At 65.3% G+C, this 56,795-nt stretch carries 47 protein-coding genes and 2 pseudogenes (2 of these 49 running past the window's edge); 35 read left to right on the plus strand and 14 right to left on the minus strand.

All coding sequences use genetic code 11. The features are described from left to right. Positions 1–1,371, minus strand: partial view of an FAD-dependent oxidoreductase gene (locus IEC33019_RS06890; protein WP_099593224.1) — the 5' portion only. 582 nt of this gene lie to the left of the window's left edge; 1,371 of the gene's 1,953 nt are visible here — the first part of the coding sequence; it begins with the start codon at positions 1,369–1,371; the stop codon falls past the left edge of the window. 190 nt (positions 1,372–1,561) lie between these two features. Between IEC33019_RS06890 and IEC33019_RS06895 the strand changes: the two genes are divergently transcribed. Then, positions 1,562–2,605, plus strand: a complete 1,044-nt coding sequence (locus IEC33019_RS06895) for an ABC transporter substrate-binding protein (protein ID WP_070090992.1) — start codon at positions 1,562–1,564, stop codon at positions 2,603–2,605. A 36-nt stretch (positions 2,606–2,641) separates the two neighbouring features. Further along, positions 2,642–3,460 carry a class II aldolase/adducin family protein gene (locus IEC33019_RS06900; RefSeq protein ID WP_256814766.1) on the plus strand — a complete coding sequence of 273 codons (819 nt, stop codon included), beginning with the start codon at positions 2,642–2,644 and terminating at the stop codon, positions 3,458–3,460. A 147-nt stretch (positions 3,461–3,607) separates the two neighbouring features. On the opposite strand, the gene IEC33019_RS06905 is transcribed toward IEC33019_RS06900, so the two are convergent. After that, the gene (locus tag IEC33019_RS06905) at positions 3,608–5,005 is read right to left on the minus strand and encodes a purine-cytosine permease family protein (protein ID WP_070090990.1); all 1,398 of its coding nucleotides are present in this window, start codon (positions 5,003–5,005) and stop codon (positions 3,608–3,610) included. Positions 5,006–5,263: 258 nt separating this feature from the next. Here IEC33019_RS06905 and IEC33019_RS06910 point away from each other — a divergent pair, with 258 nt between their 5' ends. Further along, positions 5,264–6,151 carry an EamA family transporter gene (locus IEC33019_RS06910; RefSeq protein ID WP_070090989.1) on the plus strand — a complete coding sequence of 296 codons (888 nt, stop codon included), beginning with the start codon at positions 5,264–5,266 and terminating at the stop codon, positions 6,149–6,151. Between the two features lie 197 nt (positions 6,152–6,348). Next, a complete protein-coding gene (locus IEC33019_RS06915) occupies positions 6,349–7,233 on the plus strand; it encodes a pirin family protein (RefSeq protein WP_070090988.1) in 885 nt (294 codons plus the stop codon). A gap of 27 nt (positions 7,234–7,260) precedes the next feature. Here IEC33019_RS06915 and IEC33019_RS06920 read toward each other — a convergent pair whose 3' ends face one another. Further along, complete coding sequence (locus IEC33019_RS06920; RefSeq protein ID WP_070091024.1) at positions 7,261–7,488, minus strand: DUF6555 family protein; 228 nt, start codon at positions 7,486–7,488, stop codon at positions 7,261–7,263. Between the two features lie 322 nt (positions 7,489–7,810). Here IEC33019_RS06920 and IEC33019_RS06925 point away from each other — a divergent pair, with 322 nt between their 5' ends. Next, entirely contained in the window at positions 7,811–8,077 is a 267-nt protein-coding gene (locus tag IEC33019_RS06925) for a DUF1652 domain-containing protein (protein WP_070090987.1), read from the plus strand. 18 nt (positions 8,078–8,095) lie between these two features. Here IEC33019_RS06925 and IEC33019_RS06930 read toward each other — a convergent pair whose 3' ends face one another. The 3 genes from IEC33019_RS06930 to IEC33019_RS06940 form a co-directional block, all read right to left on the minus strand. Next, entirely contained in the window at positions 8,096–8,710 is a 615-nt protein-coding gene (locus tag IEC33019_RS06930; RefSeq protein ID WP_070090986.1) for a Yip1 family protein, read from the minus strand. A gap of 88 nt (positions 8,711–8,798) precedes the next feature. After that, on the minus strand, positions 8,799–9,086 hold the full coding sequence (locus IEC33019_RS06935; protein WP_070090985.1) for a hypothetical protein: 288 nt from the start codon (positions 9,084–9,086) through the stop codon (positions 8,799–8,801). A gap of 219 nt (positions 9,087–9,305) precedes the next feature. Further along, a complete protein-coding gene (locus IEC33019_RS06940; RefSeq protein WP_070090984.1) occupies positions 9,306–9,788 on the minus strand; it encodes a GNAT family N-acetyltransferase in 483 nt (160 codons plus the stop codon). Between the two features lie 146 nt (positions 9,789–9,934). Between IEC33019_RS06940 and IEC33019_RS06945 the strand changes: the two genes are divergently transcribed. From IEC33019_RS06945 to IEC33019_RS06955, 3 genes and pseudogenes are all read left to right on the plus strand, one after another. Further along, positions 9,935–10,555: a LysE family translocator gene (locus tag IEC33019_RS06945; protein WP_070090983.1), complete on the plus strand. Its 621-nt coding sequence runs from the start codon at positions 9,935–9,937 to the stop codon at positions 10,553–10,555. Between the two features lie 21 nt (positions 10,556–10,576). Then, a complete protein-coding gene (locus IEC33019_RS06950; protein ID WP_070090982.1) occupies positions 10,577–11,452 on the plus strand; it encodes an alpha/beta fold hydrolase in 876 nt (291 codons plus the stop codon). A gap of 106 nt (positions 11,453–11,558) precedes the next feature. Next, positions 11,559–11,819 (plus strand): annotated as a pseudogene (locus IEC33019_RS06955) (helix-turn-helix domain-containing protein); the annotation flags it as partial. Here IEC33019_RS06955 and IEC33019_RS06960 read toward each other — a convergent pair. Further along, the gene (locus IEC33019_RS06960) at positions 11,773–12,471 is read right to left on the minus strand and encodes a pirin family protein (protein WP_070090981.1); all 699 of its coding nucleotides are present in this window, start codon (positions 12,469–12,471) and stop codon (positions 11,773–11,775) included. The pseudogene IEC33019_RS06955 and the gene IEC33019_RS06960 sit on opposite strands and share 47 nt — an antisense overlap. Positions 12,472–12,692: 221 nt before the next feature. Between IEC33019_RS06960 and IEC33019_RS06965 the strand changes: the two genes are divergently transcribed. Then, a complete protein-coding gene (locus tag IEC33019_RS06965; RefSeq protein WP_070090980.1) occupies positions 12,693–15,164 on the plus strand; it encodes a UvrD-helicase domain-containing protein in 2,472 nt (823 codons plus the stop codon). Here IEC33019_RS06965 and IEC33019_RS06970 read toward each other — a convergent pair. Beyond that, positions 15,158–20,131 carry a dermonecrotic toxin domain-containing protein gene (locus IEC33019_RS06970; RefSeq protein ID WP_081337388.1) on the minus strand — a complete coding sequence of 1,658 codons (4,974 nt, stop codon included), beginning with the start codon at positions 20,129–20,131 and terminating at the stop codon, positions 15,158–15,160. The genes IEC33019_RS06965 and IEC33019_RS06970 overlap by 7 nt on opposite strands. Positions 20,132–20,323: 192 nt before the next feature. On the opposite strand from IEC33019_RS06970, the gene IEC33019_RS06975 reads away from it, so the two are divergent. The 3 genes from IEC33019_RS06975 (at position 20,324) to IEC33019_RS06985 (ending at position 23,669) form a co-directional block, all read left to right on the plus strand. After that, positions 20,324–21,250 carry an alpha/beta fold hydrolase gene (locus IEC33019_RS06975; RefSeq protein WP_099593228.1) on the plus strand — a complete coding sequence of 309 codons (927 nt, stop codon included), beginning with the start codon at positions 20,324–20,326 and terminating at the stop codon, positions 21,248–21,250. Between the two features lie 86 nt (positions 21,251–21,336). Further along, positions 21,337–21,747, plus strand: a complete 411-nt coding sequence (locus IEC33019_RS06980) for a VOC family protein (RefSeq protein ID WP_070090978.1) — start codon at positions 21,337–21,339, stop codon at positions 21,745–21,747. Positions 21,748–21,989: 242 nt separating this feature from the next. After that, entirely contained in the window at positions 21,990–23,669 is a 1,680-nt protein-coding gene (locus IEC33019_RS06985) for an MFS transporter (RefSeq protein WP_070090977.1), read from the plus strand. Positions 23,670–23,725: 56 nt separating this feature from the next. Here the strand turns inward: IEC33019_RS06985 and IEC33019_RS06990 are convergent, their stop codons facing one another. Next, entirely contained in the window at positions 23,726–24,295 is a 570-nt protein-coding gene (locus IEC33019_RS06990; protein ID WP_070090976.1) for a hypothetical protein, read from the minus strand. A 133-nt stretch (positions 24,296–24,428) separates the two neighbouring features. On the opposite strand from IEC33019_RS06990, the gene IEC33019_RS06995 reads away from it, so the two are divergent. The 7 genes from IEC33019_RS06995 to IEC33019_RS07025 are packed head-to-tail and all read left to right on the plus strand — an operon-like array spanning position 24,429 to position 30,720. After that, entirely contained in the window at positions 24,429–25,109 is a 681-nt protein-coding gene (locus IEC33019_RS06995; protein WP_070090975.1) for a thermostable hemolysin, read from the plus strand. Next, positions 25,099–26,565: an AMP-binding protein gene (locus tag IEC33019_RS07000; protein ID WP_070090974.1), complete on the plus strand. Its 1,467-nt coding sequence runs from the start codon at positions 25,099–25,101 to the stop codon at positions 26,563–26,565. Before IEC33019_RS06995 ends, IEC33019_RS07000 begins: the two co-directional genes overlap by 11 nt. Positions 26,566–26,573: 8 nt before the next feature. Then, the gene (locus IEC33019_RS07005; RefSeq protein WP_070090973.1) at positions 26,574–27,254 is read left to right on the plus strand and encodes a TenA family transcriptional regulator; all 681 of its coding nucleotides are present in this window, start codon (positions 26,574–26,576) and stop codon (positions 27,252–27,254) included. Then, positions 27,241–28,047: an SDR family oxidoreductase gene (locus tag IEC33019_RS07010; RefSeq protein WP_070090972.1), complete on the plus strand. Its 807-nt coding sequence runs from the start codon at positions 27,241–27,243 to the stop codon at positions 28,045–28,047. Before IEC33019_RS07005 ends, IEC33019_RS07010 begins: the two co-directional genes overlap by 14 nt. Further along, positions 28,044–28,685 (plus strand): tetratricopeptide repeat protein, encoded by a 642-nt coding sequence (locus tag IEC33019_RS07015; protein WP_070090971.1) that lies wholly within the window; start codon positions 28,044–28,046, stop codon positions 28,683–28,685. The genes IEC33019_RS07010 and IEC33019_RS07015 overlap by 4 nt, the downstream gene beginning before the upstream one ends. Positions 28,686–28,687: 2 nt before the next feature. After that, complete coding sequence (locus IEC33019_RS07020) at positions 28,688–29,350, plus strand: response regulator (protein WP_070090970.1); 663 nt, start codon at positions 28,688–28,690, stop codon at positions 29,348–29,350. Next, positions 29,347–30,720: a sensor histidine kinase gene (locus IEC33019_RS07025; RefSeq protein ID WP_070090969.1), complete on the plus strand. Its 1,374-nt coding sequence runs from the start codon at positions 29,347–29,349 to the stop codon at positions 30,718–30,720. The genes IEC33019_RS07020 and IEC33019_RS07025 overlap by 4 nt, the downstream gene beginning before the upstream one ends. Here the strand turns inward: IEC33019_RS07025 and IEC33019_RS07030 are convergent. The 5 genes from IEC33019_RS07030 to IEC33019_RS07050 all read right to left on the minus strand — a co-directional run bounded on the left by IEC33019_RS07030 (position 30,714) and on the right by IEC33019_RS07050 (position 35,578). After that, positions 30,714–31,100, minus strand: a complete 387-nt coding sequence (locus IEC33019_RS07030; RefSeq protein ID WP_043215929.1) for a VOC family protein — start codon at positions 31,098–31,100, stop codon at positions 30,714–30,716. The genes IEC33019_RS07025 and IEC33019_RS07030 overlap by 7 nt on opposite strands. A gap of 263 nt (positions 31,101–31,363) precedes the next feature. Beyond that, positions 31,364–32,470, minus strand: a complete 1,107-nt coding sequence (locus IEC33019_RS07035; protein ID WP_070090968.1) for an acetoin dehydrogenase dihydrolipoyllysine-residue acetyltransferase subunit — start codon at positions 32,468–32,470, stop codon at positions 31,364–31,366. Beyond that, on the minus strand, positions 32,467–33,489 hold the full coding sequence (locus tag IEC33019_RS07040; protein ID WP_070090967.1) for an alpha-ketoacid dehydrogenase subunit beta: 1,023 nt from the start codon (positions 33,487–33,489) through the stop codon (positions 32,467–32,469). The genes IEC33019_RS07035 and IEC33019_RS07040 overlap by 4 nt, the downstream gene beginning before the upstream one ends. A 33-nt stretch (positions 33,490–33,522) precedes the next feature. Then, positions 33,523–34,500, minus strand: a complete 978-nt coding sequence (locus tag IEC33019_RS07045; protein ID WP_070090966.1) for a thiamine pyrophosphate-dependent dehydrogenase E1 component subunit alpha — start codon at positions 34,498–34,500, stop codon at positions 33,523–33,525. Positions 34,501–34,522: 22 nt separating this feature from the next. Beyond that, positions 34,523–35,578, minus strand: coding sequence for an ATP-NAD kinase family protein (locus IEC33019_RS07050; RefSeq protein ID WP_070090965.1), 1,056 nt, complete (start codon positions 35,576–35,578; stop codon positions 34,523–34,525). Positions 35,579–35,854: 276 nt separating this feature from the next. Here IEC33019_RS07050 and IEC33019_RS07055 point away from each other — a divergent pair, with 276 nt between their 5' ends. The 16 genes and pseudogenes from IEC33019_RS07055 to IEC33019_RS07130 all read left to right on the plus strand — a co-directional run. Beyond that, positions 35,855–37,714 carry a sigma-54-dependent Fis family transcriptional regulator gene (locus IEC33019_RS07055; RefSeq protein WP_070090964.1) on the plus strand — a complete coding sequence of 620 codons (1,860 nt, stop codon included), beginning with the start codon at positions 35,855–35,857 and terminating at the stop codon, positions 37,712–37,714. A 332-nt stretch (positions 37,715–38,046) separates the two neighbouring features. Then, positions 38,047–43,893, plus strand: a complete 5,847-nt coding sequence (gene mnxG / locus IEC33019_RS07060) for a manganese-oxidizing multicopper oxidase MnxG (protein ID WP_070090963.1) — start codon at positions 38,047–38,049, stop codon at positions 43,891–43,893. A 17-nt stretch (positions 43,894–43,910) separates the two neighbouring features. Then, positions 43,911–45,887 (plus strand): cytochrome D1 domain-containing protein, encoded by a 1,977-nt coding sequence (locus IEC33019_RS07065; RefSeq protein WP_070090962.1) that lies wholly within the window; start codon positions 43,911–43,913, stop codon positions 45,885–45,887. Then, a pseudogene (locus IEC33019_RS07070) lies at positions 45,884–46,557 on the plus strand (SCO family protein). The gene IEC33019_RS07065 and the pseudogene IEC33019_RS07070 overlap by 4 nt, the downstream one beginning before the upstream one ends. A gap of 5 nt (positions 46,558–46,562) precedes the next feature. Beyond that, the gene (locus tag IEC33019_RS07075) at positions 46,563–48,113 is read left to right on the plus strand and encodes an ABC transporter substrate-binding protein (RefSeq protein WP_081337387.1); all 1,551 of its coding nucleotides are present in this window, start codon (positions 46,563–46,565) and stop codon (positions 48,111–48,113) included. 11 nt (positions 48,114–48,124) lie between these two features. Then, entirely contained in the window at positions 48,125–48,766 is a 642-nt protein-coding gene (locus IEC33019_RS07080) for a SurA N-terminal domain-containing protein (RefSeq protein WP_070090959.1), read from the plus strand. A 266-nt stretch (positions 48,767–49,032) separates the two neighbouring features. Further along, positions 49,033–49,560 carry a response regulator gene (locus tag IEC33019_RS07085; protein ID WP_070091021.1) on the plus strand — a complete coding sequence of 176 codons (528 nt, stop codon included), beginning with the start codon at positions 49,033–49,035 and terminating at the stop codon, positions 49,558–49,560. A 68-nt stretch (positions 49,561–49,628) separates the two neighbouring features. Beyond that, entirely contained in the window at positions 49,629–51,386 is a 1,758-nt protein-coding gene (locus IEC33019_RS07090; protein WP_081337386.1) for a GspE/PulE family protein, read from the plus strand. Further along, complete coding sequence (locus tag IEC33019_RS07095; RefSeq protein WP_070090957.1) at positions 51,367–52,149, plus strand: hypothetical protein; 783 nt, start codon at positions 51,367–51,369, stop codon at positions 52,147–52,149. The genes IEC33019_RS07090 and IEC33019_RS07095 overlap by 20 nt, the downstream gene beginning before the upstream one ends. A gap of 1 nt (position 52,150) precedes the next feature. Beyond that, a complete protein-coding gene (locus tag IEC33019_RS07100) occupies positions 52,151–52,693 on the plus strand; it encodes a pilus assembly protein (protein ID WP_099593230.1) in 543 nt (180 codons plus the stop codon). Further along, positions 52,680–53,231 (plus strand): type 4a pilus biogenesis protein PilO, encoded by a 552-nt coding sequence (gene pilO, locus IEC33019_RS07105; RefSeq protein ID WP_070090955.1) that lies wholly within the window; start codon positions 52,680–52,682, stop codon positions 53,229–53,231. Before IEC33019_RS07100 ends, pilO begins: the two co-directional genes overlap by 14 nt. After that, entirely contained in the window at positions 53,231–53,734 is a 504-nt protein-coding gene (locus IEC33019_RS07110; protein ID WP_070090954.1) for a hypothetical protein, read from the plus strand. The genes pilO and IEC33019_RS07110 overlap by 1 nt, the downstream gene beginning before the upstream one ends. Next, positions 53,731–55,587 carry a secretin N-terminal domain-containing protein gene (locus tag IEC33019_RS07115; RefSeq protein WP_070090953.1) on the plus strand — a complete coding sequence of 619 codons (1,857 nt, stop codon included), beginning with the start codon at positions 53,731–53,733 and terminating at the stop codon, positions 55,585–55,587. The genes IEC33019_RS07110 and IEC33019_RS07115 overlap by 4 nt, the downstream gene beginning before the upstream one ends. Further along, positions 55,584–56,057 carry a type II secretion system protein gene (locus tag IEC33019_RS07120; protein WP_070090952.1) on the plus strand — a complete coding sequence of 158 codons (474 nt, stop codon included), beginning with the start codon at positions 55,584–55,586 and terminating at the stop codon, positions 56,055–56,057. Before IEC33019_RS07115 ends, IEC33019_RS07120 begins: the two co-directional genes overlap by 4 nt. A gap of 5 nt (positions 56,058–56,062) precedes the next feature. Continuing rightward, the gene (locus tag IEC33019_RS07125) at positions 56,063–56,437 is read left to right on the plus strand and encodes a type II secretion system protein (protein ID WP_043214435.1); all 375 of its coding nucleotides are present in this window, start codon (positions 56,063–56,065) and stop codon (positions 56,435–56,437) included. After that, positions 56,412–56,795 carry the 5' portion of a type II secretion system protein gene (locus tag IEC33019_RS07130; protein WP_070090951.1) on the plus strand. Its footprint extends 144 nt past the window's final position, so the window shows 384 of its 528 coding nt (coding positions 1–384); its start codon is at positions 56,412–56,414; its stop codon lies beyond the right edge, outside the window. Before IEC33019_RS07125 ends, IEC33019_RS07130 begins: the two co-directional genes overlap by 26 nt.

Consider the following 56,795-nt stretch of genomic DNA (forward strand, 5'->3'; position numbering starts at 1 on the left):
GCGCACCACACGCACGCCGGCCAGCTCCATCTCCCGTTGCAGGTTGGTGCTGGCGCCGCCGAACTCGCTGCGACGGGGCAGCAACTGGGCCAATTGCACCTGGCCGCCGAGCTGTGGGCCGGCCTCGTACAGGGTCACGTCGTGGCCACGCGCCGCTGCGACCGCTGCGGCTTTCATGCCGGCCGGGCCGCCGCCTGCGATCATCACGCGCTTGGGCGCCGAGGTGGGGACGAGTGTGCCGTATTGCAATTCGCGGCCGGTTTCCGGGTGCTGGATGCAGGAAATTGGCAGGCCGCGATGGAAGTGGCCAATGCAGGCCTGGTTACAGGCGATACAGGCGCGCACGTCCTCGACCTGACCGCGCTCGGTCTTGGCCGGCATCTGCGGATCGCAGATCAGAGCCCGGGTCATGCCGCAGACGTCGGCTTGGCCGCGAGCCAGGATCAGTTCGGCTTCCTGGGGCTGGTTGATGCGTCCAGTGACGAACAGCGGGATGTCCAGGCGTGCCTTGAACGTGCCGGCTTCGCGGGCAAGGTATGCAGGCTCGATGGCCATGGGCGGAACGATGTGCACCGCACCGCCTTGGGAGGCGGAGGTGCCGGCGACGATATGCAGGTAGTCTATCTCGCCCTGCAGGGCCTGGGCGGCCACCAGGGATTCGTCTTCGGTCAGGCCTTCAGGGTCGCGCTCATCGGCGCTGATGCGCAGGCCCACGATGAAGTGTTCGTCAGTGGCTGCGCGTACGGCGGCCAGCACTTCGCGTACAAAGCGCAGGCGCTGCTCCAGGCCACCGTTGTAGCCGTCGCTACGGCGATTGACCCGCGGGTTGAGGAACTGCGCCGGCAGGTAACCGTGGCTGGCGACCACTTCCACGCCGTCGAGCCCGGCCTGATGCAGGCGGCGGGCGGCACTGGCGTAGCCCTGGACGATTTCGTCGATCATCGTCTGATCCAACGCCCGGGGCATCACCCGGAAGCGCTCGTTGGGCACCGCCGAGGCCGAGTAGGCCACCGCCAGCAGGCCATCGGCCGTCTCCATGATCTCCCGGCCTGGGTGGAACAGCTGCGACAGCACGACGGTCCCGTGGGCATGGCAGGCCTCGGCCAGGCGACGGTAGCCGTCGATGCAGGCATCGTCGGTGGCCATCAGTACATGGGAGGTGTAACGGGCGCTGTCGTGCACCCCCGCGACCTGCAGCACGATCAGCCCGGCACCGCCTTCGGCGCGGGCGCGCTGGTAGGCGATCAGCTTGTCATTGACCAAGTTGTCGGTGGGCAGGCAGGTGTCATGCCCGGTGGACATGATGCGGTTCTTCAGGCGTTTGCCACGGATCTGCAGCGGTTCGAACAGGTGGGTGAAGGCGGTCGACATGCGCGCAGCTCCGGTTGGTGATCGTTTTTGTTTTTCTCATGAAAGTGTAGCGCCAGTAAAAAATCAACTTGTTTTTTTACTTGCTGGCGTCTAGCGTTCCCCTCGACCCCTGGCTCAGGGGCACCTCTCACAACAACAAGAAAGCGGGGCCTGCGCTGCACCGGCCAGGCACCGGCAGGAGGAACCAGCGATGCAAGCATTTCCCCGCAGGACCGGACTGTGCGCAGTTCTTCTGGCCTTGGGCCTGGGCAGCGCGCAGGCGGCGCCGCAGATGGTCGTGGTCGGCTATGGCGGCGCGGGTCAGAAAGCCCAGGACGTGGCGATCTTCCAGCCTTTCAGTGCCCAGGATGGCAGCAAGCTGATCCAGAGCGAGTACAACGGCGAGATGGCCCGGATCCAGGTGATGGCCGATACCGGGAATGTCGATTGGGATGTGGTGCAGATCGAAGGTCCCGACCTGATGCGCGGCTGTGACGAAGGCATCTACGAGCGCCTGGACTGGCAGCAGATGGGCCATGCCAAGGAACTGATCCCGGACGCGGCCCAGGCGTGCGGTTCGGCGGCGCTGGTGTGGAGCGTGGCGATTGCCTATGACCGCGACAAGCTGGCCAAGGCGCCTACGTCCTGGGCGGACTTCTGGGATGTGAAGGCGTTTCCCGGCAAGCGTGGACTGCGCAAGCGCGCGGTGTACAACCTGGAGTTCGCGCTGTTGGCCGACGGTGTGAAGGTCGAGGATGTCTACAAGGTGCTGTCCACCCCAGCCGGCGTCGAGCGTGCCTTTGCCAAACTCACCGAACTCAAGCCCTACATCCAGTGGTGGGATGCCGGCGCCCAGCCGGCCCAGTGGCTCACCGCAGGTGATGTGGTGATGACCTCCACCTACAGTGGCCGCATCGCCGTCGCCGCCCAGCAGGGTAGCCCCCTGGCGGTGGTCTGGCCGGGCAGCCTGTATGGGATGGACTATTGGGCGATCATCAAGGGCTCCCAGCATGTCGACCAGGCGCGACGCCTGATCGCCTACGCCAACCAACCCGATACCCAGGTGCGTTACGTAGAGCAGATCCCCTATGGCCCGACCAACACCCTGGCTGCGGCCAAGCTCGACCCTGCCTTGGCCAGCTGGGTGCCGACCTCGCCGGAAAACCTCAAGGGTGCGCTGGCGATGAATGTCGAGTTCTGGGTGGACCATGGCGAGGAACTGGAACAGCGCTTTAACGCGTGGGCCAGCAAGTAAGGTAGATTCATTCCCCAAGGCCGCTTCGCGGCCTTCGTGGGTAAATCGGAGCGCCGAACAGACTTCGGCCTCCCACATTCTCGAACCAGGACAACAACAATGACCCCCACCGAACGGACCCTGCGCCAGGAACTGGCCGCCTGCTACCGGCTGATCGCGCACTTTCGCATGACCGATCTGATCTTCACCCACATCTCCGTGCGCTTGCCGGGCCCTGAGCATCATTTTCTGATCAACCCCTACGGCTTGCTGTTCGATGAGATCACCGCCTCGAAACTGGTGAAGATCGACCTGCAGGGCAATCCGGTGGAGCCGACGCCATACCCTGTGAACCCGGCCGGTTTCGTCATCCACAGTGCCATTCACGGCGCCCGCGAAGACGCCCAGTGCGTGCTGCACACCCACACCCGGGCAGGCTGCGCGGTGGCGGCGCTCGAATGTGGCTTGTTGCCGCTCAACCAGATCTCCATGGAGTTCTACGGTCGGGTCGGTTACCACGCCTACGAAGGCATCGCCCTGGACATGGACGAGCAACAGCGTCTGGTGGCGGACCTGGGCGAGCATTCGGTGATGATCCTGCGTAACCATGGTCTGCTGACGGTCGGCAGCAGCGTGGCCGAGGCCTTCATGCGCATGTACTACCTGGAGAAAGCTTGCGAGATCCAGCTGGCCGCCTTGCAGGCCGGACAGGTGATCGTGCCGCCGCACGAGGTGTGCGCCCATACCGAGCGCCAGTTCAATGCTCCGGCGCGGCCGTTGAAAGCAGGGGAGTTGTCGGACCCGGATGGCAATGCACTGGCCTGGCAGGCCCTGCTGCGGCTGCTGGAGCGGGTGGCGCCGGATTATCGCGACTGAGACGCCAGCGTCGGCTCCAACACCCTGGAGCCGCTTCGCGACGCTTTCGTGGCAAAAGGCCGCTCCTACACGTACAACTCAATCCGTGTAGGCGCTGGTGAGCCTGCGATGGGCTGCGAAAGCAGCCCCAAGGCACGAGCGGCTGTATCAGCGAGCGTCCGGCACGATGATGTGGGCCGGTGCCTGCGCGGCACGGCCACGGGCGACCCAGTAGTACAGCACGCTCGGCACGACCAGGCCGATCAGCCAGGACACATCGACACCCCCCAGGTGGGCAACCATGGGGCCGGTGTACAGCTTGGTGTCGATGAAGGGCATCTGCACCAGCACCCCCACGGTGTAGACGATGATCCCCGGCCAGTTCCAGCGGCCATAGCGACCTTCGGGGTCGGCCAGGGCAGGGATGTCGTAGCGTTCCTTGGTGATGAAGTAGTAGTCCACCAGGTTCACGGCGCTCCACGGTACGAAGAAGGTCAGCAGGAACAGGATGAACGACTTGAACGCGCTCAGGAACGAGTGCTGGCCGAGCAGCGCGACCAGGGTCGCGGCGCCGACGATGGCCAGGACGAACACCAGGCGTTGCAGGCGGCTGATCTGTAGATGGCCGCGGAACCCGCTGATGATGGTGGCGATGCACATGAAGCTGCCATAGGAGTTCAGCGTCGAGATGGTCACCTTGCCGAAGGCGATGCTGAAGTACAGCAGCGCCGCAGTGGTACCCACGCCACCCAAGCCGACGATGTAGGCCACTTCATGGCCGGTGAACTGACCACCGGCGATGGCGGCGGCGAACACACCGAGGATCATCGAAGCCTGGGCGCCGATCACCGAACCCAGGCCGGCGGCGAGGAAGGTCTTGATCGGCGAAGTGCTGCTGGGCAGGTAGCGCGAATAGTCGGCCACATAGGGGCCGAAGGCGATCTGCCAGGACGCGGCCAGCGAAACGGCGAGCAGGAACGACGCCCAGGTGAAGTGGCGGTTGTCCAGCAACTGGCCGATGTCGGCCAGCATCATGATGCGGCTGAACAGGTAGACGAAGGCGATGATCCCCAGCACGCTGGCCAACCGACCGATCCAGTGGATCACCCGATAGCCGGCGAGGGTGGCAAGCACGATCACGCCCGCGAAGATCAGGATGCCGGCGCTGTCGCTCACACTGAGCAACTGGCCGATCGCCTGGCCGGAGAGCACCGTGCCGGTGGCGGTGAAGCCCAGGTACATCAGGCACACCAGGGCCATGGGAATGGCTGCGCCATAGACGCCAAACTGCACACGGCTGGAAATCATCTGCGGCAGGCCCAGGCGTGGGCCCTGGGCAGCGTGCAGCGCCATGACCGTGCCACCGACCAGTTGGCCGATCAGCAGGCCGATCAGCGACCAGAACACATCGCCACCGAGCACCACGGCCAGGGCGCCGGTCACGATAGCGGTGATCTGCAGGTTGGCTCCCAGCCAGAGGGTGAACTGGCTGTACACGCGTCCATGGCGTTCAGCTTCGGGGATATAGTCGATCGAGCGCCGTTCGATCACGGGTTTGTTGGACATGGGCACTCCGCGTGTTTGTTTTTGTGAGGGGCGGGTGAGCCATCGGCAGGGGACGGCTGTGCTGAGATGTGAGCATGTATAGACAAGTTCGGTCAAGTGAAGCTTGACAACCTCTGACAGGACGGTCACTCGCGTGCCAGACGCTTCGCTTGAGCGACTGTTGCGCAAGGTCGGAGGCCAACTGTGCTGGTCGGCGAAAAAAGAATGGCCTTATGCTGTAACTAAATATGTCTAGAAAGCCTGAAGAAGGAAGCCGCAATGCCGCTCAAGGACCTGCTGATCGCACTGGTGGTGATCATCGCCTGGGGAGTCAACTTCGTCGTCATCAAGGTCGGCCTCGATGGCTTGCCGCCCATGTTGCTCGGCGCCTTGCGCTTCGCCTTGGTGGCCTTTCCGGCGATCCTGCTGGTCAAGCGACCTAAGCTGCCCTGGCGTTGGTTGATCGCCTATGGGGCAACCATTTCCTTGGGGCAGTTCGCGTTTCTGTTCCAGGCCATGTACAGCGGCATGCCGCCGGGGCTGGCCTCGTTGGTGCTGCAGTCCCAGGCGTTCTTCACCCTCGGTTTTGCGGCGCTGTTTTTGGGCGAACGCCTGCGCGTGGCCAGTGTCTTGGGGCTACTGGTGGCGGCGGGTGGTTTAGTGCTGATCGGCAGTGAGGACGGCAGCCACGTGCCGTTGCTGGCGCTGCTGCTGACCCTGTGCGCGGGGGCCATGTGGGGGATGGGCAACATCATCACCCGGCGCTTTGGCTCGGTGGACCTGGTGGCCCTGGTGATCTGGGGCGGGCTGATCCCGCCGCTGCCGTTTCTGGCCCTGTCCTGGTGGCTCGAAGGCCCTGAGCGGATTGGCCATGCACTGGCCAACCTCGGTTTGAGTTCGGTGCTGGCGTTGGCGTACCTGGCGTTCGTCGCCACCATGTTGGGCTACAGCCTCTGGAGCACGCTGTTGTCTCGCCATCCGGCGGGCAAGGTGGCGCCGTTCTCCCTGCTGGTGCCGGTGATTGGCCTGAGTTCGTCGGCCTGGCTGCTGGATGAGCGCTTGAGCGCGGTGCAAGGCTGGGGCGCGTTGCTGGTGATGGCGGGCCTGCTGATCAACGTCTTCGGGCCGCGACTGGGGCAGCGGTTGCGGGCGGCCACGGTGCAATGAACAGGGGCGGCTTGTTCGCGGGTAACAAGGATCACCGTCAACCCTGTGGGAACGGGTTAACGGTGCAGAAAATGTACGCCGGTTTGCCTGTTGTCACTGTTCTATTGTTGGAACTATTCGGGCCATTTTTGCTAGCTACCGGATTATTGTGCTCATTGGTAGTGTGATACCCAGCCATCTGAGAGAGGAGACTTCTCATGAAAAAGATTCTGGGTGTCCACCGTAGCCCCCAAGGCCACTGGGTCGGGGATGGCTTCCCGGTCCGCAGCCTGTTCACCTATGACAACCTGGCCCGTCACATCAGCCCGTTCCTGCTGCTCGACTATGCCGGCCCGCACGATTTCACCCCGACCACCGCGCGTCGCGGTGTCGGCCAGCATCCGCACCGGGGCTTCGAGACCGTGACCATTGTCTACCAGGGCGAGTTGGAGCACCGCGACTCCACCGGCGCCGGGGGCTTGATCGGCCCCGGTGACGTGCAGTGGATGACCGCTGCCAACGGCATCCTGCACGAGGAGTTCCATTCGCCAGCCTTCGCCCGCAGTGGCGGCACCCTGGAAATGGTGCAGCTGTGGGTCAACCTCCCGGCGCGTGACAAGCGTGCTGCGGCGGGCTATCAGACGCTGCTGGCCAGTGACATCCCGGTGGTGAAGCTCGAAGGCGATGCGGGCACCCTGCGCGTGATTGCCGGTGACTACCAGGGTCACAAGGGCCCGGCGCAGACCTTCACGCCCATGGATGTCTGGGACCTGCACCTTGCTGCTGGTACCAGCCTGCAACTGCCCATCGCCCAGGGGCGCAACGCTGCGTTGGTGGTCTTGCGCGGCAATGTGCGGGTCAATGGCGAGCGTGAGGCGGGGCCGGCCAGTCTGGTGCTGCTGGAGCGCGACGGTGAGCATGTGCAGGTGCAGGCAATGGAAGACGTGAGTCTGTTGCTGCTCAGTGGCGAGCCTATCGACGAGCCCATCGTCGGCTATGGCCCGTTCGTGATGAACAGCCAGGCGCAGATCGCCGAGTCGTTCGAGGACTTCCAGGCCGGGCGATTCGGGCAGATGCTTGGGGCGCAAGGCCCTCGGCATTGAGGTGATGGGCCGCTGAGCGGCAGCCGTTCAACCGGTCTGCCGCCAGTGCACGTCACTGATCCCGTAGCGCTCGGCCACCGGCTTGCTGACTTTCTTGACCTTCTCGCGCCCGTAGCGTCCGATACGGGCCACTCCCGCATCGCAACTTGCCCAATGCCAGGCTTCGGCATTGTCCATCCGCTCGGCCCGGATCACGAACGACTTGTGTTGCCCGTGCAGGTCGTAGTCGATCACGAAGAGTTTGGCATCGATCATCGGTCCCCATCCCTTGCGCAGCAGCGCAGGCTGGCCATACATGAGGCCTATCCGTGGGAATCTGCCTAAGGGGTAAAAGTTTTAAAACGATCGCGCTCGACTGACCAGCGGCAGGGCCATGACCGTCTGTCGCGAGCCTGCTCAATCGGATCGAACACCCCTGTCTGGCCGGGCTCTTCTTCTAAGGTGCTAGAGGGATTGTGCGGCATCATTGCGATAGCAAATGAGCTGCCGCTTGAACATGCGCAATATCAATTGGCACTGCGCCATTTCAGGGCGTACTCACACACAACAGGCCATCCAGTACAGAGAGGGTCGAACCATGTCGCTGATAGGGGTTTCGCTATTGGAAATGCGCCAGCTGATCGAGCAGGCCTGTCTGCCCGACTGCTGCGAGGTCAGTTGCCCGGACGGCGTCAGCCTGACCATTCGTCTGGGCAACGAGCAGGGGCTGGACGATTGCCTGACGGTCACCGGCATTGCGCTGGACAGCCTCAACAGTTGTCGAGACCTGCACGAACTGGTGAACCAATTGCGCAAGGAGCAGCGCCTGGGCCACTCGCACGGGGTGACCAAGGCCATGGCCTGACGGGTTTTCGCGACCCGGTCAGCCAACGCTGGCCGGGCGCACGTATTCAGGCATCAATCCATTGGACCAGAACAGGATCATCGCCACCAGGATGGTCACCAGCAACAGCAGTCCCACACCCCAGACACAGGTCGAGAACAGCATGGCCTGTTCCTTGCGAAGACGCAGGAACGTCTGCAAGCCGCCATAGAGCAACACCGTGGCGTAGGCCGAGGCCGCCAGCAGGGCGACCACGGCCAACCAGCGCATCGGCACCAGTCCGACCACCCCCGCGACGAACCACGGCGTGGCGCAATAGGCGGCAAAGCCGATGCATTGGTTGAGGGTGGGCTGGGCGTCGAAGCCCCGTGACATCCAGCGGATCATCACCCCCATGAGCATCACGCCGACCACGGTCGTCGCATACAGCAGGCCGGCCAGCTGCGCAGCGCTGAGCATGCTCAAGCGCACCCGGTCTTCGCTGGCCAGGCTCCAGCCGAAGGTGGTAGTGCCGACGAACAGGCACACGGCCGGGATCAGCGCCAGGGCCAGCAGGCGTGGCAGGTATTGTTGGGGATGGGCTTCCTCGGCGCGGCGGATGTCCAGCCAAGCGGCGCCGGGTTGGGTGAAGAGCTTGAGCAAAGGACTGTTCATGGCGTTCTCCTCAAGGGCAAGCGTGTCCTCTTTTTATGGAGAAGCCCGAGCGTCTAGGGTTCAGGTTATCTGGGGGCCGTTGATCGCTTCATTGCAGTTCTAGCACCAGGTTCATGCCCCCGTCGCCGCATTTGGCATGGTCTCGCACCACGCCGTGGTAGCTGCGCCCATCCCAGACGAAGGCCACGCTGTGGGCGCGGTCGAGTTTCTCCGGCAGGGGTGGGTCGATGTGCAGCCGCAAGGCCGGGCTGCCTTGCAGGTTGAGGGCGGCAAGCTGGACCTGGCATTCCACACGCTGGGCCACTGGGCCGAACAGCGTATCGCGGACGAAGTCCAGCTCCAGGCAGGCGCAGGGAGCGCGGTAGAAAGGCTTCATGGCTGGCACAGCTGAATGGGAGACATGGCGGGCTCCTGGGAAGGTTCGCAGAGGTATCTCTCATTCGAAACCTATCCGGGGGTGTCGTTCAAATTATTTCTATTTCATTCAGCGTTAATGTTGGCGCTGCCAGGGCGGGCCCAACCCGGCAGGCGTGTGGTGTCCTTTGCGCTGGTGGGGCCGGGGCCCGCGATGGGCCGCAACGCGGCCCCTGGGCCTTCAGACCTGTGCAGCAAATTGAGCCAAGCGCTCGCCATCGAGCCGATAGCGGACCCATTCGTCCTGCGGTTCGGCACCGAGGGATCGATAGAAGCCAACAGCCGGCTCGTTCCAGTCCAGTACGCTCCATTCCAGGCGCCCGCAGCCGTTGGCGACCGCTTCCTGGGCAATGTGCCGCAGCAACTGACGCCCAGCGCCGTCACCGCGTTGTTCGGGGGTGATGTACAGGTCTTCCAGGTAGATGCCATTGCGCCCAAGCCAGGTGGAGTAACTGTAGAAGTACACCGCAAAGCCAATGGCCACACCGTCGCGCTCACAGATCAGGCTGTGGACGGTGCTGCCCTCATCGAACAGGCTGTGTTCGATGTCGGCGACGCTGGCCACGACTTCATGTCGGGCGCGTTCGTAATCGGCAAGCTCGGTGATGAAGGCCAGGATCTGCGCAGCATCGGCGCGCACGGCAGGACGAATGATCAGGCTCATGGGCAAGACATCCTTGAGGGGGTAGGGTAGGCGGACGAGAGCGATACAGTCATGTGTATCGGTGCAATTTCACTTAACTGTACGGGTTGCGAAGAACAGCGCTCCGCTAGTGTGACAACACAACAACCCTTTGTGGAAGCCTTGCCATGCTCGGATCTGTCGATCTGCTCACCGCCTTCGTGCTCTTTGCCTTCGTTTCATCGATCACGCCGGGACCGAACAACACCATGCTACTGGCGTCGGGCGTGAACTTCGGTGTGCGCCGCTCGATCCCCCATGCGTTGGGTATCAGCATCGGCTTCATGGTGATGGTGCTGGCCGTGGGCTTTGGCCTGGGCCAGTTGTTCACGGCCTGGCCGCCGCTGTACAGCATCCTGCGTTACACAGGCGCCGCCTATTTGTTGTACCTGGCCTGGAAGATCGCCACCTCCGGGCCGATCTCCAGCGATGCCAGCCACACCCGCAAGCCCTTGGGCTTCTGGGGGGCAGCCGCGTTCCAATGGGTCAATCCCAAGGCCTGGGTGATGGCAGTGGGCGCGATCACCACCTATACGCCGGCCCAAGGCTATGTGCTCAATGTGATCGTCATCGCCGCCTTGTTCGCGTTGGTCAACCTGCCCAGTGTCGGGATCTGGGTGATGTTCGGCAGTGCCTTGCGCAACTTCCTGCAGAACCCGCGCTGGCTGATGCTGTTCAATGTCCTGATGGCCCTGTTGCTGGTGATTTCGCTGTACCCGCTGCTGTTTGTAGAATCGGCGTTTTCCTGAACCGTTGAGTACAAAAGGCCGATGCAGTTGATTCCCTGGTCCCACGAAAGCTCCGAAGGTTTCACCTTGCGTGGCTGGCACTCGCCCGCCAGCGGGCGGCCCTTGCTGCACTTTTTGCACGGCAACGGTTTCTGCAGCCTGGCCTACCAGCCCTTGCTGATGCACCTGGGGGAACACTTCGACCTGTGGCTGAGCGATGTCCAGGGGCATGGCGACAGTGACCATGGCGGGGTCTTCCGTGGATGGAATCGCAGCGCCGCGCTGGCGGTGGAGGCGTTCGAGGCCGGCCGTGGCGAGTTCGGCGACGTGCCCCGCTTTGCGGTGGGGCACAGCTTTGGCGGGGTGCTGACCGGGCTGGTCCTGGCCCGCGAGCCGCACCTGTTCCAGCGCGCTGTGCTGCTCGACCCGGTGCTGTTCAGTCGGCGCATGATCGGCATGATGGGCGCCGCCGCGCTGGTCGGATTGCACCGTCGTCATGCTTTGGCACGCAAGGCTGCGACCCGCCGCAGCCACTGGCCGGATCGGGAAGCGGCGCTGGTCTCGCTCAAAGGGCGGGGCATTTTCAAGGGCTGGGCCGATGCGTCGCTGCACGCCTACGTGGAACATGCCATCGGTGAGTGCGGCGAGGGGGTGGTGCTCAAATGCAGGCCCAGCCGTGAGGTGGAAATCTTCAGTTCGTTCCCTGCGCGGATGTGGACTCAAATGGCGCGCATCCAGACCCCCACCCGCATCCTCTATGGCGAACATACCTATCCCTTCGTGCCCCATTCGGTGCAGCGTCTGGCGGCATTGAACCACCAAGTGACTGCCCTGCAGGTGCCGGGTGGCCACTGCTTCATGCAGGAAGACCCCGCATCTGCGGCCGAGCAGGTTGTGGGTTTTCTGCAGGCGCACTGAGTGTTTCGCGGGTACGTCCGCTTCGAAGCGATGAGCAGGGCAAGGGTGTGCATTTCGCGACGATCCTCTACCGAATCGTATTGCCAGTAATGGCCTTGCATGTCCCTTGACGCGCAGTTTGCAGCGGGAAACGGGTTTGAGCGTGTTTCAGTGGCTGCGGCGCATGCACCCGTTGGCCAGTCTCGATGCGCTGGCGGCGGGGCAGTCGGTGCTGGAGGTCGCGCTGGACCTGGGTTATGAAAGCCCCAGCGCGTTCAGCGCGATGTTCCGCCGAACGCTTGGGGTTTCACCGTCGGCCTATTTCGGGCGAGGGCGGGTAGTCAGGCGACATCCACCAGGACGATTTCGCTGTCTTCGATCGCAGTGACCCGCAACACTTCCTCCTGCTCGATGGCCACGCCATCGCGTGCCTTGGCCTTGAGCCCATTGACCTCGACCAGCCCCTTGGCCGGCACCAGGTAACCCCTGCGTCCGGCGTCGAAGCGGTATTCGGCGGTCTCACCGGCACGCAAGGTGGCGGCCACCAGGCGGGCGTCGGTGCGGATGCGCAGGCTGTCCTCATCGCCGTCCCGGCCACTGGCCAGGGTCACGAAGCCTTCGTCGCGCTCGCCTTTGGGGAAGGGCCGGGTGCCCCAGGACGGCGCTTCGCCAACCCGCTCCGGCATGATCCAGATCTGGAAGATCCGGGTGTCGACCTTTTCCAGGTTGTATTCGCTGTGCACGATCCCGGTGCCTGCGCTCATCACCTGAACATCCCCAGCCTCGGTACGGCCTTTGTTGCCCAGGCTGTCCTGGTGGGTGATGGCGCCTTCGCGGACATAGGTGATGATTTCCATGTCGCGGTGCGGGTGAGGCGGGAAGCCGCTGCCCGCCGCGATCAGGTCGTCGTTCCACACGCGCAGGTTGCCCCAGCTCATGCGCGCCGGGTCGTAGTACTCGGCGAACGAGAAGTGATGATGGGCATCGAGCCAGCCGTGGTTGGCGTGGCCGAGGCTTTCGAACGGTCGCAGTTGCAGCATGGTCGTGCTCCTTGAAGGGGTGGAATGGGGCCATGATGCGCCAAACAAAGATCGAAAATAAGCGTAAATATCGGCTTGTTGTTATCTGATTTATCGATGCTTTATGAGTGCGTAACTACATGCGATTCATCGCCTAATACCCTGATCTGCAAGCATTCGCTGGCGATTTTTAACAGATGGGGTGAACATGGCCCGCTGATTCGATCTTCAACGGAGTGACTGTGTCCCACGAGCATTTCCCGGCTGCGGCCGAGCTGACGCCACCCGCCCAACTGCCTTGGTTCCGCCGCCTGTTCGCCCGCCTGTTGGGGCGAGGGCTGACCCGCTTGCAGGCACAGCATCGTGACTCCTGGTTCCTGGGTCATGCCACTGGCCAGCGCAGCGGCCACGCAGATGGCCTGCGTGAAGGCTATGAACGCGGCCGGGTGGAAGGCTACGAGGCAGGGCGCCAGGTATTGGTGATCCGTGACCTGCGCCCCGATACGGCGGCCGCCCCGGGCCAGGATGCCAACCTGTTCGATGACTGGCGCCTGCCCTTGACCGCCGAGCTGAAAAAGCGCTTCAAGGCTGATGTAGCCCAGCGCCTGCCGGCCTCGGCCCAGCCCAGCGCCGCCCAGTGGAAGCTGATCTTCAGCGAGACGCCGTCCACCTGCGTGGTGGCCGGTGCCGGCGCCGGCAAGTCCACCTCCCTGGTGCTGCGTATCCTGTTGCTGCGCCACTATTTGGGCTATGAGCTGGACGCCATGACCGTGGTGACTTTCACCCGCGAGTCGCGCAAGGACTTCATCAAGCGCCTGGTACAGGTCTTCGCCCTGTGGCAACTCGACCTGCAGCCAGCCCAAGCCCGCGAGCTGGTGCGCACCTTCCATTCCCGCATCCTGCCGTTGGTGCGCAGCCTGCCCGGTTTCGGCCAGCTCAGGGCGTTCGAAACCCTGGGCCAGGAGCTGCCCGCAGGCGGTGAGGCCAATGCCGAGGGCAACCCCTTCGACCTGCGCCTGAACGATGCTCAGCGTCAGCAGCTCAACCTTTGCTACCGCGACCTGCTGCAAGCCAGCCCCCGCTTCGTCGAGTTGATCGGTGCCCTGCGCCGCGAGGCGTTGCAGCTCAAACCCCTGGATCCTGACCATCCCGACGTGCAAAAGCGCGTGCAGGTGACCCAATTGGCCGCCCAGCGTGACGAAGAACTGTGCGACGTGATCGAGGACCTGTGGTTCGCTGCGGGCGCCTGGCCGATCAAGGGCATCGAGCCCTGCCGCGACACGGTGCAGATCCGCGGCAGCCGTTTCCATGTCCATGGCCGCCTGGAAGGGCTCGATGCCTGGGTGGTGCTTGGTTTCGACCTGTCCGAAAGTGCCCAGTACCAACGCCCTGGCGCCAAGCTTGGGGTGCGGGCGGAGTGGGCTGTAAAGCGAACGTTGTTTCAAGCTTTCTGCGATAAGCCATTGATATGGCTTGATAATTACTCTTCGGCGAAGCGCCTGGCAGCCTCCTTGGCCGGTGACGCGGTGGCCGGTCCGGGCTTTGAATACAAGGTCAAGGGCGAGCTGGCGCCGGCGCCGCTTCTGGATGCGTTCGTCGGCGCTGCCAGTTTCATCGAGAACCTGGGGCTGGAGGTGAACACGGCGGTGGCCGGCATGAGCTTCCCGCCCGATGACAGCGACGCGGCGTTCTTCGAGGCGCTGGCGTTGTTCTGGAAGGCCTTGGAGGCGCATCTGTTGGCCCAGTCGCCGCCAGTGATGACCTATAACCGCATGTTCGCCCTGTTCGGCGAGAACAACCCGGAGAACCTGCGTCTGTTGCCCGACCCGCTGCTGCGCCCGCTGGCGCACCTGATGATCGATGAGTTCCAGGATGTCTCGCCGCAGATCGTCAGCTGGCTGCGGGCGAGCCTGGCCGAGATCCGCCGGCGCGGCCCGGCCATGCATGTAGGGCGTAACGCCGCCCACAGCTCGCTGATGTGCGTGGGCGACGATTGGCAGTCGATCTACGGCTGGCGGGGCAGCTCGCCGAAGTACTTCATGGAGTTCACCAAGGCGTTCCCGTCGCCGGCCAACACCCGGGTAATGCTGGTGGAGAACTACCGCAGCCAGCAGCACATCATCGATGCCGCCGAGCACCTGGTCAAAGGCGCACCGGCCATCACCGGCAAGAAGGCCAGGGCCAGTGGCCTGGCGGCTGAGCTGCCGTTGTCGCCGGTCAAGGTCTTCGATCGCGACGAGGCGGCCCTGGCCGAGACCCTGATGGAGCACTATCAGCGCGGCGAAACGGTGATGATTCTGTTTCGAAAAAGCTCTGATAAGTCATTGATAGAGCAGCATTTATCGTCCGTATATAAAGCGGATTCGAGTTTGCCGCCCGACCAGCGCCGGCTGCGTCAACTGACCTACCACAGCGCCAAGGGGTTGCAGGCCGATGCGGTGTTCATGCTCGGCGATTGCCAGTACCTGACCAGCTCGCCGTACAAGAACCAGGCTTATCGCATGGCGGGCCTCGGGCGTGCCGGTGACGCCCAGCCGTTCGACACGGCGCAGAAGGAAGAGGTGCAGCGCCTGGCCTATGTCGCGGTGACCCGCGCGGTCAGGCACTGCTATTGGCACGTGGAGGCCGCCAACGGTGAGTCGGCGGGTGCGCCTCGCGCGTCCGGCCAGGTGGCTGGCCGGCACGCGTTCTTCGAAGACCTACGCGGTCAGTGAGCGTTTGGGTCCTGTTGCTTGGTCAAGTCGAGCAGCAGGGCTTCCACTTCGCTCTGGCGACCCTGGAGCAACACGCTGGTCGCTTTGAGGTGCACCCCTTCGTTGATCTGTACGCGGCGCAGCTGGCCCGCTGCATCCTGCGGCGGCTCGGGCAATACGGGCGTTAGCACCTCGATCACGACACCGTCCAAGGTTTCGACCGGCTCAGCCTCGGCGTCCATGCAGAACTCCAGATAGTCCAGGCCCGATTGCCAGCGCTCGTTCAGGGCGTCGAAGTCCACGGCGAAGCGCTTTTTGATAAACCGCTGCCAACTGGGTTGCCGGGCGATCCAGGTTTGTCGCAGCGGGTCGTTGTTCTTGTCTTCCTCGAACCGTTCAACAGCATCCACGACTTCGTCCACGGTACGCTCGGAAATCATCGCGGTCGGACGGTAGAGCATCTCGTGGCTGGGCTCCGGAAACTCGAGCCGAGCGGCTGTCGCCTGGCGCAAGGCCAAGCGTATCTCGATGTCATCGACAAGGCTTTGCTCCAACTGCTCCAGGCTGATGTCATCCAGCGGGTCGAGCGGGGGAAGTGCGGAAATAGCCCCCCTCTGGGCAGCAGACAGGTTGTTCCACGCCCGGTAACCCGCCTGACGTCGAAGCCGGCTTGCATAGATACGCATTGCCAGTTCGTTAACCTGCTCACGGCGGTACAGGCGACTGTAAAAACCAAACAAATGGGGCCCCGCAATATTGCCATCGGCACTTTCGTTGTAGGCCAGGACCTCGATTTCGAGGGTGCTGAGGCCATCGGTACCTGCATCGCCGCAGGTGGCCGGAAAGTCACTGGCGATCTGCTCCAGATGATCACGCAGATATTCATCGCGGCTCGCGGTCTCCAGTAGGGCCCAGATTTGCCGGGCCAACGCTCGTGGGCTGTTTCGCGCCTGTGCCGAGCGCCCGACGCGCTCCAAGACTTGGCGCAGGTCCGGGTAGGCGCCGTCCTCGAACAGATCGTTCCACAGCTGGCGTTGTGTGTCGCTGGCGGTGGCCAGCCACCGCACCGGCGCGACTTCAGGGGGCACGGCGGGCACGTCTGCCTGCGGTACCTGAGGTTGTTGCAGCTCGCGGGTTTCCAGGACCCTGACGCCTGCGCCACGCAAGCGTTCGGCCGTCTGCTCGGGGATGCCGTTGTCAAAGAAGGTCCAGATGATCAAGCGCCGGCCGGTGCGCAGCTCGTTGACGAAGGGGCTTTGCAGGATCCGATCGAGCGTCGGGAATTCGGTGATGTGGTTGGTGCTCAGTTGCAGATCACGCAAGCGGCAGTCTTGCCGTTCCATCAACTCAGTGAGGCCGGTGGGCCATTGCGTGAGGAGGCAACCGTCCAGGTAGAGGCCTTCAAGGTTGTGCAGCTCTCCCAGCTGTGGGGCGTTCCCCAGCGGGTTGTTCGAAAGGCTCAGCTCACGTAGCGATGTCATCTGGCTGAAATGTGCCGCCAGGTTCGGCGTCAGGTCGATGGCATTGGCATCGAGCTGCAGGATCTGCAGCGGTAGCTGTGCCAGTAACCGCATGTCGGCGGCGTTCAGGCTCAAACCCGCACGCGATATGTGCAATGTGTGCAGGTGACGCATGGCGCCCAGTGCCTCGCGCGCGGCGGCGTCCAGCTGGGCAATCGGTGTGCGGTTGATCGCCAGCGCTCGCAGCCCCGGGGCGCTGCGCAGTGCCTGGAACAGCGCGCGCGTGTCCAACTGCGGGTTGTTGGCCAGTTCCAGCCGCTGCAGGTTCGGAAAGCTCTGCAGGAAGTCTTCGGGGATCGTCTGCAAATGCAGGCTATCCATGGAAAGTTCGGTGATATGGGGAAACGACACGGGCAACGAGGGCAGCGTGTCGAGCACGAGGTAGTCCAGGTGCAGGTGCTGGCCACCGTCGCGGCCCCAGGTACGATTGAGCTGGCGGCTGAGCCTTCGGCGGTTGTCGTATTCATCCTGGGGGCCGGTATCGGTCCAGTTCTGTAGCGATTCAGCCAGGGTCGTGCGTTGCTCGCCAAGCACCCTGATCTGCCCCGCAACATCGCCATGACGGGCCATGTCTCGGGCCAGGGCGCGGATCTGCTCCCGGTCGAGCCCCGGATACAGGCTTTGCAGATGGGTGTGGGTAGCGTCCCGGCCGCTTCTTAGCAGGTTCGAAAAACGGAACCTGCCGCTGAGCGGATAGCCCCTGCGTCCGTCGCTCAGGCGCATCGGCGAGCGCCAACGGGGTTTGATCGGTTGCTGGCCGATCAATCGGGCCGCCAGGCCCCGGTCTGCTTGTGCGGCATCAAGACGCTCTGCCGGGCTGGCATCAGGCTGTTCCAGCGCCAGGGCATTGGCCAGCTTCTGGCTATCGGCATTGGCCAGGTTTGGCCGATTCAGACCGAGCAAGGCCTGATCCAGGCGGGCGCGGGCCTGTAGACGCCGCGCTTCCTCGGCGATGCGCAACGGCACACGGCCCGCTGCCAGGCGCTGTGCTTCGGCAGGGCTGGCGTTGTCGAGGAGGGCTTCCAGCGCATCGACGGGCAATCCGCCAAACTGCCGGGCCAATACCTCGGCCGCGGCGCCCAAAGCCGGTCGACGGCTCTTGTAGAGGCTTTCGAACACCGAAGTGCGCTGGCCCGCCAAATGATTGGCCAGGATATCGTTGAGGGCCGAGGCATCTTGGGCTTGTGCGCCGTTGACCGACAGCAGTGTGGTGACAGCTTGCGGGTTCATCTGCCTGAGGACGGTCTGGCTGAGTTGGCCCTGCTCCAGCTCGGTGCGCGTGATCTTGATTTGCACCTCTCCAGGCGCTTGCGCTGCACCGTAGCGGGTGACCTTGCCCACCGACTCCGGGCCTTCGAACGCCAGGATGACGTGATCTTCGGGCCAGCCTGGCAAGGTGGGCAGGGCTGGCAGTGCGTAGTGCTTGTAGGCTGCAAGCGGCTGGGCAAGGCGCACGCGAGCAATCACATCGTCGGTCTCCCGGTCGATGCGCAGGCGCTTGAGCGCATCGATGAGCAACGCCGGCGGCCGCTGCCCATCGATGTGCACCCGACGCAGCACATTGGCATCGGTGCCGGTGGCAGCCATGGCCATGATCAGGTCGGCGTCTTCCAGCCCGTCGGTCACATGCCCGAGGCGGCGCATCAGTTGAAGGTCGCTCCAGTCCAGAGGTTGCTCCAGGGCCAGGCGCCAGGCGCCGTGGCCGTTATGGGTCAGACGCGGGCGATAGGCGTCGGTGGTGCTGGGGTGCAGCAGTTGCCAATCGCCGTGCGCGTCCTGCTCCAGCGCGTAGGTCTGGCCTTCGATGCGGACATAGTGCTGGTCGTCCAGCGTATACAGACCTTGCGCATCTGCAGACACATCGCCAGACAGCTCGACAGGGTTCTGGTAGGTCGCCAGGTCAGGGCGCCACAGGCGTTCGCCCCCTTCGTGGTGGATCGATTGCAGGGCATCGACGAAGCCCGATGCCTTCAGTGCCTTGAGCCCGGCACCTATGGCCGCTGCGCTGGCGACGTTGACCGCGATGGACTCCACCTGGGCCAGGGCCTCGGCGGTATCGTCATCCTCCCAGGCTTCGATGCCATGGAACACGCTGCCCATGATCTGCGCCGCACCGATGGTCATCATGATCGGGTTGAGCAGCGGCACGAACATCGCCGCGACGTTGAGCACGTCCAGCCCCACCGATAGCCAGTGCTCCAGACGCTCCAGGCGCGACTTGGCCTCGGCGTCAGCGGTGGGCACGGCAATGCTGGCGGCATCGCTTTTGAGCCGGCGCACATGGTTGTGGTGCAGGGTGATCCAGGGGTTGTCAGGCAGCGCCACGCGCTCGTAGAGAAGCCTGGGTGCCTTTTTGTTCAGCCGGACCTTGCGACCGAACAGACGCTTTTCGACGAACAACGCCTGACGCAGTTTGGTGGTCAGGTCTGCCTGCAGGGTGTGGGGGGCTAAACCGACCATCACGCGCAGCAGGTCGGTCTCTTGCATGCGCTTGGCAAGGTCGCTGGCGGCTTGGCTTGCCGAGGCATATTCGCGCAAGGGCGCATCGGGTGCGCCGGGGATGTAGACCATGCATGGATTGGTCGCATTGTCCTGGTCCGGGCCGATCAGCAATACCTCGTTCAGGGGCGTCGCGAACAGGCTGATCCGCCAGCATTTCAGCGCCTGGCTCCCATAGCGTGGGCTGGCGGCGTTCTCACACAACTGCATCAGCGCAGCGTGCCCTGCGACGGTCACGCGATCGCGAAGACGGGCGATCCACGCCTGGACGCATAATTCATCCCGACTGGCCTGGATGGACAGGCGCTGGATCGAGGCCGAGGCAGGGCCCTCATAGAGGGACTCAAGATGCGTCTGGTACTGCTGGCCAAGGTCCAGGTCGCGGCAGATCTTGACGAATCCAGCGGCGGTCAGCCCCGCCACGGGACCTGTGACAGGGCTTGCGTCAGTCTTGCTGCGCTGCAAGGTACTGAAGGGGCCAGCTTCATCGGCGCTTTCGAAATTGTGCAGCGCCGCCTCTAGTAGGCTGAGCGTGCGTGGCTTGCCATTGGGGTCGCGTTCATAGCGCGCCTTGTCTGCCTGTGCGGCAATGGCGGCGGTCGGTTCGGTCAGTACCTCGCGGACCTGCTTGAACGGCTGGAAGTGGTACTGCACCCGGTCGACGGGGTCATCGATGCCCAGGCGTTGTTGGAGCAGTGGCTTGCAGAATTCAGTGACGCCCTTGAGTGGCTTCAGCGCGTCCTGCAGAGCCTTGCGGCTCAAGTCGCGAAGATCGATAGCCGCGTTCAGGGCCTGTTGATCCTCGGCGCTGGCCTTGGCGTACCAGGCATGGACTGTGCCATCGGCCTGGAGGTAGTCCTTGCGCAGCCGGCTCAGCAGGTCGGGCAGGCGCCGGGCGGGCAGGGCCTTGCACCAGGTCGGCAAGGAACGAACGATCTGCGCGTGATGAAAGGAAGGCTCGGTGGTCATGGTCAACTCCATTGCAAAGAGCTGCCATTGAGCGGCTTCGATGCCTGGCTTGGGCGATAAAGAGATAACACCCAGGAGTCGGTGTCGAACACGTTATCGTCGGTCGCGGGCCAGCGAGCGTAGGTTGCCTGCGCCAAGGTAGGCTGCCGGCCTGATGCGGAGGTACCAGGCCATAGCCAAGGGAGAGAGTTCATGCGTTCGCAGTGCAGTCCCAAGGATCACCTGCTAGACCTCGATGGCGTCGAGATTGCCGTGCGTTGCTGGGGGCCGGAAGACGGCATTCCCGTGCTGGCCTTGCACGGCTGGTTGGACAATGCCGCTTCGTTCGAGCGCTTGGCACCGTTGCTCGATGGGTGCTTCGTGGTGGCGCCGGACTTGGCCGGCCATGGCCGGTCGGACCATCGGCGCGATGACAGCGGCTATTACTTGTGGGAACACGCCGAGGACATGCTGGCCGTGGTCGAGAGCCTGGGCCTTGGGCATTTTCATGTGGTGGCCCATGGGATGGGTACCGGCATCGCCTCGTTGCTGGCGGCGCTCACCAGCAGTATCGCCAGCATGGTCTTTCTCGATGGCATGGGCGTGCCCTTTACCGTGGCCGCGGATGACCGTGTTCAGCACCTGGCCCGGGCCTACCGGCTCAAGCGCATGGTTCGGCGCAGCCGTTTGCAGGGCTTCGCCGAGCCGGGCGGCAGTCAGTTCGATGACCTGGAGTCGGCGCTGCTGCAGCGGCGCAATCGCCTCGACAGTACGTTGTCTTCGGACGCTGCGCGCCTGCTGGCCCTGCGCGACCTGCTGCAAGTGGGCGATGGCTACTGCTGGCGCCACGACCCGCGTCTGGTCTTGCCCGAGCCGATGCCGCTGACCGAGCGTGAAGCCTGTGACCTGCTGCGTCAGATCGCCTGCCCGCTGTACCTGATGCTGGGGCGCCAGGGGGCGTTCGCTGGCGATGGCTTCGAGCAGCGCCAGGGCGCCTTGCCCGAGCACGCCCGGGTCAGCTGGCATCCGGGGGGGCATCACTTCCACTTGGAGGCGCCTGACCGGGCGCTGGTCGACCAGATCCTGCGGGTGCTGGCCAGCCACGATACCGGCCAGTTGCAGCGCCTGGTCAACGAGTAGGCAGCGGACGAGGGGCTGTCGGCGGGCGTTGGGATGGGCTATGTTGCCTGCGTACCTTTCCAGGGTCCGCCACAAGGAGCAGCGGCATGCCACCTTTCATCATTCAGCACATCGATCATATCGTCCTACGGGTCCAGGATCTGGAGCGCAGCATCGCCTTCTACTGTGACCTGCTCGGCTGCCAGGTGAGCCGAACGCGCGATGACCTCGGGATGGTCCATCTGGCGGCGGGCACCGCGATGATCGATCTGGTGACCCTCGATGGCCCCCTGGGACGCCCGGGCGGGCCGGGGTCGAACGGGCAGGGCAACAACCTTCATCACTTCTGTCTGCGCATCGAGCCGTTCGACGAACAGGCCCTGACCACCTACCTGCAAGCGGCGGGCGTCACCGTCGAGCCTGCCGAGAAGCGCTATGGCGCCGAGGGCGAAGGCCCCTCGCTGTACTGCTTCGACCCGGACGGCAACCAGGTGGAGCTCAAGGGGCCGTTGTCATGACTGCGGCCCAGGTGCGCCGGCATTAGGTCCAGACACCACAAGGCGCCCCCCTGGCCGGGTGCCCTGTGGTCGGCGCCCCATCGCCATGCGGGCAAAGGCGATTATGCTTCAACTGACCCTGCTGCGATCCTGGGCGCTTCGCCTGTCGTGCTTCGCACAATCTGAAAGTCCTAGGGCCTGGGTGTACGGGTGAATTGCATGGGAGGCACCTGCGGCCTGCAACCTCGAGACGGAGGCAACCCATGGCGGTCATCGACAGTACATCCACGGGCAGTAGCGCGCCCCAGCGCGGCATCACTCGGGAGGAGCGCAAGGTCATCTTCGCCTCGTCCCTCGGCACCGTGTTCGAATGGTACGACTTCTACCTCTACGGCTCCCTGGCAGCGATCATCGCCAAGCACTTCTTCGCCGGCGTCAACGAGACCACTTCCTTCATCTTCGCCTTGCTGGCCTTTGCCGCCGGGTTTGCCGTGCGGCCGTTCGGCGCCATCGTGTTCGGCCGCCTGGGTGACATGATCGGGCGCAAGTACACCTTCCTGATCACCATCGTCATCATGGGCCTGTCCACTGCAGTGGTGGGTGTGCTGCCCGGCTATGCCAGCATCGGCGTGGCGGCGCCGATCATCCTCATCACCCTGCGCCTGCTGCAGGGTCTGGCGCTGGGTGGCGAATATGGCGGTGCGGCCACTTATGTGGCCGAGCATGCGCCCAAGGGCAAGCGTGGGTTCTTCACCTCATGGATCCAGACCACCGCGACCCTGGGGCTGTTTCTCTCGCTGCTGGTGATTCTGGCTTGCCGCACACTGCTGGGTTCTGAGGCCTTCGAGGCGTGGGGCTGGCGCATCCCGTTCGTGCTGTCGATCCTGCTGCTGGCGATCTCGGTGTACATCCGTATGCAGCTCAACGAGTCGCCGGTGTTCATGAAGATGAAAGCCGAAGGCAAGGCCTCAAAAGCGCCGCTGACCGAGTCCTTCGCCCGCTGGGACAACCTCAAGGTGGTGATCATGTCGCTGCTCGGCGGCACCGCCGGCCAAGCGGTGGTGTGGTACACCGGGCAGTTCTACGCGCTGTTCTTCTTGTTGCAGACGCTCAAGATCGACCCGCAGACCGCCAACCTGCTGATCGCAGGCTCGCTGTTGATCGGCACACCGTTCTTCATCCTGTTCGGCAGCCTGTCCGACCGCATCGGCCGCAAGAAGATCGTCATGGCCGGCTGCATCATCGCCGCGTTGACCTACTTCCCGATCTTCAAGGCCTTGACCGAGTACGGCAACCCGGACGTGTTCGTCGCCCAGGAGCAGAACCCAGTGGTGGTGATCGCTGACCCGGACCAGTGCGCGTTCCAGTTCGACCCGGTGGGCAAGGCCAAATTCACCAGCTCCTGCGACATCGCCAAGAGCTTGCTGGCCAAGCGCGCCATCCCTTACCAGAACGAGCGCGCCGAGCCTGGCAGCGTGGCGCAGATCCGCATCGGCGAGCGGGTGATTCCAAGCTTCGAGGGCGGTGCGTTGGCCGCGACGGACTTCAAGGCCCAGAGCGAGAGTTTCACAACCACCTTGGGCAGCGCGCTCAAGGAGGCGGGCTACCCTGAAAAAGCCGACCCGGCCAAGACCCATTACCCGATGGTGCTGTTGCTGCTGACCCTTCTGGTGATCTACGTGACCATGGTCTATGGCCCGATCGCGGCCTGGCTGGTGGAGCTGTTCCCGGCGCGGATCCGCTACACCTCGATGTCATTGCCGTACCACATCGGCAATGGCTGGTTCGGCGGATTCCTGCCGACCGTGGCGTTCGCCATGGTGGCCGCGACCGGGGATATCTACTACGGGCTGTGGTATCCGATCGTCATTGCGGTGATGACGGCGGTATTGGGCACGTTCTTCCTCCCGGAGACCAAGGATCGGGAGATTCATCACGCCTGACGGGCACGCAGTCGAAGGGGCGCAGTGCGCCCCTTCGTAGGCAGATCATCCACGCCTCAATCGAAACACCCGCGCAAGGCGTAGCGATAGCCGATGTCCACGCCTGAGCTGTCGCCTCGGGCGTGGGTCTGTTTCAGCACGAACTCGAAGGCCGGTTCGTACAGCCCGTCGCGCAGCACGGCGCCGGCCAGCACCTCCACCCGGTACCAGCCGTTGTCCAGTTCGATGATCGGCCGCCCAGGCTGCTGGTAGCGTGCCAGCAGGTCGCCCAGGGTCTTGGGGGTGAAGTGCTGCAGGATGCGCCAGGTGAACAGCATCAATGAACGATGCTCCACCTGCAGCACATAGCCCGGTCGGCGGTGCTTGAGGCGGCTGCCGGGGGCGAGCAGGGCAGGCGTGTCGTCACCCAGGCTGAAGATGATCCGGTAGGGCAGGTTCTCGACGCCGGCCAGGGGCAGGACGACGCCCTCAAGCACCGCCTGGTCGCCGCTGTCGCCATGGGTGAAGGCCCGGGCCAGGTCGTCGGGCAGGGCGTGCTCTTCCTTGAAGCGATGAAGCAACTGGATATCGCCAAGGATGAAGTAGTCGATCAGGTCGTTCTGGACTTCGCTGAATTCGTAGCGCATTGGGTTTTCCTTGTTATGGCTGCGCTGTGAGGGACAGCTGACTGTAGCGCAACGTCCTCGTGGCTGTCTTCAGACTGCCTTCAGGTTCGCTGCCGATACTCCCCCCATCGAATCTTCCCCTGGGGGGAGCCTCATGATCGACGAACATTGGCGCGCCTTGTTTCCTCTGGCGATCGGCACCCACGCCGACCGCGGCATGGCGCATCTGACCTTGAGCCTTGCCAACGAGCCTGGCCGTAGCGAAGTTGAACACTTCATCCACCAGCGTTTCGCCTCGGTCCACCATGCCGATGTCCACCACTACCTGCCGGAACTCTTGAGCCTGACCGACAGCCACGGGCGTCTGATCGCCGCCGCTGGTGTGCGCCTGGCCGCAGAGGGCGCGTTGTTTCTGGAGCGCTATCTGGACGAGCCGGTGGAACGCGCGGCCTCGCGCCTGGCCGGTGGCCCGGTGAGCCGGGAGCAGGTGGTGGAAGTGGGCAACCTGGCAGCACTCAGCGCTGGCAGCGCGCGCATCATGATCATCGCCGTGACCTGGTTGCTGGCCGCCCGAGGGCTGGACTGGGTCGCCTTCACCGGAGCTGCGACGTTGGTCAACAGCTTTCACCGCCTGGGCCTGGTGCCCACCTTGCTGGCCGACGCCGATCCCACCCGGCTCAATGGCGAGCGAGAGCATTGGGGCAGCTACTACAGCCAGCATCCGCACGTGTTCGCCGGCAACATCGGCCTGGGCCATGCGGCGCTGACCCAGGCCGGTGTGTTCCAGCGCCTGGGGTTGCCCCCCACGTTACAGGAGGCTGGCCATGCGGCATGAGGTGCAGGCGTTCGCCGAAATACTGCAACAGCACGCCCGCGATCGCGGCGCGCAAATCGCGGTGCAGGGCGCAATGGGCCGTTTCGATTATGGCCAGCTGTTGAGCGAGGTCGAGCAGCGCGCCGCGTGGTTGCGCACCCAGGCGCCCGGTACCTTCGCCCTGGCCTTGGACAACGGGCCCCAGGCGCTGTTTTGGGACTTGGCGGCGCTGTTGGCCGAGCGGCCCTGCGTGATCGTGCCGCCGTTCTTCAGTCCGGCGCAGGTCCGTCATTGCCTGGACGACAGCGGTGTGACCCTGGTCCTGGCCGAGCCGGGGTTTGCGCCGGCGCTGCAGGCGGCGGGCTTCAGCGAAGCCGAGGGCTTCTGGTCTCGCCAGGTGGGCGCGGCCCATGCCTTGCCGGCGGGCACCGCCAAGATCACCTACACCTCCGGCAGCACCGGCGCCCCCAAGGGCGTGTGCCTGGGAAGCGATGCGCTGCTGCGTGTAGCCCGCGAGCTGGAAGCGGCCAGCCGCCCGACAGCACCGGGGAAGTACCTGGCAGTGCTGCCCCTGGGCGTGCTGTTGGAGAACCTCGGCATTTACGCTGCCTTGCTGGCTGGCGCCTGCGTGATGATCTACCCGCAGGCGCAACTGGGCATGCAGGGCGCAGGGCAGGTCGACTGGAAGCGTTTGCTGGGCAGCATCGCCTTGAGCGGCACCGAAAGCCTGATCCTGGTGCCGCAACTGCTGCTGGGCCTGGTGAGTGCCATCGAGCGCGGCCTGACCCGGGTCGGGCCTTTGCGCTTCGTGGCCGTGGGCGGAGCGCGCGTGGCGCAGAGCCTGTTGGCCCGGGCCGAAGCAGTCGGCTTACCGGTCTTCGAAGGCTATGGATTGTCCGAATGCGCCTCGGTGGTGTGCCTCAACCGACCCGGCGCCCGACGCCCCGGCAGTGTCGGGCGACCCTTGCCCCACGTACAGGTGCGCATTGCCGAGGACGGCGAAGTATTGGTGGCCGGCTCGACCCTGCTGGGGTACCTGGGCGAGCCGCCTTTCACCGGGCAATGGTGGCCAACGGGGGATATCGGCCATTTCGACGACGATGGTTTCCTGTACCTGGCAGGACGCAAGAAAAACCAGTTCATCACCAGTTTCGGGCGCAACGTCAACCCCGAGTGGGTCGAGGCCGAGCTGACCCAAGGCGGCGTGATTCTCCAGGCCTTCGTGCACGGCGAGGGTTTGGCGCACAACCTGGCGCTGCTCTGGCCGCTTGATCCGAGCAGCGACGACGCGCTGATCGAGCAGGCGGTGGCGCAGTGCAACGCGGGCCTGCCGGATTACGCCCGTGTCCACACCTGGAAACGCTTGCCCGAACCCTTGAGCGCTGCCAACGCAACCCTGACCGCCAATGGCCGACCGCGCCGGGACGAGATCCTGCAGCGTTACCACGGCCTTTTATCCGCTATCGATGTCCCATGAGGTCTGTCATGTCTTTCTTCGAAACCTTGCAAGCACGCACCACCCCGCAACGCGACGCCCTGTTCGGCGTGCCGGTCATTCGCGAGGCACTCGCCGGTGCCGTCAGCCTGGAGGGCTATGTGGCCTTCTTGACCCAGGCCTACCATCACGTGCGCCATACCGTGCCGCTGATGATGGCCTGCGGTGCACGACTGCCCGCGCGCCTTGAATGGCTACGCGGTGCGGTGTGCGAGTACATCGATGAAGAGTACGGCCACGAACGCTGGATTCTCAATGACATCGAGGCCTGCGGTGGCGACCCTGACCGGGTGCGTGACAGCCGCCCGGCGCTGCCGATCGAGCTGATGGTGGCGTTCCTCTACGACACCATCGCCCGGGGCAACCCGGTGGGGTTGTTCGGCATGGTCAACGTGCTCGAAGGCACCAGCATCGCCTTGGCCACCCAGGCCGCCGGGACCATCCAGAGCAGCCTGGCCTTGCCAGACAACGCCTTTAGCTACCTGAGCTCCCACGGCGCCCTGGACCAGGACCACATGGCCACCTACCGCGGGCTGATGGACAGGCTGGACCAACCTGAAGACCAAGAGGCGGTGATCCATGCCGCCCAGGTGGTGTACCGCCTGTACACCGAGATGTTCCAAGGCTTGCCACGTGCGGGCGGGCAAGGGGTGCGCCATGCGTCTGCCTGAATGCACGGCGGTATTGACCGGGGCCAGCGGTGGCATCGGTTTGGAATTGGCGACCCAGCTGTGCGCCGCCGGCGCACGGGTGCTGGCGGTCAGCCGGCACATGGGGCCGCTGGCTGCCCTGATGAACCGCTACCCCCAGCAATTGCGCTGGCAGTCGGCCGACTTGCGTAGCCATGCCGGTCGTCAGGAGGTGATCGCCGCCGCGAAGGCGATGGGCGGGGCCAACCTGTTGATCAACGCTGCGGGGGTCAATCGTTTCGCGCTGTTCGAGCAGCTCGACGAAGCGGCGCTGGATGACCTGATCGACCTCAACATCAAGGCCACCCTGCAACTGACCTGTGGCCTGCTGCCGCTGCTGCGCGAGCAGCCCCGGGCATTGGTGGTGAACGTCGGCTCCATCTACGGCTCGATCGGCTATCCCGGCTATGCCACCTACAGCGCCAGCAAGTTCGCCTTGCGCGGATTCTCCGAAGCCCTGCGCCGGGAGCTTGCCGACACGTCGGTGAACGTGTTGTATGCCGCGCCCCGGGCGACCCACACCAGCATGAACAGCAGCGCCGCCACCGCCTTGAACCAAGCCCTGAAGGTCGGGATGGATGACCCAGGCGATGTCGCCAAAGCCGTGCTCGATGCCGTACAGGCCGAGCGCAGCGAGCTGTACCTGGGCTGGCCGGAAAAACTCTTCGTGCGCTTGAACGGGATGTTGCCGGGTTTGGTCGATCGGGCCCTGCGCAAGCAATTGCCGCTGATCCGCCGCTACAGCGATGCCAACAGCAAGGAGTCGAACAAATGAGATACCTGATCCTCCTCGGCCTGTTGGTCGCTGCCCCGTTCACCTGGGCCTTGGATTCGGCCGGGACCCAGCGCCTGACGGATGTCCAGCAGCGCTGGGCCCAGATCCAGTACACGTTGCCCAAGGCCCAACGCGCCGATGCGCTGGAAAAACTGGCCGCCGACAGCGGTGCGTTCGTGCGTCAGTACCCAAGCTCGCCCGAAGCGCTGATCTGGGACGGCATCGTCAACAGCAGTTGGGCCGGGGCCACCGGTGGGCTGGGGGCGCTGGGCAAGGTCAAGGCGGCCCGCGCCAGCCTGGAGAAGGCGATCGCCATGGACCCCGTTGCCCTGCAGGGTTCGGCCTATACCAGTCTGGGGGCTTTGTACGACCAGGTTCCCGGCTGGCCCATCGGCTTTGGCGATAGCGACAAGGCCGAGGCCATGCTGCGCAAGGCGCTGGCGCTCAACCCTGAGGGTATCGACAGCAATTACTTCTGGGCCGATCATCTGGTGCGCGAAGGGCACTATGCCCAAGCGCGCGAGGCCTTGCACAAGGCATTGCAGGCACCTGCGCGGCCAGGTCGGGAACTGGCTGACAAAGGCCGACGCCAGGAAATCGATGCTTTACTCAAAAGTATCCAGGACAAACAGGACTGAGTATGCGGCTGCTGCTGGTAGAGGATGACAGGGCACTGGGGGAGGGGATCTGCGACGGTCTGCGTCAGGAGGGCTATACCCTGGACTGGTTGCAGGACGGCATCAATGCGCTGCATGCCCTTCGCCATGAGTCTTTTGACCTGGTGGTGCTGGATTTGGGGTTGCCCCGCCTGGATGGCGTCGAACTGCTGCGGCGCGTGCGCGTCGATGGTAATGCGGTGCCGGTGCTGATCCTCACAGCGCGTGACGCCACCGAGGATCGGATCGCAGGGCTGGACGCCGGAGCCGACGACTACCTGATCAAGCCGTTCGATCTCAACGAGCTCAAGGCCCGCCTGCGCGCCTTGCTGCGCCGCAGCGCCGGCCGAGCCCGGGTGGTGATCGAGCATGCCGGCGTAGAGCTGGACCCGGCCACCCAGCAAGTCAGCTACAACGGCCAGGCGGTGGTGCTCACGCCCAATGAGTACCGGCTGCTGCACGAACTGCTGGCCCAGCCGGGCAAGGTGTTCACCCGCGAACGCCTGACCCAGCTGCTGTATGGCTGGGGTGAAGAACCGGAGAGCAACACACTGGAAGTGCACATCTATCACCTGCGCAAAAAACTGTTCAACGGGCTGATCCGCACCGTGCGTGGCATCGGCTACCTGGTGGAAGGCAAGCCATGAGTTCGCTGCGCCGACGCACCCTGTGGCGGGTCATGCTGGTGCTGGTGCTCGGCAGCGCCTTGCTGGCCTTGTACAACTACCATGACAGCCGACACGAGATCGCGGAGGTCTATGACGCTCACCTGGCGCAAAATGCTCGCTTGTTGCAAGGGGTCCTGAGCCTGCCGCTGCACGGGCAGCGACGTGAAGACCTTTATCAGGCCTTCGACACGGCCTTGGGCAAGGCGGGGCGACATCGGGTCGGGCATCCGTATGAGAGCAAGCTGGCGTTCCAGGTGTGGAGCGATGACGGCGTGGTGATGGTCAATACCCCGAGCGCGCCGACATTCGTCACACGCCCGAGCACGCCGGGGTTTTCCGATCTGGTGGTCGATGGGCGCAAGTGGCGCAGTTTTGTCCTGCCGGTTCCCGAGCAGCACTGGGTGATCTGGGTGGGCGAGCGCAGCGATGTGCGCGACGACCTGGTCGGGCGTATCGTGCGCCATACCCTCCTGCCGTTTCTGTTGGGCAGCCTGGCCCTGGCGCTGTTGGTCTGGCTGGCCATTGGTCGCGGCCTGATGCCGCTGCAGAACATGGCCCAGGTCATTCGCGCGCGGCACGCCGAATCTCTGGCACCGCTGCAACTGGTCCCGTTGCCCGGGGAGCTCGAACCGATGCAGGCAGCCATCAACCGCTTGCTGGCACAGATCGAGCAGTTGCTGCGCCGCGAGCACCGCTTCATCGCCGACGCGGCCCATGAAATGCGCACGCCCTTGGCGATCCTGCGTCTGCATGCGCAGAACGCCCAGGGCGCCACCACCGAAGAGGAGCGGCAAAAGGCGCTGGGCTTTCTGATCGCAGGCGTGGACCGCCTTGGCCGGGTGGTCAACCAGCTGCTGACCCTGGCCCGCCTGGAACCGCGCCTGGCGCAGCGCACCCGGGAGCGGGTCGACCTGGAAGCCTTGGTGACCGAGCACCTCGCCCAGCTGGCGCCCTGGATACTCGAACAGGGCCAGGAACCTTCGCTGGATATCGCCCCCGGCGACTATCACCTGGCGACCGACGCCGGCGCCCTGGCCATTGCCCTGCAGAACCTGGTGACCAACGCCGTGAATCATTCACCGCCTGGCGGGCGGATCCGCGTATCGCTGGCGCGGGTGGGAGAACAGGTATTGCTCTGCGTGGAGGATGAAGGGCCCGGTATCGACGAAGCAGACCTCGAACGGGTGTTCGAGCGTTTCTACACCAAGGATTCGAGCAACGGTGCGGGGCTGGGATTGTCGATCGTCAGCATGATCGCCGAGCGCCTGGGTGGCAGCGTGCAGCTGTGCAACGTCGCGCCACACGGGCTGCGGGCGACCTTGCGCCTGGAGGCCGGCGCGTCTCAGTGACGTTGGGCGATCTGGATCAGGTTGCCGCAGGTGTCGTCGAACACGGCCACGGTCACCGGGCCCATGGCGGTCGGTGGTTGGGTGAAGCGCACGCCGGCTGCGCACAGGCGGGTGTATTCGGCCTGGATATCGCGTACCCCGAAGGACGTCGCGGGGATGCCATCCTGCTTGAGGGCGGTCTTGTAGGTCTTGGCGGCGGGATGGGCATCGGGTTCGAGCAGCAGCTCCACACCGTTGGGGTCATTGGGCGAGGTGAGGGTCAGCCAGCGGTGCTGGCCCATGGGAATGTCATGCTTGGGCTCGAAACCCAGTACATAGTGGTAGAAGGCAAGGGCCTTGGCCTGGTCATCGACCAGGATGCTGGTGATCACGATCTTCATAGGCGTGCGTCCGTTCTGCGGGCAGTTACCTGCAAGTAAAGACGCTCTGGACCCGTTCACCACTCCCCATATGGGCGAGTCCACTATCGCATTCGCGGGTAAACCCGCTCCCACAAGGGCGGCGGCGTGCTTGCGATGCCGGCGTGCCCGCGAATGCGCCGGTGAATCCACCTTCATATTCGCGGGCAAGCTGGAGCTCGGAACCGCCGCTCCCAACGTCATCTCGCCCGCATGTTGAAAGGGCCGCGAAGCGGCCCCTGTGGTCAATCTTGACGCAGAAACGCCAGCAACTGCTGGTTGACCTGCTCGGCCGCCTCCATCTGCACCATGTGTCCCATGCCCGCGATCACCACTGCCTCGGCCTCCAGCCCTTGGGCATGGCTGGCTGGAATGATCGCGTCCTCGCTGCCCCAGATCACCAGCACCGGATGCTGGCCCAGGACGCCGCGCAGGTCGTGCCGTTGCCGATCACCGTCGGCAATGGTCGAGACCAGTTGGCGCAAGGCGCTGTCGACCCCTTCCAGGCGCTTGAACTTGAGCATGTCCTCAAGCATCTGTCGGGTCACCAGGCCGGGGTCGGCGAACAACTGGCTCATCGCAGGCTTCAGGGCGTTGCGGCTGCCGGCTTCGACGAAGGCGCGCAGGTAGCCGCCATTGATCGCCTCGCCCAGACCTGCGCTGGCGATCAGCCCCAGGCTCGCCACCCGTTGCGGGGCCAGGCGGGTCAGGTTCAGGCTCACCGCGCCGCCCATGGAGTGGCCGACGAAATGGGCGCGGGGGATGTCCAAATGGTCAAGCAACGCCAACACCGCTTCGCTCAGCTCATCCAGGTCGCCCCGTTGCAGGGCCTTGGCCGACTCGCCGTGGCCAGGCAGGTCCAGGGCGATGACGCGGCGTTCGCTGGCCAAGGCCGGGTGATTGAACAGCCAGTTGTTGAGGTCGCCACCAAAGCCATGCACCAGCACCAGCGGCGTGCCGCCTTCGCCCAGCTCGAACCAGCGCAGCAGGCGACCGCCCACTTCGGCCTTCTGCGGCGCCGGCCCCTGGGCCTGTTCACACCCACCTTCGGCGACGAATTCGGCCTGAAAGCGCTGCACCACGGCGTCGATCTGCGCCTCGTCGGCGTCACCTTCGACCACCACCGCGAGCAGGGCACCCACCGGTAGGGTTTCATCGGGCTGCGCCACCACCCGGCGCAGCACGCCGCTGAATGGCGCCTCGACGCTGCTGCTGATCTTGTCGGTCTCCACGTCCAGCACTTCATCGCCTTGGTTGATGACGTCGCCTTCCTGCTTGAGCCAGGTATCGACCCGGCCTTCGGTCATCGACAGGCCCCATTTGGGCATGGTCAGGGTATGGATCTGGCTCATGCGGCGCTCCTCGTGGCCTCGATCACCTTGCGCACGGCGGTTTCGATCTTCGCCGCGTCAGGTATGTACAAGTCTTCGAGCGCGTCGGAGAACGGCACCGGCGTGTGCGGCGCGGTCACCATCTCGATCGGGCCCTTGAGGGCACCGAAGGCCTTCTGCGCGACCAGCGCACTGATGTCGGTGGCCATGGAGCAGCGCGGGTTGGCTTCGTCGATCACCACCAGGCGTCCGGTCTGCTCGACGCTTTCAAGGATGCTGTCTTCATCCAGCGGGCTGGTGGTGCGCAGGTCCAGCACTTCGCAGTCGATGCCCTGGCGCGCGAGGTTGGCGGCAGCCTCCATGGCCACGTGGACCATGCGGCCATAGGTCACCAGGGTCACGTCGTCGCCGTCACGCAGGAAATTGGCTTCGCCGAACGGGATGCTGTAGACCTCCTCGGGCACCTCACCCTGCATGCCATAGAGCAATTTGTGCTCGCAGAAGATCACCGGATCGTTGTCGCGGATCGCCTGGATCAACAAGCCCTTGGCGTCGTAAGGCGAGGCGGGGCAGACCACCTTCAGGCCCGGGATGTGCGTCCACAGCGAAGTGAGCATCTGCGAATGTTGAGCGGCGGCGCGCAGTCCAGCGCCGTACATGGTGCGCATCACCAGCGGGGTGACCGCCTTGCCGCCAAACATGTAGCGAAACTTCGCCGCCTGGTTGAGGATCTGGTCCAGGCAGCAACCGGCGAAGTCGACGAACATCAGTTCGCACACCGGGCGCAGACCCTGGGTCGCGGCGCCAACCGCGGCGCCCACGTAACCGATTTCCGACAATGGTGCGTCCAGCACGCGGCCAGGGAACTGGTGATAGAGGCCCTTGGTGACGCCGAGCACACCGCCCCAGGCATCGTCTTCACCGGGCGCACCCGCGCCGCCAGCGACGTCTTCGCCGATGATGAACACGGTATTGTCGCGGCGCATTTCCTGGGCCAGGGCTTCGTTGATGGCCTGCTGGTAGCTGATCTTTCTTGCCATGGTGGTTCTCCTGTTGTTCTTGTAAACCGCAGCTCACGGGTAGGCGACGTAGACGTCGGTGAGCAGGTCGGCGGGCTGCGGCTTGGGATCGGACTTGGCGCGGCGCACGGCGTCTTCGATCAGGTCCGCCACGCGGGCATCGATGGCATCGAGCTGGTCGTTACTCAGCAGGCCGGAGCGGGTGGTCTTGTTGCGAAACTGCAGCAGGCAATCGCGCTGCTCGCGCAGGTTCTTCACCTCGTCCGGGGCGCGGTAGGTCTGGGCATCGCCCTCGAAGTGGCCGTAGTAGCGGCTGAGCTTGACCTCGATCAGCGACGGGCCTTGCCCTGCGCGGGCGCGTTCGATGGCGGCGCCCGCAGCCTCGTGCACGGCGAAGAAGTCAAAGCCGTCGATGGTCACCCCAGGCATGCCGAAGCCTGCGGCGCGGTCGGCGATGTGATCGCAGGCCACCGACCAGGTCGAGGCAGTGGCCTCGGCGTAGCCGTTGTTCTCGGCGACGAAGATGCACGGCAAGTTCATGATCGAGGCCAGGTTCATCGCCTCGAACACCGCGCCTTCGTTGGAGGCGCCATCGCCGAAGAAGGCCACCGACACGTCATCGCGGCCCTTGATCTTGGCCGCCAGGGCAGCGCCGGCCACCAGGGGAGCACCGGCACCGACGATGCCATTGGCCCCGAGCATGCCTTTCTCCAGGTCGGCGATGTGCATCGAGCCGCCCTTGCCGCCACAGACGCCGGTCTTCTTGCCGTAGATCTCGGCCATCATCCCGTATACGTCCACGCCCTTGGCGATGCAGTGGCCATGGCCACGGTGGGTCGAGGCGATGCAGTCGCTGTCGCGCAGATGGGCCATGACCCCGGCGGCGGAGGCCTCCTCGCCAGCGTAGAGGTGGACGAAGCCTGGGATTTCGCCGGTGGCGAATTCCACGTGCAGACGTTCTTCGAAGGCGCGGATGGTGCGCATCACTTCATAGGCATGCAGCAATTGTTCGGAACTGAGGTGAGTGGACATCTTGTTGTTCTCCAGGGTTGTCTCAACACGGGTTTGCAGCGAAGTGCCGGTGATCGCGAGGGATCGCCAGCAAGTGATGGCGGGCGGCATAGGCCAGCACGGCCTCGACATCGACCGTGAGGGGGCCGTTGGCGTCGAGGGTCACGGTGGGGGTGTCGTGGGGGGCGAATTCGATCTCGCGCTCGCCGTCCAGGGCCAGGGTGCCGCTGGCGAGGCTCAAGGGGTAGGCGACGCCGGGTTCCAGCGGGCCGGAGGCGCTGATGCTGCAAGCCTGCAGCAGGCCGGGAGCCACAGGGGCGAGTAGGGCCTGCTGGCTGTCGGCGTACAGGTGCACCCAGGCGCCATGCCGATCCTGGCGCGATACCGGGCACCACAGCCCGCACAGCGCGGAAAGGCCGATGGCGTGGGGTTCGGCGAAACAGGCGAACACCTCGGCCAGGTCTTCGCTACGGCTCAGGGCGCGGGCGCCGATGAAGCGCTGGGGCGATACCGCGACTTCCACCAATGCCCATTCGCACAGGCCCTGCTCGGGCACGCGCACCAGCAGGCGCTTGTTGCGACGCAGGCCGATGCCGGCCGGGACCCTGCCACTGGCCTGCAAGCCACCGGCCAGCCCGGCGCTGGTGGCCTCGCGCAGCTCGGGGAAGGCATTGTTGGTGCCGGTGGACAAGGTCAGCAGCGGCACATCACCGGCCTCCGCGGCCACTGCCTTGTGGGTGCCATCGCCACCGAGCACGGCGATCATCGTCACGCCGTACTCGACCATGCGCTGGGTGGCCAGGCGCGTATCGGCCACGGTCTGGGTGAGCGGCAGGTCGAGCAGGTGCAGCGCGGGCCAGTGTTGGCTGCGGGCGACCGGCCCGACACTGGCCTTGAGCACGGCGGCGGCGATGCCGGTCATGTCGGTCGGCAGTAGCACCTTGGCGATGCCGGTGGCGCCGAAGGCGGCAAGCAGGCGCTGGATGGTCGAGGCCTTGTCGGTGCTCGAGTACAACCCGGCGTTGGCGGTCAGGCGGCGCAGGTCGCGACCGGAGGCCGGGTTGGCAATGATGCCGATGGTCGGGGCAGGTTGCGTCATGGCGCACCTCGGTTTCTTGTTTGTCAGGGCTAGAGCAAGCGCGGTGCCAGGTTTTCCGGGTTCACCGCCAACGCCCGTGGCAGAGCGTTTCTGCCTGCCTGGGGGCGCTGTCTGCGCACTGGCGGGCGAGACGCCGGGTGCCAGCCAGGCTGGGGCGCAGGCGAGACGCTGAGACGCAGCGTCTCAGGCCGGCCGATGATCACGCAGTGCTTGTCGGGCAGTGCCTTGAGGCGCTTAATGGCCGCACAACGACAAGAACACGAGACCGGAGGCCCAATGCTTGCCGCGAACTCCCGAGCCCATGTCGATTGCGTCAGCCGGGTGCTGAAAAACGCCGAGCGCCTGCCCCAGGCCCCGGTACCGACGCTGATCCTCGACTCCTGGCGCCGCTCCATGGACCTGTACCGCCTGGACCCCGGTTCCTTGCAGGGGCCGCGCATCCTGTCCCAGGCGGTGCTCAACGAGTGCCGCGAGCGCGCCGAGCTGTTCCTGAGCATCGCCAGCGACGCCGTGGCCAGGTTGCACGCCCAGGTGCGTGGTGCTGACTACTGCGTGTTGCTCACCGATGCCCAGGGGCGCACCATCGACTATCGGGTCGAGTCGGCCATCCGCAACGACTGCCGCAAGGCCGGGCTGTACCTGGGCACGTGCTGGTCCGAAGGCGAAGAGGGCACCTGCGGGGTGGCCGCGGTGCTGACCAGCAAGGCGCCGATCACGGTGCACAAGCGCGACCACTTTCGCGCCGCCTTCATTGGCCTGACCTGCACGGCTGCGCCGGTGTTCGATCCCCAGGGGGAGTTGCTCGGCGTGGTGGACGTGTCTGCCTTGCAATCACCGGACGACCGTCGCAGCCAACACCTGATCCGTCAGTTGGTCGAGCAGACCGCACGCGAGATCGAGAACGCGTTCTTCATGCACAGCGCCCAAGGTCACTGGGTGATGCGCGCCCATGGCACCCCTGGCTATGTGGAGAGCCAACCGGATTACCTGCTGGCCTGGGATGCCGACGGTCGCCTGCAGGCGATCAACAGCCTGGCCCGCCAGCGCCTGCTGGAGGGGTTTGGGCGGCTGCCGATGCACATTGGCGAGCTGTTCAACCTCGACCAACTGCGCCATGCCAGCGACGCGAGCGCCCAGCGCCTGCCGGGCTGGGGCGGGCTCTATGGCCGTGTCAGCGCGCCCCAGCGCCGGCCCCGACCAGCGGCGCCCCAGCAGGCCCAGGATGCGCGCATCGAGCAGCACCTGCGTCTGGCCACGCGGGTGAAGGACTGCAACCTGGCGGTGTTGGTGCAGGGCGAGACGGGTGTGGGCAAAGAAGTCTTCGCCCGCCAGGTACATCAGCAAAGCCTGCGCCGCGACGCTCCATTCGTCACCCTCAACTGCGCGGCGATCCCGGAAAACCTCATCGAGAGCGAAGTGTTCGGTTATGTGGCCGGAGCCTTCACCGGCGCTTCGAGCAAGGGCATGCAGGGCCTGTTGCAGCAGGCTGATGGCGGCACGCTGTTCCTCGATGAGATCGGTGACATGCCATTGAACCTGCAGACCCGCCTGTTGCGCGTGCTGGCCGAGGGCGAGGTGGCGCCGCTGGGCGCGGCGCGCCGCCAGCGGGTGGACATGCAAGTGATCTGCGCCACCCACCGGGACCTGGCGGCGATGGTGGCTGAAGGGCGTTTTCGCGAGGACCTGTATTTTCGCCTGGCCAATGCCCGCTTCGAGTTGCCACCGCTGCGCGAGCGCCACGATCGCTTGGGGTTGATCCACCAACTGCTGGCCGAGGAGGCCGAGGCCTGTGGCGTCGATGTGAGGCTGACGGACGCGGCGCTCGAAGTGCTGCTGACCTATCGCTGGCCGGGCAATCTGCGTCAGCTGCGCCAGGTACTGCGCTATGCCTGCGCGGTGTGCGACGGCGGGCAGGTGAGGCGGGAGGACCTGCCCGAGGCGGTGCGCGCAGAGGGTGCGGTCGCTGCCGCTGCCGAGGCGATGACCTGTGACCCGGCGCGCCAGTTGCTGCTCGACGCGTTGATCCGGCATCGCTGGAAACCGGCGGACGCGGCCAAGGCGCTGGGCATCTCCCGAGCGACCCTGTACCGGCGGGTGCATGAGCACCACATCGAGATGCCGAGGATGAAGGGCTAGCGTGTTCACCTGCGCGGCCCCATTCGCGGGTAAACCCGCTCCCACCCGGTCAGCGCCGCCCCTGTGGTAGCGGGTTTACCCGCGAAAGCGTCGGTTCGAGCGCCGCTGCAGTCAGGGAATAGAACGCGCTGGCGAACCGCCACGTCCACAGCGATCTCGAACAACGCCAATGCGATCTCGACGCATTACCCCCGAATCGGGGAATCCGCTGGGGAATCCTCCCCAATCTGTTTCGAATGCCAATCTAATGCCTTGAAAAATCAATAGAAAATTTATGGCATGCCACTTGCTCCGGCTTTGCGCAGAACGTCTGTGTTCCCCGGAGGTGCAGCATGATGACCCCGTTGAAAGGTTCCGTCCTGACCTCACTGACCCTGACCCTGTTGGGATGGGGAGCGGTGAGCGAGGCCGCGGTGCAGTGCCAGCGCACGCTGGTCGCCAACGTAGTGGCACTGGATCAGCCGCTGATGTTCAACCGCCTGGGGGCACAGAATGCCAATGGCATGATCTTCGCCTTGCGCCAGGACGTGGTGGACGAGCACCTGGTGCCCCTGAGCAATGGCGGGGCGGCTGTCCCCGGCAAGGTCACCTTGCGCCCGGACAAGCGCCCACGGCCGATCGTGCTGCGGGTCGCCGCCGGTGACTGCCTGACGGTCAACCTCACCAACCTGCTGGCCTACCAGGCCAACCCCAACAAGCATGGCTTCGACCCCGAGGAGAATGAAGTCGAGGGCGAGGAAGGGCCGGAACTGGAAGTCGAAGCCCAGAACGAAGGTTTCGTCGCCGACGAGCAGGTCACTGACCGCTTCGTGGGGTTCCAGGTGAACGGCATGCAGGCGGTCAACGGCATCAGCGACATCGCCGCCAACACGGGCCGCAACGGCAATTTCCTGGTGGCCCCGGGCAATACCCGCAGCTACACCCTCTACGCCGAGCGCGAAGGCGCCTTCGCGGCCACCAGCAAGGGCGCGACCTTTGGCGGTGAAGGCACGGCGGGCAACGTCTCCAATGGGCTGTTCGGCCAGGTGGTGGTCGTCCCCAAGAATGGGCGGACCTACCGCAATACCCTGACCGAAGAGGAAATGCGCCTGGCCACCACCGGCCGTACCGCCACCGGCCAGCCGGTGATCGACTACAACGCCCGCTACCCGCAGGTCGAACCGTGGATCGCCGAAGGCAAGGCGGGCAAGCCGATCATCGCCATGGTCGATGGCAATGAAATCCTCAGCAGCGAAACCGACGCCATCGTCATGGGCCCCAACCAGGACGGCAGCTTCCCGCCGTCGACCTACCCGCTGGAGTCCATCGGCAAGCGCAACCCGGCACTGCCCAACCGCCTGGAGGCCTTCCGCGACTTCGCCTCGCAGTTCGCCGATGAAGTGGCCGGCACCCAGGCCTTCCCCGGTTACTGGGCCGATCCGGTGATGGGGCATGTGCTGGAGCCGACCCGCGATTCGTTCATGATCAACTACGGCTCGGGCGGCATGGGTGCCGAAGTGGTGGCCAACCGTCTGGGCGTGGGGCCGATGCATGACTGCTTGTCCTGCGCCTATGAAGAGTTCTTCCTCAGTGCGCACACCGTGGGCGACGTCGGCACCCTGGTGGACGTCCCGGCCAACGTTGGCCTTGAGCACATCCGCCCCGGCGAGACGCCGCCGGCCAATGCGGTCGGGGTCAAGGCCACCATGGCCCTGTACCCCTCGGAGCCGGCCAACGTGCACCACAGCTACATCGGGGACTTCACCAAGTTCCGCAACACCCACAATGGCCACGAGCAGCACATCTTCCACCTGCACGGCCACCAATGGCTGTTCAACCCCAATGACGACAACTCCGACTACATCGATGCCCAAGGCATCGGTGCAGGTGGCGGCTATACCTACGAAATCGCCAACGGGGGTTCCGGCAACCGTAACCGGGTGGCGGGCGATGCCATCTATCACTGCCACTTCTACCCGCACTTCGCCCAGGGCATGTGGGCCATGTGGCGGGTGCACGACGTGTTCGAGGAGGGCACCCGCCTGGCGGTGAGCGGCGAAGGCGAGAACGGCTTCCACACAGCCCCCTTCGGCCTGCGCAGCGGCAAGCCGGCGGTGGGCGCGCGGGCACTGCCGGACGGCGAGATCATCGCCGGCACGCCGATTCCGGCAATCGTGCCGCTGCCTGGCAAGGCCATGGCACCGATGCCCGGCAAGGTCACCGTGGTGCCGAAACTGGCCGAGACCCTGGTGGCCGAGCAGGACGATGACGAACACGAAGACGGCGATGATGATCATCCGCAGGAAACCACAGCGCCTCGCGCCGTGGGCTCCCTGGCCCTGGTCGATCGCAGCGAGAGCAACCGCAACGCCGATGGCACCCTGAAGAACCCCGGCTACCCGTTCTGGATCGGTGGCATCGAGAGCAGTGTCGGCCAACGTCCGCCGACCCCGCCGCTGGACATGCTCGACCCGGCCCTGGCCCGTCAGCTCAAGGACAGCGGCAAGGCCCTATGGGCCAACCTCGACCCCAACCAGGTCGACGGCTGGAACGGTGGCCTGGGGCGTCATGCGCTGGATGGCGTCTCCGCTGGTGGCGAAGCTGAGATCACCACGACCAAGCTGGACTTCTCCAAGTCGGTGCATAGGGCCAAGCCGATCTACCTGCCGGAAGAAGGCACCGATGTCGAGCAGGCCGCCATGCAGTTCCATGCCAAGGCCGAGCATCCCAGCTATGCCCTGATGCTCAACAGCTCGCCGGTGCCGCGCAACTTCCGCACCAATGGTGCCTTGCCCACGGCCGGTGCGCCGTACTACGAGCCGTGCATGGACGATCGCGGCAAGCGCCTGACCCAGTCTTCGGGCGTGGGCGAGTTCGCCAGCGGCGAAAGCCTGGGCGGCATGAACTTCCGGGGCGGTTCGACTTTCACCGCCGACCGCCCGCGCATCTACAAGGGCGCCAACATCCAGTTCGATGCGGTGTACAACAAGGTCGGCTACCACTTCCCGCAGGCGCGCATCATCGCCCTGTGGGAGGACGCCTGGCCGGTGATCACCAAGCAGCGCCCACCGGAGCCGCTGGTGATGCGCATGAACACCTTCGACTGCACCATGTACCAGCACACCAACCTGATCCCGTCGTTCTATGAAATGGACGACTACCAGGTGCGCACCCCGACCGACGTGATCGGCCAGCACATCCACCTGCCCAAGTGGGACCTGACCGCCGCCGACGGCTCGGCCAACGGCTGGAACTACGAAGACGGCATCCTTTCGCCCGGCAGTGTGGTCGAGCGTATCCAGGCCATTCGCAGCTTCAACGGCTGCACCGAGGGTGACCCGCGCGATGGCTCCGACGCCTGCCCGAAAGCCAAGCAGCACCCGTACTTCGGGCGCTTCGGTCGGGCCGACTGGCTGGGCGCGCGTACCGCCATGCAGCGCTGGTTCGCAGACCCGTTAGTCAACGTGCACAACGTCGACCGGGGCTTGGGCACCATCTTCACTCACGACCACCTTGGCCCATCGACCCACCAGCAACTGGGCCTGTACGCGACGGTACTGGCCGAGCCGGCGGGCTCGACCTGGTACCACGCTGAAACCGGCGAAAAACTGTACAACCCGGCCACACGCCAGGATGGCGGGCCGACGTCGTGGCAGGCGGTGATCCAGACCGGCGATCACGACGGCGATGGCAAGAACGACAGCTACCGTGAGTTCTTCCTGGAGTACAGCGACTTCCAGCATGCCTATGAGGCGGGCGTGTACGTGGGCGCAGGCCCGGACGGCAAGCCTGACGGCCAGGCCTACCCGGCCACGGCCGACAGCTTCCGCTACGCGATCAACCCGCCTGTGCGGCAGAAGGCCGCCAACCTGCTCGAAGCAATCGTCGAGTCGCGCGGCGGGCTGGCCCCAGGCTGCCCAAGCCGTCCATGCCCACAGGCGATCTCGGTGGATGACCCTGGCATGTTCGTCGTCAATTACCGCAACGAACCGCTGGCCCTGCGCGTGTTCGACCCGAACAAGGTCGGCCCGGATGGCAAGCGCGGCATGCAGGCCGACGGCATGGCCGGCGACCTGGCCTATGCCATGCAAAGCCGCACCGACCGCGCCATCCCGGCGATGAACCAGGCGCCCTCGGCGATCACCTCGGCGGTCGGCCCGACCGGCGGCACCACGCTGTTCCCGCCGCACATCAACCAGGGTTCCGAGCCGGGTGACCCGTTCACCCCGATGCTGCGCACCTACTCGGGCGACAACGTGCGGCTGCGCATGCACGCCGGTGGCCACGAAGAGGAGCACAACATCACCCTGCACGGCGTGAAGTGGCTGCAGAACGGCTCCGGCTTCGGCAACAGCTCCAACTCGGGCTGGAAGTCGTCGCAGATGATCGGGATTTCCGAGCAACTGGGCTTCATGGCCCCGGTGTCGATGATCTCCAGCTCCGCGGCCACCAACGGTGACTACCTGTACTCCCTCGATGCGGCGCTGGAGGGCTACTGGAATGGTATCTGGGGCATCATGCGCAACTACACGGCCCAGCGTGCGGACCTGTTCCCGCTGCCGAACAACCCGCAACCGGTGGCCATGCGCAACACCGTGGCGTTCGACGGCATCTGCCCGAAAACCACGGCCAACGTCAATGGCATCGGCAGCCGGCCGACGGTCAAACGCAACTATGAAGTGGTCGCAGCCCTGGCCAACGACATCCTGGAGAACCGCAACGGGGTCAGCATCGCCGACCCGGCCGGTCTCGGCCAGCATGTCGGCGGCCCGCTCAAGGCCAACGGCGGCACCTTGGTGTTCAACAGCCGCCGGACCAGCATCCCGCTGGTGTCCGGGGTGGATCCGGAAGATGGCGAGACCTTCACCATCGGCGGCCATGCCGCACCACTGCATGACCCGACCGCGATCCTGTACGTGCGCAAGGCCGACCTGGATCCGAGCACCGGCAAGCTCAAGGCCGGCGTCCCGGTGGAGCCATTGGTGCTGCGGGCCAACTCCGGCGACTGCATCAGCATCACCCTGGAAAACCGCCTGCCGATGGTCATGCCTGACCTTGCCAGCACCGCGGTGATGCATGGCGTGGTCAAGCGCGACCGCAATGCCAGCGAAGGCGCCACCGTGTTCAACAACAACCAGATGCGGCCTTCGAGCCATGTGGGGCTGCACGCCCAACTGCTGGCCTACGACATCACCAAGTCCGACGGTGCCAACGTGGGCCTGAACCCGGTGCAGACCGTACCGCCCCGGGCGGGCACCAGTGGCGCCTATCCAAGCAAGGTGTACCAGTTCTATGCCGGGCACCTGGAGCGCGAAGGCAAGCCGGTGCTGCAACTGGGCCGCACGGTGGACAACATCAACACCACCGCCATCGAGTTCGGCGGCCTCAACCTGACCCCGGCGGATGTCATCAAGCAGCCGCAGAAGGGCCTGGTCGGTGCCATGAGCATCCTGCCCCAGGGCGCGACCTGGACCGAGGACACCGCCAGCCGTGCCCAGGCCACCGTCAAGGTCACCGGCCAGCCGGATTACCGTGACTTCGTCACTGTCTGGCAGCGCGCCTTGAACATGCGCTGGGCCGATGGTCGGCCGGTGGAGGGCATCAACACCGAGGGCAACGGCGCTGCAGGCGATCCGCAGGACAACGGCAACATGGCCGTCAACTACAAGACCGAGCCGCTGTGGCTGCGCTTTGGCATGGCGCCTGATTCGCCATTCGGCCATGCCGCCGGCCTGGGCTTTGCGGACGTGCCCAACGCCCACATGGCCTACGCCAACGCGCTGGTCGGTGGCGACCCGCAGACCCCGGTGCTCTGGGCCAAGCCCGGCCAGCCGCTGCGCAACCACATCCTCATGCCCAGCGGTGGCAGCCGCGGCATGATCTACCAGCTCGACGGGCACCTGTGGCCATTACACGCCTACCAGGCGGAGAAGAGCGACGTCGATGGCTACCCCATGGGGCTGCCTGGCATCGGCTCGGTGCGCTTCGGCTACAACCCGATGGCGATGTACATCGGCGCCCAGGAGAGCGTGCTGCCAGCCGCGCACTTCAGCTTCATGCTGCCCAGCGCAGGCGGCGCCAACGGTGTGCCGGGCGACTACCTGTTCCGCGACTACGGGGCCTACGGCAACCTTTCGGGGCTGTGGGGGATTCTGCGGGTCACCAATGAAACCCCGCCGGCCACCGCCCCGGCACAATAAGAGAAGAGGGAGCGCGCATGAACAAGAAGACTCGCCCCGCCTACCTGGGGGTCATGCTGGGAGTGACGCTGATTGGCCTGGGCCTGGCCTACGACAAGCTCTGGTGCGACCCGCGCGAACTGCTGCAGGAGCAGGCCGACCCCCTGGGCCTGCACCGGCTCAGCCGGGACGGGGTGACCGTGGAGTTCGAGGCTCGGTCCCTCGATGGTGCAGAGCTGCGCGAGGGCACCTTCGCCAACATCCGCTTCAAGGTCCGCGACCAGACCAGCGGCCAGCCGCTCTCGGGGATGGCGCCCGGCGCCTGGCTGGATCCGGCCCAGTCGGCACCGCCCGGCGATCGCGAGAGCAGCTGCAAGGCGCGGGTGGCGCTGTTTCTCAAGAGCAGCATCGGCGCGCGCCCCTTGCTGGACCTCAACAGCTACTTCCTGCTGGTACTGAACAAGGACGCCAGCCTGACGGTAATCGACCCCACCGTCTCAGTCGGCGGGGTCACCAGCACGCTGGCGCGCATCGACCTGCCGGGCCGGCCAATGGACTGGGTGGCCACCGGCGATGACCGGCAAGTGTTCGTCTCCATGCCCGAGCGCAACCAGGTGGCGGTGATCGACACCGAGACCTTCACCCGCGTGGCCAACCTGGAGGCGGGCGAGCAGCCGCTGCGGGTGGCCCTGCAGCCAGACCAGCGTCGGCTGTGGGTCGGCAACAACAGCGACGATCCGGCCAAAGGTGGGGTGACGGTGATCGATGTGCCCAGCCGTACCACACTCAAGACCTTCGTCACCGGCTCCGGGCACCACGAGATCGCCTTCACCAGTGATTCACGCTACGCCTTCATCAGCAACCGCGACGCGGGCACCCTGAGCATCATCGACATCGCCGACATGCGCCTGGCCAAGACCCTGCAGATGGGCCCGCATCCGCTGTCGGTGGCCTATTCGGCGCTGTCCCAGGCGGTGTACGTGGCCGATGGCAAGGAAGGCACGGTGCGGGTGATCGATGCCCGCAGCCACCAGGTGCGCAACACGGTCAAGGCCGAGCAGGGCCTGGGGCCGATGCGGTTCAGCGAAGACGGGCGCTACGGCATCGTGCTCAACACCCTGGAAAACCAGGCCCTGGTGATCGATGCCAGCAACGATCGACTGATCCACCGCATCCCGGTCGCGGCCGAGCCGTACCAACTGACCTTCACCAAGGGCTATGCCTACGTGCGCGGCCTGGCCTCGCCAAAGGTCAGCATGATCAACCTGGCCAGCCTGGGGGCGGGGCGTGAGCCGATCGTCCAGGGCTTCGAGGCCGGTCCCGCCGCGCCCCGCCAGGCCGGGGACCTGCCGTTGGCCCAGGGGCTTACGGTGGCCCGCGATGACAATTCGGTGTTCGTGGTCAACCCGGTGGACAACACCACGTACTTCTACGCCGAAGGCATGAACGCCCCGATGTCAGGCTACAACAACCGTGGGCACCAGGCCCGCGCGGCGATCGTGGTCGACCGCAGCCTGCGCGAAATCGCCCCGGGGGTGTACGGCTCGACGGTGAAACTGCCAGCGGCAGGCACCTTCGACGTGGCGTTCCTGCTCAACCAGCCGCAGATCATCCACTGCTTCAGCACCCAGATCTCGGCAGCGCCGGACGCGGCCAAGCGCAAGGGGGTGCATGCCGAGTTCCTCGGTGACGAGCAACCAGCGCTGCAGAACAGCCCCTACATCGCCCGCGTGCGCATCCTAGGTGACGACGGCGAGCCCCGCCTGGGGCTGCGCGACCTGAGCCTGCGCTACTTCCTGGCGCCGTCTTCGATGCCGCGCAACCTGCCGCTGCAGGAGATGGGGGACGGGGTGTACCAGGGGGCGCTGCACCTGGCCGAGGCGGGCGCCTGGTACCTGCATGTGCAGTCGCCGACCCTGGGCCGCAAGTTCGCCGAAGAGAACTACACCAGCCTGCGCGTCCTGCCGGCCGCCGCACCTACCGCTTCCCAAGGGGAACCCAGGAGTGTCAGATGAACGCCAAGCTCGCTTGCAACCTGCTTGCCCTGAGCCTGCTGCTCGGTGGCGAGCACGTCCTGGCCCACGCCGGGCATGACCATAGCGGACACGCCGGGCAACCGCCGGCAGCCCGTCAGGAAAAGGCCAGCGTGCAGTTTGCCGATGTGTCGTTGCTCGACCAGAACGGCATGCCGGTGCGCAGACCTGGTTCACCGACACCGTGCTCAAGGACCAGAACGGTCGCGAGCTGCGCTTCTACAGCGATGTGCTCAAGGACAAGGTGGTGATGCTCAACGTCATCTTCACCCACTGCAATGACGCCTGCCCGCTGATCACCCGCAAGCTGCGCGAGGTGCGCGACGCCATGGGTCCTGAGCTGGCCGGGCAGGTCACCTTCGTGTCCCTCAGCAGCGACCCGCTCAACGACACCCCCGAGGCGCTCAAGGCCTTTGCCCAGAAGCAGGGCGTGGATGAGCCGAACTGGCTGTTCTTGACCGGGGACAAGGCCAATGTCGACCTGGTGCTGGGCCGTCTCGGGCAGTTCCTGCCCAGCCCCGAGCAGCATTCCACCCAGCTGATCGCCGGAGACGTGGCCGGTAAACGCTGGAGCAAGATCCGCCCCGACGCCCCGCCCGTTGCCATTGCCCAGCGCATGCAACTGCTGGCCCAGCCCCTGGCGGGACGGTGAGTGCCATGCGCCTTCTCAATCCTGGGGCCACCCTCACAGGGAGGTGGCTGGCGTTGTGGCTGGGGCTGTGCGCGTGCCACGCGGTGCAGGCGCTGGACCTGACCGCGCAGGAGCAGGCCGGCAAGCGCCTGTACCGCGAGGGAGTGTCGAGCAGCGACGCGCAGTTGATGGCCCGGGTGGGTGCCAGTGACATGAGCGTGCCGGCCAGTGTGCTGCCGTGCGCCAGTTGCCATGGCAACGATGGCCGTGGCCGCGCCGAAGGTGGCGTGCGCCCGCCGAGCCTGGATTGGCAACGCCTGGCCCTGGGGCAGGGCGAGCGTGAGGCCAATGGCCGGCGCTACCCGGCCTATGCCGAGGCCAGCCTGGCCCGCGCCATCGGACACGGCGTCGATCCGGCAGGCAACCGGCTGGACCCCGCCATGCCACGTTTCGAACTGACCCTGGCCGACCAGCGCAACCTCACCGCTTACCTCAAGCGCCTGGGCCAGGAACGCGACCCGGGCGTGGAAGAACACGTGCTGCGCCTGGGCACCTTGCTGCCGGCCAGCGGGCCACTGGCCGAGGCGGGCAGGGTGGTGCGCGCGGTGCTGGAGGACGGCCTGGCGCAACTCAACCAGCAAGGCGGGTTGCATGGCCGGCGCCTGGAGTTGGTGGTGCTCGACCCAGGCCAGACCCCCTCCAGCGCTGCACAGGCTCTGAACCGTTTGCTCGATGATGCCCAGGTCTTCGCCCTCATCGCACCGTTGGCGCCGATGATCGATCAGCGCCTGGCCAGCGCACTCGAACAACGCGGTGTGCCTCTGGTCGGCAGTGCCCCTGGCAGTGGCGCCAGTGCGCAGATCTTCGACCCTTTGCCGGGCCTGCCCGAGCAACTGCTGAGCCTGGCCGGCTTTGCCCGCGAGCGCCTGGGGCTGAGGCCTGACGGACTGCAGGTGGTCTATGCCGGCAGTGACCAGGCGGCGCTTGCCGAGGCGCTGCGCCAACGGCTGCTCGCCGCCGGCTGGACGCAGGTGCCGGTGCAGGCCTTCGAAGGCCAGGTGGTGGAAGGCGAGGGCATTGTCTTTCTTGGCCGCGCCCAGGCGTTCGGCGAGTTGGCGAGGGTGCAGCAGGCCGCAGGGCGCGAGCCCTACCTGTTCGCGGCCTCTAGCCAGGTCGCAGGTGCCCTGGCGAGTTTGCCGGCGTACTGGTCGCAGCGGTTGTTCCTGGCCTATCCCTTCACCCCCCAGGACTGGACCGAACAAGGGCGGGCCTCGCTCGACGGCCTGCGTCAGCGCCAAGGGCTCGATGGTCGCCAGACGTCGTTGCAGGTCAGCACCCGCTGCGCGCTGCTGCTGATGACCGAGGCCCTCAGGCAGGTCGGGCGAGACGCCAGCCGGGAGCAGTTGGTGCGCGCGCTGGAGGGCCTGCATGACCTGGACACCGGACTTACGCCGGCGCTGGGGTTCGGCCCAGGTCGGCGCCAGGGCCTTGCCGGTGCGCATGTGGTGGCGGTAACCCTGCCCGGGCCGCAATTCCAGACCGTCGCCGCGTACACACCGATGCCTGCCACCCCTTGAAGGAGGCCACCATGCGTATCTTGCTGCTTTGCCTATTGCTGGGCCTTGCGCCGATCAGCCAGGCGGACGTCCCCGTGGCGAGGGTCAATGGTGTCGAGATCAGCAGCATGCGCCTGGAGCGCTACTTCGCCGAATACCTCCAGGATCAGGGGCGCCCGGTTGCCAGCATCCGTAGCCCGAGCCTTTACAAGCGTCTGCGTGACCAGGCCCTGGATGAGTTGATCGACAAGGAGCTGCTGTGGCAGGAAGCCCAGCGCCGTGGTGTGGTGGTGAGCGAGGACAGCGTCTTGGCCCGCGTCGGTGAGTTGGAGCGGGCCTTCGGCAGCCCTGCGGTGTTCGAGCAGCGCCTGGCCGAGGCGGGCTTCGATAGGGCGGGGTACGCCGACTACACTCGTCACGAGATGGCCGCGCAGCAACTGTACGCCCAGATGACGGCCATCGATGAGCCCACCCCAGCGCAAGTCGAAGCCTTCTACCAGGCAAACAAGGAAAGATTGCAACGGATGCAGAACCAAAGTACCACTACCTTAGTCGAACGAGGGCAGGGTCTGGCCTTGGCCAGGCTCGCGCTCGTGGGTGAGATGCAGGCCCAGGCCCGTCAGTCGGTGCGCGAACGCTTGCGCGAGGGCGCGAAGGTGGAGCGTGCCGACTGAATGTGAGAGGCCGCTCGCACATTGCGCAGCCGTGGGCTTGCCCGGCAGGGGGATTTCCCCAATGCTGGGGGTAAGCGATCGGGCAAAGTGCCATCAACTTCCCCGCAAGTGGGGGAGCCGGTCTACGCCTGGATTGGGTGATACAGCGAAATCAACGACTTACAGTGGTGCGACATGACTATTCACGCCTGGCACGAAGGATGCTCAAGCCTGTACAAGGCCGAACGCCACAGACCGGGCAACCGGGCAGTTCTTGGGAGTCGACCTTGGTGAACAGAGTATTGGTAGTCGATGACGAACAGACCCTTGCGCAGAATTTGCAGGCTTACCTGCAGGCGCAAGGCCTGGAAGTCCATGTCGCCCACGACGGTATCAGTGGCATTGCCCAGGCACAGGCCCTGGCACCGGATGTGATCGTACTGGACTACCGCTTGCCCGACATGGAGGGGTTCGAGGTCCTGGAGACCGTGCGCAGGAGCATGCAGTGTCATTTCGTGCTGATCACCGCCCACCCGACCGCCGAGGTCCGTGAGCGAGCCGCGGCACTCGGTGTCACCCATGTTCTGTTCAAGCCGTTCCCATTGGCGGAACTGGCCCGCGCGGTAGCCGACCTGACCGACCTACAGCACGCCCGGGCAGCGGACACACAGGCCGAGGGGTTTGTCGAACGACGCCAGAACAGGAACCAGACGTTCCCCCTGCAGATGTACGATGGCAGATGGGTACTGGCTGACCGCCGACGCAACGGCGTGAAGCCTCCCACACCTGACGACGAGCTGCTCACCGGGGAATAGCGGCGCCCGCGGCCACCCCGGCAACCCCGAGTCAGCCTGCGACGCGCCCCTGAGCGGAGTCGCAGGCCATGTCAGACGTCGTCGATACAGCCCAAGCCCCCCAGGACCCCCATTGCCTTGAGGAACGCGCTGAGCCTGGGGGAGTGGGGTTACCCGCGAACGATGCACCACGGATTTGTGCCTACCCCCGCGAACTGCTGGCCCAGGCCCGCCTGCAAGCCGGTGACGAGCGCCTGCTGAGCTGCCTGGCGCGCCTCGCCTGCGACGACGCCGCCACCTTCACCCAACGCCTGGGCGCCACCCTCCATTACCCCGTGATCGACAGCCAGGCGCTGTTCGCCAGCACCCCGCTGTTCGAGCAGGTCAGCCTGGCACAATGCCTCAAGCGCGAGTTCATCCTGGTTCAGCACCAGGGCCAGACCCTCGGTGTGTTCGCCGACCCCTTCGACAACACCCGCCTGGCCTGGATCGACGACTGCCTGCAGGGCACTCCTCTGTACCTGGCCCACGCCGCCGACATCGCCGCCTTCCTGGCTCGCCAGGAAGAGAGCTTCCATGCCGTCGATGCCCTGGACCACGACGCCGAGCCTGGCGCCGAGGCCGACCCGTTACAGCGCCTGTCGCTGACCAGCATCAGCGAAGACCAGAGCAAAGTGGTCAAGCTGGTCAACTCGACCCTCTACGATGCCCTCAAGCAGCATGCCAGCGACATCCACCTGGGCATGACCGGCCAGGGCCTGACCATCAAGTACCGCATCGACGGCGTGCTCAACGGTGCCGGCAAGGCCAGTGGCAGCGCCTTCGCCGAACAGGTGATCTCGCGTATCAAAGTCATGGCCGAGCTGGACATTGGCGAGAAGCGCGTACCTCAGGATGGCCGCTTCAAGGTGGCGGTGGGCGACCGTCAGATCGACTTCCGCGTCTCGATCATGCCGAGCATCTTCGGCGAAGATGCCGTGCTGCGGGTGCTGGACAAACAGGACCTGTCCGACCGGGTCAGCGGCGTGCAGTTGCAGGCCCTGGGCTTTGCCGACCACACCCTGGTGGCCCTGCGCCGCCTGGCTGCCGAGCCCTACGGCATGATCCTGGTCACTGGCCCCACCGGCAGCGGCAAGACCACCACCCTCTACGCCATGATCAGCGAGATCAACCACGGCGTGGACAAGATCATCACCATCGAAGACCCGGTCGAGTACCAACTGCCGGGTGTGTTGCAGATCCCGGTCAACGAGAAGAAGGGGCTGACCTTCGCCCGGGGCCTGCGTTCGATCCTGCGCCATGACCCGGACAAGATCCTGGTCGGTGAGATCCGCGACCCGGACACCGCTCAGATCGCCGTGCAATCGGCCCTGACCGGGCACCTGGTGTTCACCACCATCCACGCCAACAACGTGTTCGATGTGATCGGCCGCTTCAGCCAGATGCAGGTCGACCCCTACAGCTTCGTCTCGGCGCTCAACGCCGTGCTGGCCCAGCGTCTGATTCGTCTGGCCTGCCCGCACTGTGTGGTCCATGCCGAGCCGGATGACGAAACCCTGGCCGCCTCGGGGCTGACCCGCGAAGGCGTGGCCGGATGGACTTTCGTTCGCGCCCAGGGCTGCGGCCAGTGCCGTGGCAGCGGTTACCGCGGACGCAGCGCCATCGCCGAATTGCTGCACCTGGATGACGACCTGCGGCAGATGATCGTCGAGCGCCGGCCCCTGTCGCAGATCAAGTCGCTGGCCTGCCAGCGCGGTCTGCGCCTGCTGCGCGCCTCTGCCCTGGACCTGGTCCGCGAGGGCCGTACCACGCTTGAGGAGATCAACCGTGTCACATTTATCGCTTGATCGCTATTGCGCCGTGCTCGGCGCCGAGGGTGTCGGCCTGGGTCGCTGGCACGCCAACCAACACCAGTGGCTGGGCAGCCGCGCGTTCACCTGCGACCCCGCCCAGCCGGCCTGGGCACCGGCACTGGAGGCCCTGGCCGAGCTGCTGGCCGAGCATGCGCCACGGGGTGCCCAACTGCGGGTGCTGCTGTCGGCACGCTACAGCCGCTTCTGCCTGGTGCCGTGGAGCGACGCCATCGGCCATCCACGTGAGCTGGACGCCTACGCCCGGGCCTGTTTCGAGAACCTCTATGGTCAGTCGCTGGACGACTGGCGCATCGTGCTCTCGCCAGAGCCGGCAGGGGCCTCGCGCATCGCCACTGCCTTGCCTGAAGCGCTGTTGCAGGCCTTGCAGGCACTGGGCCGGGAGAGTCGCCTGAGCCTGCGCTCGGTCCAGCCTTACCTGATGGCTGCCTACAATCGCTGCTCGGCGCAACTGGAGGAGGGCGATTTTCTCTTCGTGCTCGCCGAACCACGGCGCAGCGTGTTGCTGCTGGCTGCCGGGGGCGCCTGGCAACAGGTACTGGCCCAAGGTTGCGCTGACAACGACCAGGCGCTGCAGGCGTTGATCGAGCGCACTTGCGAGCTGTATGGCGAGCATCTGCCCAGGGTTTACCTGCATGCGCCGGGGCGGGGGGATGTGCCTCGCTTGGCCGCCGTGCAACTGTGCCAGCCGGCAGGCGACAGCGACCCGCTGTGCGCCATGTGGCGGGCGGTGGCTTGACATGCGCCGCCTCGATCTGGAATTCCAGCCAGCCCCCAGCAGCCCGATCGCCTGGTCGCTGTTGGCCCTGGGGTGCGCCGTACTGGCAGCGATGCTGCTGGTCGAGCAGCACTTGCAGGACGAACAAGCGGACCTTCAGGCCCGGGTCCACCTGCTCGAACAGCAACTGGGGCGCCGCCCGCTCAGTGCTGCCCCCCAGAGCAGCGCCGCCAGCCTCGAGCAGGCCGAACAGCTGGCGCAGATGCGCAGCGTCTCTGAGCAACTGCAACGGCCCTGGCAACAACTGTTCGCCATGCTCGAGGGCATGCCCCAGGAAGACGTGGCGCTGTTGAGCCTGACCCCCGATGCACGCAAGGGTCAGGTCCGTATCGCCGCCGAAGCCCGCGACCTGGAAGCCATGCTGCAGTACCACCAGCGCCTGGAGCGCAGCGAGGAGTTGCGCGATGTCTCGTTGCTCAACCACGAGGTAGTGGCTGGCCAACCTGAGCATCCGGTGCGCTTCAACCTGACCGCTACCTGGGAGACCGGCCATGCGCGTCCCTAGCCTGATACTCCACGAACGCCTTGCGCGCCTGGGCCGTGTCGGATGCGCCGCAGCCGCCGTCGGCACGCTGGCGCTGCTGGTCGGTGTCACCTGGGTACTGCCGCAATGGCAGGTCGTGCGCGAGCTGCGGGCCAGCGAGGCCGATGCCGAAGTGCAGGTGCAGCGGGTCAAGCGCGGCGAGCTCAAGGTGGCGGTCCAGCCTGAGCAGCAGGCGCTGGACAGTCTGCGTCAGCAACTGCCCGGCCAACCCCAGGCCAGCGAGCTGATCGAGCGCCTGTATCACCTGGCCAGCGCCCAGCGCATCAGCCTGGCCCGTGGCGAATACGCCCTGGGCGTCGACCCGAAGACTCAACTGGCGCGCTATCAGATCGTCCTGCCGGTACGCGGCAGCTACCCGCAGATCCGTGGCTTTCTCCAGGCGCTGCTTGGCCAGGTACCGACCCTGGTGCTCGAAGACCTGGAGCTGCAACGCAAGCGCATCGGTGAGCGCGAGCTCAACGGTCGCCTGCGCATGACCCTTTACCTGTCGAGGTCGTGATGAACACTCAGCGCGCGGTGATGTGGGTCGGTTTTCTCGGGCTTTCAGGCGCTCTGGCCTGGGCGCCAGGGCATTGGTTCGGCCAGCAGGACAGTGTCGAGCCCCTTGCGGGTAAACCCGCTGCCACGACAATCAGCGCCCAAACAGAACCTGTGGGTTTACCCGTGAAGGGAAAAACACAGGCCTCAACCGACCTGTTCCCGGCCCAGCAATGGACCGCGCCAAAAACCATGGCCACCGTCACTGAGCAACCTGTTGCTGCGGCGCCGGTGGTGGAGGCCGCACCCACCGCCCCGGTGCTGCCGTTCCAGTTCGTCGGCCGTTTGGGGGATCGCGACGACCTGCAGGTGTTCCTGCAGAGCGGCGAGAAACTCTACGTCGTGCGTCAGGGCGATGTGATCGAACACACCTACCGCCTGGACCGGATTTCGGCCACCGAGCTGGACCTGGTCTACCTGCCTTTGCACCAGTCACAGACGTTGTCTGTCGGGAGCGCACCATGAAGCCTTCGAAGTTGTGCAAGCCTGCTCCGTTCATGATGCTGGCGTTGTGCGTGGCCCTGGCGGGCTGCGGCTCCAGCGGTACGCGCAAGGACAGCGCCGAACTGATGAAGGAGGGCCAGTATGAGGCGGGCATCGCCATGCTGGAGAACGCCCTGCGGGAGGACCCGCGTGACACCGAGCTGAACATCGCCCTGGCACATGGCCGCCAGCAAGCCGTCGAGGCGCTGCTGACCCAGTCCGACGCCGACCGTATCCGCCATGATTTTGCCAGCGCACGCATGGGCTATGGCCGGGTCCTGACCATCGAACCGAACAACCGTCGGGCCCAGGAAGGTATTCGCCAGCTGGAACTGGTGCGCAACCTCGACGAGCGCGTGGCCATGGGCCAGGCGGCGCTGCGCCAGGGCGATCTGTTCGGCGCCGAGCGCTATATGCGCGATGTGCTGCGCCTGGATCCGCAGAACCAGAAGGGCATTGCGCTTCGCAGCGACATCGAGAACGTCCAGGCGCGCACCGCGCAGCCGTTCCCGCAGTTGCGCAGCAAGCTGGAGCGCCCGGTGACCCTGGAGTTCCGTGACGCCAACCTCAAGACCATCTTCGAGGTGCTGTCCCAGGTCGCCGGGATCAACTTCATCTTCGACAAGGACCTGCGCCCGGACATGAAAGCCACCATCTTCGTGCGCGATGTGCGCATCGAGGACGCCGTGGCCCTGCTGCTGGAGCAGAACCAACTGCACCAGAAGATCGTCAACGACAACACCCTGCTGATCTACCCCGACTCGCCGCAGAAGACCAAGGACTACCAGGAACTGGTCATGCGCACGTTCTACCTGACCAGCATCGACGCCAACACCGCGCTGAACATGGTCAAGACCATGCTCAAGACCCGCGATGTGTTCGTGGACGAGCGCCTGAACACCCTGACCATGCGCGACACCCCCGATGCCATTCGCATGGCCGAGAAGCTTTTGCAGTCCCAGGACCAGTCCAACCCGGAAGTGGTCCTGGAAGTGGAGGTGATGGAGGTGGCCCGGTCGCGCATCCTGGACCTGGGCCTGCAATGGCCGAGCACCTTTGGCGTGCTCAACGATGAGGGCAACCCGGTCAGCGTGCTCGACCAGCTGCGCGGCATCGACTCCAGCCGTATCAGCATCGCCCCGGCGCCCCAGGCCAAGATCAACGCCGCCGACAAAGACATCAACACCCTGGCCAGCCCGGTGATCCGTGTCAGCAACCGTGAGCAGGCGCGCATCCACATCGGCCAGCGGGTGCCGATCATCAGCGCCACGTCGGTGCCGTCGACCCAGGGCCCGGTAATTACCGAGAGCGTCACCTACCTGGATGTGGGTCTGAAGCTCGAAGTGCAGCCCACCGTGCACCTGAACAACGAAGTGGCGATCAAGGTAGCCCTGGAAGTGAGCAACGCCACCCCGCTGGAGCCGACTCGCCAGGGCACCATCCCGGTTCAGGTCGATACCCGCAACGCCCAGACCAGCCTGCGTCTGCACGATGGCGAGACCCAGGTGCTGGCAGGCCTGGTACGCAACGACCTGACCTCCAGCGGCAACAAGATCCCCGGCCTTGGCGACATCCCCGGCCTGGGCCGGCTGTTCGGCAGCAACCGCGACGACAAGAGCAAGTCCGAGCTGGTGCTGGCGATCACCCCGCGCATCGTGCGCAACCTGCCGTACCAGAGCCCGTCGGACATGGAGTTCGCCACCGGCACCGAGTCGAGCCTGCAGGTGCGCCAGCAGATGATGGCTCCGGTCGCGCAGCCTGAGGCCGAGCCGACCCAGGGTGCGGTCGCCACCGTGCCGGCCGCGGTCACCACCCCGGTGGGCCCACGGCCATGAAACGCCAGCAGCAGGGGTTCAGCCTGGTCGAAGTGGTGGTGACCCTGGCATTGCTCGGGTTGCTCGCCAGCATGGCCGCGCCCCTGACCGAAACCGTGGTGCGCCGGGGCAAGGAGCAGCAACTGCGTGAGGCGCTGTACCAGATCCGCGATGCCATCGATGCCTACAAGCGTGCCTTCGATGCCGGCTATATCGAAAAACGCCTGGACAGCAGTGGCTACCCGCCGAGCCTGGATGTGCTGGTGGAAGGGGTGCGCGACGTGCGCAGCGCCAAAGGGGCGAAGTTCTACTTCCTGCGGCGCATCCCCCACGATCCGCTGGTGGCGGCCAAGCGCGAGGACGAGGGAGGCTGGGGCCTGCGCGCCTACGACAGCAGCGCCGACAACCCGCGCGATGGCAAGGACGTCTTCGATGTGTATTCCAAGGCCACCGGTACTGGCCTGAACGGCATCCCTTACGGGCAATGGTGACGGTCATGAAACGCAACCGTGGCTTTACCCTCATCGAACTGCTGGTGGTCATGGCGATCATCGCCACCCTGATGACCATCGCCTTGCCGCGTTATTTCAACAGCCTTGAGGCCTCCCGCGAGGCCACGCTGCGCCAGAGCCTGGCCGTGCTGCGCGAGGCCTTGGACCATTACTACGGCGATACCGGCCATTACCCCGAGTCCCTGGAGCAACTGGTGGAGCAGCGCTACCTGCGCAACACCCCGGTGGACCCGATCACCGAGCGCAGCGACGCCTGGCAACTGGTGCCGCCGCCGGAGGGTGTGACCGGTGGGGTGGCCGATATCAAGAGCGGGGCAACGGGGAGGGCGCGTGATGGCAGCCTCTATGCCGAATGGTAAGGCCTGCGCGGGCTTCACTTATCTGGGCGTGCTGTTTCTGATCGCGGTCAGCAGCATGGCCCTGGCCGCCACCGGCACCCTCTGGGCCACGGCCGCCCAGCGCGAGCACGAGCGCCAGCTGCTGTGGATCGGCGGCCAGTACGCTCAGGCGCTGCGCAGCTACTACCGGGCATCACCGGGCCTGGCCCAGTACCCCCAGGCACTGGAAGATCTGCTGGAGGACAACCGCTTCCCATCGCCTCAACGGCACATCCGCCGCTTGTACCCCGACCCGATCACCAACGGCGAGGAGTGGGGCCTGATGCGTTCGGAGGACGGGCGGATCACCGGCGTCCACAGCCGCTCGGACGCCACGCCC

This window comes from Pseudomonas putida (assembly GCF_002741075.1).
Taxonomy (GTDB): domain Bacteria; phylum Pseudomonadota; class Gammaproteobacteria; order Pseudomonadales; family Pseudomonadaceae; genus Aquipseudomonas; species Aquipseudomonas putida_T.

What these genes read in the sequence shown, in the direction of transcription:
- IEC33019_RS06915 (WP_070090988.1), top strand. Translation starts at nt 6,349, where the DNA reads ATGAAAAAGATTCTGGGTGTCCACCGTAGCCCCCAAGGCCACTGGGTC.
- IEC33019_RS06995 (WP_070090975.1), top strand. Translation starts at nt 24,429, where the DNA reads ATGATCGACGAACATTGGCGCGCCTTGTTTCCTCTGGCGATCGGCACC.
- IEC33019_RS06930 (WP_070090986.1), bottom strand. Translation starts at nt 8,710, where the DNA reads ATGAACAGTCCTTTGCTCAAGCTCTTCACCCAACCCGGCGCCGCTTGG.
- IEC33019_RS07050 (WP_070090965.1), bottom strand. Translation starts at nt 35,578, where the DNA reads ATGACGCAACCTGCCCCGACCATCGGCATCATTGCCAACCCGGCCTCC.
- pilO (WP_070090955.1), top strand. Translation starts at nt 52,680, where the DNA reads ATGCGCGTCCCTAGCCTGATACTCCACGAACGCCTTGCGCGCCTGGGC.
- IEC33019_RS07010 (WP_070090972.1), top strand. Translation starts at nt 27,241, where the DNA reads ATGCGTCTGCCTGAATGCACGGCGGTATTGACCGGGGCCAGCGGTGGC.
- IEC33019_RS07025 (WP_070090969.1), top strand. Translation starts at nt 29,347, where the DNA reads ATGAGTTCGCTGCGCCGACGCACCCTGTGGCGGGTCATGCTGGTGCTG.
- IEC33019_RS07120 (WP_070090952.1), top strand. Translation starts at nt 55,584, where the DNA reads ATGAAACGCCAGCAGCAGGGGTTCAGCCTGGTCGAAGTGGTGGTGACC.
- IEC33019_RS07075 (WP_081337387.1), top strand. Translation starts at nt 46,563, where the DNA reads ATGCGCCTTCTCAATCCTGGGGCCACCCTCACAGGGAGGTGGCTGGCG.
- IEC33019_RS07030 (WP_043215929.1), bottom strand. Translation starts at nt 31,100, where the DNA reads ATGAAGATCGTGATCACCAGCATCCTGGTCGATGACCAGGCCAAGGCC.
- IEC33019_RS07100 (WP_099593230.1), top strand. Translation starts at nt 52,151, where the DNA reads ATGCGCCGCCTCGATCTGGAATTCCAGCCAGCCCCCAGCAGCCCGATC.
- IEC33019_RS06980 (WP_070090978.1), top strand. Translation starts at nt 21,337, where the DNA reads ATGCCACCTTTCATCATTCAGCACATCGATCATATCGTCCTACGGGTC.
- IEC33019_RS07065 (WP_070090962.1), top strand. Translation starts at nt 43,911, where the DNA reads ATGAACAAGAAGACTCGCCCCGCCTACCTGGGGGTCATGCTGGGAGTG.
- IEC33019_RS07015 (WP_070090971.1), top strand. Translation starts at nt 28,044, where the DNA reads ATGAGATACCTGATCCTCCTCGGCCTGTTGGTCGCTGCCCCGTTCACC.
- IEC33019_RS07040 (WP_070090967.1), bottom strand. Translation starts at nt 33,489, where the DNA reads ATGGCAAGAAAGATCAGCTACCAGCAGGCCATCAACGAAGCCCTGGCC.
- IEC33019_RS06970 (WP_081337388.1), bottom strand. Translation starts at nt 20,131, where the DNA reads ATGACCACCGAGCCTTCCTTTCATCACGCGCAGATCGTTCGTTCCTTG.
- IEC33019_RS07055 (WP_070090964.1), top strand. Translation starts at nt 35,855, where the DNA reads ATGCTTGCCGCGAACTCCCGAGCCCATGTCGATTGCGTCAGCCGGGTG.
- IEC33019_RS06945 (WP_070090983.1), top strand. Translation starts at nt 9,935, where the DNA reads ATGCTCGGATCTGTCGATCTGCTCACCGCCTTCGTGCTCTTTGCCTTC.
- IEC33019_RS07125 (WP_043214435.1), top strand. Translation starts at nt 56,063, where the DNA reads ATGAAACGCAACCGTGGCTTTACCCTCATCGAACTGCTGGTGGTCATG.
- IEC33019_RS06910 (WP_070090989.1), top strand. Translation starts at nt 5,264, where the DNA reads ATGCCGCTCAAGGACCTGCTGATCGCACTGGTGGTGATCATCGCCTGG.
- IEC33019_RS06950 (WP_070090982.1), top strand. Translation starts at nt 10,577, where the DNA reads ATGCAGTTGATTCCCTGGTCCCACGAAAGCTCCGAAGGTTTCACCTTG.
- mnxG (WP_070090963.1), top strand. Translation starts at nt 38,047, where the DNA reads ATGATGACCCCGTTGAAAGGTTCCGTCCTGACCTCACTGACCCTGACC.
- IEC33019_RS06905 (WP_070090990.1), bottom strand. Translation starts at nt 5,005, where the DNA reads ATGTCCAACAAACCCGTGATCGAACGGCGCTCGATCGACTATATCCCC.
- IEC33019_RS06960 (WP_070090981.1), bottom strand. Translation starts at nt 12,471, where the DNA reads ATGCTGCAACTGCGACCGTTCGAAAGCCTCGGCCACGCCAACCACGGC.
- IEC33019_RS07000 (WP_070090974.1), top strand. Translation starts at nt 25,099, where the DNA reads ATGCGGCATGAGGTGCAGGCGTTCGCCGAAATACTGCAACAGCACGCC.
- IEC33019_RS06975 (WP_099593228.1), top strand. Translation starts at nt 20,324, where the DNA reads ATGCGTTCGCAGTGCAGTCCCAAGGATCACCTGCTAGACCTCGATGGC.
- IEC33019_RS06920 (WP_070091024.1), bottom strand. Translation starts at nt 7,488, where the DNA reads ATGATCGATGCCAAACTCTTCGTGATCGACTACGACCTGCACGGGCAA.
- IEC33019_RS06925 (WP_070090987.1), top strand. Translation starts at nt 7,811, where the DNA reads ATGTCGCTGATAGGGGTTTCGCTATTGGAAATGCGCCAGCTGATCGAG.
- IEC33019_RS07045 (WP_070090966.1), bottom strand. Translation starts at nt 34,500, where the DNA reads ATGTCCACTCACCTCAGTTCCGAACAATTGCTGCATGCCTATGAAGTG.
- IEC33019_RS07110 (WP_070090954.1), top strand. Translation starts at nt 53,231, where the DNA reads ATGAACACTCAGCGCGCGGTGATGTGGGTCGGTTTTCTCGGGCTTTCA.
- IEC33019_RS07115 (WP_070090953.1), top strand. Translation starts at nt 53,731, where the DNA reads ATGAAGCCTTCGAAGTTGTGCAAGCCTGCTCCGTTCATGATGCTGGCG.
- IEC33019_RS06935 (WP_070090985.1), bottom strand. Translation starts at nt 9,086, where the DNA reads ATGAAGCCTTTCTACCGCGCTCCCTGCGCCTGCCTGGAGCTGGACTTC.
- IEC33019_RS07005 (WP_070090973.1), top strand. Translation starts at nt 26,574, where the DNA reads ATGTCTTTCTTCGAAACCTTGCAAGCACGCACCACCCCGCAACGCGAC.
- IEC33019_RS07020 (WP_070090970.1), top strand. Translation starts at nt 28,688, where the DNA reads ATGCGGCTGCTGCTGGTAGAGGATGACAGGGCACTGGGGGAGGGGATC.
- IEC33019_RS07090 (WP_081337386.1), top strand. Translation starts at nt 49,629, where the DNA reads ATGTCAGACGTCGTCGATACAGCCCAAGCCCCCCAGGACCCCCATTGC.
- IEC33019_RS07035 (WP_070090968.1), bottom strand. Translation starts at nt 32,470, where the DNA reads ATGAGCCAGATCCATACCCTGACCATGCCCAAATGGGGCCTGTCGATG.
- IEC33019_RS06990 (WP_070090976.1), bottom strand. Translation starts at nt 24,295, where the DNA reads ATGCGCTACGAATTCAGCGAAGTCCAGAACGACCTGATCGACTACTTC.
- IEC33019_RS07080 (WP_070090959.1), top strand. Translation starts at nt 48,125, where the DNA reads ATGCGTATCTTGCTGCTTTGCCTATTGCTGGGCCTTGCGCCGATCAGC.
- IEC33019_RS06895 (WP_070090992.1), top strand. Translation starts at nt 1,562, where the DNA reads ATGCAAGCATTTCCCCGCAGGACCGGACTGTGCGCAGTTCTTCTGGCC.
- IEC33019_RS06985 (WP_070090977.1), top strand. Translation starts at nt 21,990, where the DNA reads ATGGCGGTCATCGACAGTACATCCACGGGCAGTAGCGCGCCCCAGCGC.
- IEC33019_RS06940 (WP_070090984.1), bottom strand. Translation starts at nt 9,788, where the DNA reads ATGAGCCTGATCATTCGTCCTGCCGTGCGCGCCGATGCTGCGCAGATC.